The organism is Vicinamibacteria bacterium, assembly GCA_035570235.1.
Taxonomy (GTDB): Bacteria; Acidobacteriota; Vicinamibacteria; order Fen-336; family Fen-336; genus DATMML01.
In genome coordinates this window covers 57,239-114,909 of sequence record DATMML010000012.1, presented here as the reverse complement: position 1 = coordinate 114,909, position 57,671 = coordinate 57,239, and the positions used below count along the sequence as shown (strand labels likewise).

Annotated in this window: 43 protein-coding genes (2 of these 43 running past the window's edge); 23 read left to right on the top strand and 20 right to left on the bottom strand. The window is 67.8% G+C overall.

What is annotated here, in order from left to right; genetic code table 11:
* Nucleotides 1-227 carry the start of a 4-hydroxy-3-methylbut-2-enyl diphosphate reductase gene (locus VN461_01960; protein HXB53514.1) on the bottom strand. The gene continues 979 nt to the left of window position 1, outside the view, so the window shows 227 of its 1,206 coding nt (coding positions 1-227); the start codon lies at nucleotides 225-227; its stop codon lies off the left edge, out of view.
* 40 nt (nucleotides 228-267) lie between these two features.
* The gene (locus tag VN461_01955) at nucleotides 268-1,167 is read right to left on the bottom strand and encodes an NAD(P)H-binding protein (protein ID HXB53513.1); all 900 of its coding nucleotides are present in this window, start codon (nucleotides 1,165-1,167) and stop codon (nucleotides 268-270) included.
* Between the two features lie 100 nt (nucleotides 1,168-1,267).
* On the opposite strand from VN461_01955, the gene VN461_01950 reads away from it, so the two are divergent.
* The 5 genes from VN461_01950 to VN461_01930 all read left to right on the top strand — a co-directional run bounded on the left by VN461_01950 (nucleotide 1,268) and on the right by VN461_01930 (nucleotide 6,952).
* Nucleotides 1,268-1,957 carry a response regulator transcription factor gene (locus tag VN461_01950; protein HXB53512.1) on the top strand — a complete coding sequence of 230 codons (690 nt, stop codon included), beginning with the start codon at nucleotides 1,268-1,270 and terminating at the stop codon, nucleotides 1,955-1,957.
* On the top strand, nucleotides 1,954-3,738 hold the full coding sequence (locus VN461_01945; GenBank protein ID HXB53511.1) for an ATP-binding protein: 1,785 nt from the start codon (nucleotides 1,954-1,956) through the stop codon (nucleotides 3,736-3,738). Before VN461_01950 ends, VN461_01945 begins: the two co-directional genes overlap by 4 nt.
* Before the next feature lie 104 nt (nucleotides 3,739-3,842).
* Entirely contained in the window at nucleotides 3,843-4,493 is a 651-nt protein-coding gene (locus VN461_01940; protein ID HXB53510.1) for a DUF47 family protein, read from the top strand.
* Between the two features lie 15 nt (nucleotides 4,494-4,508).
* On the top strand, nucleotides 4,509-5,504 hold the full coding sequence (locus VN461_01935; GenBank protein HXB53509.1) for an inorganic phosphate transporter: 996 nt from the start codon (nucleotides 4,509-4,511) through the stop codon (nucleotides 5,502-5,504).
* A gap of 35 nt (nucleotides 5,505-5,539) precedes the next feature.
* Nucleotides 5,540-6,952, top strand: coding sequence for a rhodanese-like domain-containing protein (locus VN461_01930; protein ID HXB53508.1), 1,413 nt, complete (start codon nucleotides 5,540-5,542; stop codon nucleotides 6,950-6,952).
* A gap of 388 nt (nucleotides 6,953-7,340) precedes the next feature.
* On the opposite strand, the gene VN461_01925 is transcribed toward VN461_01930, so the two are convergent.
* Genes VN461_01925 through VN461_01915 form a run of 3 tightly spaced genes read right to left on the bottom strand, consistent with a single transcriptional unit; the run spans nucleotide 7,341 to nucleotide 11,474 of the window.
* Nucleotides 7,341-7,739, bottom strand: coding sequence for a DUF309 domain-containing protein (locus tag VN461_01925; GenBank protein HXB53507.1), 399 nt, complete (start codon nucleotides 7,737-7,739; stop codon nucleotides 7,341-7,343).
* Between the two features lies 1 nt (nucleotide 7,740).
* Nucleotides 7,741-9,873: a polyphosphate kinase 1 gene (gene ppk1 / locus VN461_01920; protein ID HXB53506.1), complete on the bottom strand. Its 2,133-nt coding sequence runs from the start codon at nucleotides 9,871-9,873 to the stop codon at nucleotides 7,741-7,743.
* The gene (locus VN461_01915) at nucleotides 9,870-11,474 is read right to left on the bottom strand and encodes an HD domain-containing protein (protein ID HXB53505.1); all 1,605 of its coding nucleotides are present in this window, start codon (nucleotides 11,472-11,474) and stop codon (nucleotides 9,870-9,872) included. Before VN461_01915 ends, ppk1 begins: the two co-directional genes overlap by 4 nt.
* Nucleotides 11,475-11,649: 175 nt before the next feature.
* On the opposite strand from VN461_01915, the gene VN461_01910 reads away from it, so the two are divergent.
* Nucleotides 11,650-12,555, top strand: a complete 906-nt coding sequence (locus VN461_01910; protein ID HXB53504.1) for a CHAD domain-containing protein — start codon at nucleotides 11,650-11,652, stop codon at nucleotides 12,553-12,555.
* Nucleotides 12,556-12,595: 40 nt separating this feature from the next.
* Complete coding sequence (locus tag VN461_01905; GenBank protein ID HXB53503.1) at nucleotides 12,596-13,087, top strand: histidine phosphatase family protein; 492 nt, start codon at nucleotides 12,596-12,598, stop codon at nucleotides 13,085-13,087.
* On the opposite strand, the gene VN461_01900 is transcribed toward VN461_01905, so the two are convergent.
* Both VN461_01900 and VN461_01895 read right to left on the bottom strand, forming a co-directional pair.
* Entirely contained in the window at nucleotides 13,084-15,294 is a 2,211-nt protein-coding gene (locus VN461_01900; GenBank protein ID HXB53502.1) for a hypothetical protein, read from the bottom strand. The two genes, VN461_01905 and VN461_01900, sit on opposite strands and share 4 nt — an antisense overlap.
* 74 nt (nucleotides 15,295-15,368) lie before the next feature.
* A complete protein-coding gene (locus tag VN461_01895; GenBank protein HXB53501.1) occupies nucleotides 15,369-15,875 on the bottom strand; it encodes a DinB family protein in 507 nt (168 codons plus the stop codon).
* A gap of 68 nt (nucleotides 15,876-15,943) precedes the next feature.
* On the opposite strand from VN461_01895, the gene VN461_01890 reads away from it, so the two are divergent.
* Nucleotides 15,944-17,245, top strand: a complete 1,302-nt coding sequence (locus VN461_01890) for a hypothetical protein (protein HXB53500.1) — start codon at nucleotides 15,944-15,946, stop codon at nucleotides 17,243-17,245.
* Nucleotides 17,242-19,479: a hypothetical protein gene (locus tag VN461_01885; GenBank protein ID HXB53499.1), complete on the top strand. Its 2,238-nt coding sequence runs from the start codon at nucleotides 17,242-17,244 to the stop codon at nucleotides 19,477-19,479. Before VN461_01890 ends, VN461_01885 begins: the two co-directional genes overlap by 4 nt.
* On the opposite strand, the gene VN461_01880 is transcribed toward VN461_01885, so the two are convergent.
* The 3 genes from VN461_01880 to VN461_01870 form a co-directional block, all read right to left on the bottom strand.
* Nucleotides 19,421-21,007: a glycosyltransferase family 39 protein gene (locus VN461_01880; protein HXB53498.1), complete on the bottom strand. Its 1,587-nt coding sequence runs from the start codon at nucleotides 21,005-21,007 to the stop codon at nucleotides 19,421-19,423. The two genes, VN461_01885 and VN461_01880, sit on opposite strands and share 59 nt — an antisense overlap.
* Entirely contained in the window at nucleotides 21,004-23,580 is a 2,577-nt protein-coding gene (locus VN461_01875; protein HXB53497.1) for a CehA/McbA family metallohydrolase, read from the bottom strand. The genes VN461_01880 and VN461_01875 overlap by 4 nt, the downstream gene beginning before the upstream one ends.
* Before the next feature lie 115 nt (nucleotides 23,581-23,695).
* Nucleotides 23,696-25,426 carry a thiamine pyrophosphate-binding protein gene (locus VN461_01870; protein HXB53496.1) on the bottom strand — a complete coding sequence of 577 codons (1,731 nt, stop codon included), beginning with the start codon at nucleotides 25,424-25,426 and terminating at the stop codon, nucleotides 23,696-23,698.
* Nucleotides 25,427-25,599: 173 nt separating this feature from the next.
* On the opposite strand from VN461_01870, the gene VN461_01865 reads away from it, so the two are divergent.
* Genes VN461_01865 through VN461_01855 form a run of 3 tightly spaced genes read left to right on the top strand, consistent with a single transcriptional unit; the run spans nucleotide 25,600 to nucleotide 28,789 of the window.
* Nucleotides 25,600-25,752 carry a hypothetical protein gene (locus VN461_01865; protein HXB53495.1) on the top strand — a complete coding sequence of 51 codons (153 nt, stop codon included), beginning with the start codon at nucleotides 25,600-25,602 and terminating at the stop codon, nucleotides 25,750-25,752.
* Between the two features lie 2 nt (nucleotides 25,753-25,754).
* On the top strand, nucleotides 25,755-27,437 hold the full coding sequence (locus tag VN461_01860) for a sodium:solute symporter (GenBank protein HXB53494.1): 1,683 nt from the start codon (nucleotides 25,755-25,757) through the stop codon (nucleotides 27,435-27,437).
* Nucleotides 27,437-28,789 carry an adenylosuccinate lyase family protein gene (locus VN461_01855; GenBank protein ID HXB53493.1) on the top strand — a complete coding sequence of 451 codons (1,353 nt, stop codon included), beginning with the start codon at nucleotides 27,437-27,439 and terminating at the stop codon, nucleotides 28,787-28,789. Before VN461_01860 ends, VN461_01855 begins: the two co-directional genes overlap by 1 nt.
* A gap of 127 nt (nucleotides 28,790-28,916) precedes the next feature.
* Here VN461_01855 and VN461_01850 read toward each other — a convergent pair whose 3' ends face one another.
* The 8 genes from VN461_01850 to pstS all read right to left on the bottom strand — a co-directional run bounded on the left by VN461_01850 (nucleotide 28,917) and on the right by pstS (nucleotide 38,225).
* The gene (locus VN461_01850) at nucleotides 28,917-29,873 is read right to left on the bottom strand and encodes a hypothetical protein (protein ID HXB53492.1); all 957 of its coding nucleotides are present in this window, start codon (nucleotides 29,871-29,873) and stop codon (nucleotides 28,917-28,919) included.
* Between the two features lie 183 nt (nucleotides 29,874-30,056).
* Nucleotides 30,057-32,948: a TonB-dependent receptor gene (locus tag VN461_01845; protein ID HXB53491.1), complete on the bottom strand. Its 2,892-nt coding sequence runs from the start codon at nucleotides 32,946-32,948 to the stop codon at nucleotides 30,057-30,059.
* A 120-nt stretch (nucleotides 32,949-33,068) separates the two neighbouring features.
* Entirely contained in the window at nucleotides 33,069-33,824 is a 756-nt protein-coding gene (locus VN461_01840) for a response regulator transcription factor (GenBank protein ID HXB53490.1), read from the bottom strand.
* Complete coding sequence (phoU, locus tag VN461_01835) at nucleotides 33,821-34,495, bottom strand: phosphate signaling complex protein PhoU (protein ID HXB53489.1); 675 nt, start codon at nucleotides 34,493-34,495, stop codon at nucleotides 33,821-33,823. Before phoU ends, VN461_01840 begins: the two co-directional genes overlap by 4 nt.
* A 14-nt stretch (nucleotides 34,496-34,509) precedes the next feature.
* Nucleotides 34,510-35,370: a phosphate ABC transporter ATP-binding protein PstB gene (gene pstB, locus VN461_01830; protein ID HXB53488.1), complete on the bottom strand. Its 861-nt coding sequence runs from the start codon at nucleotides 35,368-35,370 to the stop codon at nucleotides 34,510-34,512.
* Nucleotides 35,367-36,230: a phosphate ABC transporter permease PstA gene (gene pstA, locus VN461_01825; protein HXB53487.1), complete on the bottom strand. Its 864-nt coding sequence runs from the start codon at nucleotides 36,228-36,230 to the stop codon at nucleotides 35,367-35,369. Before pstA ends, pstB begins: the two co-directional genes overlap by 4 nt.
* 4 nt (nucleotides 36,231-36,234) lie before the next feature.
* The gene (gene pstC, locus VN461_01820) at nucleotides 36,235-37,200 is read right to left on the bottom strand and encodes a phosphate ABC transporter permease subunit PstC (GenBank protein ID HXB53486.1); all 966 of its coding nucleotides are present in this window, start codon (nucleotides 37,198-37,200) and stop codon (nucleotides 36,235-36,237) included.
* A gap of 11 nt (nucleotides 37,201-37,211) precedes the next feature.
* A complete protein-coding gene (pstS, locus tag VN461_01815) occupies nucleotides 37,212-38,225 on the bottom strand; it encodes a phosphate ABC transporter substrate-binding protein PstS (GenBank protein ID HXB53485.1) in 1,014 nt (337 codons plus the stop codon).
* Nucleotides 38,226-38,869: 644 nt separating this feature from the next.
* Between pstS and VN461_01810 the strand changes: the two genes are divergently transcribed.
* The 4 genes from VN461_01810 (at nucleotide 38,870) to VN461_01795 (ending at nucleotide 46,439) form a co-directional block, all read left to right on the top strand.
* Nucleotides 38,870-40,114, top strand: coding sequence for an efflux RND transporter periplasmic adaptor subunit (locus tag VN461_01810; GenBank protein HXB53484.1), 1,245 nt, complete (start codon nucleotides 38,870-38,872; stop codon nucleotides 40,112-40,114).
* Complete coding sequence (locus VN461_01805; protein ID HXB53483.1) at nucleotides 40,114-43,257, top strand: efflux RND transporter permease subunit; 3,144 nt, start codon at nucleotides 40,114-40,116, stop codon at nucleotides 43,255-43,257. The genes VN461_01810 and VN461_01805 overlap by 1 nt, the downstream gene beginning before the upstream one ends.
* Nucleotides 43,254-44,555: a TolC family protein gene (locus VN461_01800; protein HXB53482.1), complete on the top strand. Its 1,302-nt coding sequence runs from the start codon at nucleotides 43,254-43,256 to the stop codon at nucleotides 44,553-44,555. The genes VN461_01805 and VN461_01800 overlap by 4 nt, the downstream gene beginning before the upstream one ends.
* Before the next feature lie 387 nt (nucleotides 44,556-44,942).
* A complete protein-coding gene (locus tag VN461_01795) occupies nucleotides 44,943-46,439 on the top strand; it encodes a hypothetical protein (GenBank protein HXB53481.1) in 1,497 nt (498 codons plus the stop codon).
* Between the two features lie 56 nt (nucleotides 46,440-46,495).
* Here the strand turns inward: VN461_01795 and VN461_01790 are convergent, their stop codons facing one another.
* A complete protein-coding gene (locus VN461_01790; GenBank protein HXB53480.1) occupies nucleotides 46,496-47,035 on the bottom strand; it encodes a molybdopterin-dependent oxidoreductase in 540 nt (179 codons plus the stop codon).
* A gap of 420 nt (nucleotides 47,036-47,455) precedes the next feature.
* Here VN461_01790 and VN461_01785 point away from each other — a divergent pair, with 420 nt between their 5' ends.
* From VN461_01785 to VN461_01765, 5 genes are all read left to right on the top strand, one after another.
* Nucleotides 47,456-50,806, top strand: a complete 3,351-nt coding sequence (locus tag VN461_01785) for a carboxypeptidase regulatory-like domain-containing protein (GenBank protein HXB53479.1) — start codon at nucleotides 47,456-47,458, stop codon at nucleotides 50,804-50,806.
* A 139-nt stretch (nucleotides 50,807-50,945) separates the two neighbouring features.
* The gene (locus tag VN461_01780) at nucleotides 50,946-51,377 is read left to right on the top strand and encodes a TOBE domain-containing protein (protein HXB53478.1); all 432 of its coding nucleotides are present in this window, start codon (nucleotides 50,946-50,948) and stop codon (nucleotides 51,375-51,377) included.
* 69 nt (nucleotides 51,378-51,446) lie between these two features.
* Entirely contained in the window at nucleotides 51,447-52,652 is a 1,206-nt protein-coding gene (locus VN461_01775) for a PLP-dependent aminotransferase family protein (GenBank protein ID HXB53477.1), read from the top strand.
* 81 nt (nucleotides 52,653-52,733) lie between these two features.
* Nucleotides 52,734-53,165: an archease gene (locus tag VN461_01770; protein ID HXB53476.1), complete on the top strand. Its 432-nt coding sequence runs from the start codon at nucleotides 52,734-52,736 to the stop codon at nucleotides 53,163-53,165.
* A 16-nt stretch (nucleotides 53,166-53,181) separates the two neighbouring features.
* Nucleotides 53,182-54,612 (top strand): RtcB family protein, encoded by a 1,431-nt coding sequence (locus tag VN461_01765; GenBank protein ID HXB53475.1) that lies wholly within the window; start codon nucleotides 53,182-53,184, stop codon nucleotides 54,610-54,612.
* 6 nt (nucleotides 54,613-54,618) lie between these two features.
* Here the strand turns inward: VN461_01765 and VN461_01760 are convergent, their stop codons facing one another.
* Nucleotides 54,619-56,241: a hypothetical protein gene (locus VN461_01760; GenBank protein ID HXB53474.1), complete on the bottom strand. Its 1,623-nt coding sequence runs from the start codon at nucleotides 56,239-56,241 to the stop codon at nucleotides 54,619-54,621.
* Nucleotides 56,242-56,330: 89 nt separating this feature from the next.
* Here VN461_01760 and VN461_01755 point away from each other — a divergent pair, with 89 nt between their 5' ends.
* Both VN461_01755 and VN461_01750 read left to right on the top strand, forming a co-directional pair.
* Nucleotides 56,331-57,368 (top strand): hypothetical protein, encoded by a 1,038-nt coding sequence (locus VN461_01755; protein ID HXB53473.1) that lies wholly within the window; start codon nucleotides 56,331-56,333, stop codon nucleotides 57,366-57,368.
* A 17-nt stretch (nucleotides 57,369-57,385) separates the two neighbouring features.
* Nucleotides 57,386-57,671 carry the 5' portion of a glycosyltransferase gene (locus VN461_01750; protein ID HXB53472.1) on the top strand. The gene runs 848 nt beyond the window's last position, so 286 of the gene's 1,134 nt are visible here — the first part of the coding sequence; its start codon is at nucleotides 57,386-57,388; its stop codon lies off the right edge, out of view.

Here is a 57,671-nt window from a genome sequence, read left to right as displayed (position 1 = left end):
CGTCGCTCCGGGAACTTCTCCCGCGTCTCGTAGGCGTACTCCACCGCGCGGTCCACGCCGTAGCAGAACCCGAACTCCCGGGCCAGTCGCAGCACGAGGTTGCCGGCCCGGGCCGCGTGGTCGAGCTGCTTGAGTCGATCCACGACGCGGCTGTGGTAGTTCTGGGCCAGGACTGGCCCCACCACCGCCTTCAGGTTGAAGCCCTTCTGGAAGTAGGTCTGACTCATCAGGCTCCAGCATAACCCAGGCCGGGACCTGACCGTGAGTCTAGCGGACGTACTCGCGCAGGCCATCCTCCAACCGGCGGAAGGCGAAGCCGAAGTACTCCATGGCGGGACGGGGGTCGAAGTCGACCTCCTGGAGGATGAAGTCGATGGCGGTGGGAGAGAGCATGGGTTCGGGAAGCAGGGCCATCGGCCGCACCAGGAGCTTCATGAGGGGGGCGGGATGATGGAGAAGCGGCCGGCGCCGGCCGAGGACTTTCTGCAGGGTGCGAATGATCTCGTCCATGCTGAGGCGCTCGGATCCTCCCAGCTCCAGGGCCTTGTCCTTGGCATCCTCCCGCCGGACCGCATCCGCCACGCAGCGGGCCACATCCGTCACGGAGACGGGGCGGACGGTCGTCTTGCCATCCCCGATCACGGGCACCACCGGCAGGTAACGGCAGAAAAACAAGAACCGGTTCATGCTGCGGTCGCCCCGCCCGTAAATCCAGGACGGACGGAGCAGGGCATACTCCATCCCTGTCTCCTTGATGGCCGTCTCCGCCATGTCTTTGGCCCGGAACCAGGGCTGGGGCCGGCCCTGCCCTGCCCCCGCTCCCGATAGGTAGACGAAGCGGCGCACGCCCAAGTTCTTGGCCACTGTGGCTGCCACCCGGGTTCCCTTCCCGTCCACCTCCAGGTAGGTACGTCCCCGGGCGGGGTCCTCCACCGGATGGTTGGGGAACTGGATGGCATGGACCACGACCTCGGCTCCCGTGAAGGCCCGGCCCAGCGAAATGGGGTCCCCGGCGAAGGCTTGCACCATCGTGACCCGGCCGCCCCAGCGATCGCGGCGCTCAGGGTCCCGGCTCGTGACCACGATCTCGTCGCCGGGCGTCTCCCGCAATCGGTCGACCACCTCCCCGCCGATGAAACCGGTACCCCCCGTGACCACAATGCGCATGGGTGCCTCCCTCAGCTGTTCCCGTGACTTATACGACGGACCGCTCCCGTTGCCAACCGCCACGGCGGCGTCACAGGAGCGGGAGTATCCTTGATCTCGGATGCGGCGGGTCCTGATCGTTGAAGACGATCCCGACATCGTGGAGTTGCTGGCCCACTACCTGAAGGGCGACGGCTGGGCGGTGGATTCTACGGACGACGGCAAGCGGGCCCTGGAGCGGATCCGGGCCGAGAGCTACCAGCTGCTCGTCCTCGACCTCCAGCTCCCGGGCTGGGACGGTCTCTCCCTCTGCGTCGAGGTCCGGCGTGACAAGCGCACACGGGGAATCCCGGTGCTCATGCTCACGGCCCGGGGGGACGAGGCGGACCGCATCGTGGGCCTGGAGATGGGGGCCGACGACTACGTGGTGAAGCCCTTCAGTCCGAAGGAAGTAGTGGCGCGGGTGCGGGCTCTATTCCGGCGCCTGGAGCGGATGGACGAAGCGGAGGCGCCCCTCACCCTCGGTGCCCTCGAGGTGGACCGCACGCGCCACACCGTGCGCTGGGAGGGGCGTCCCGTCCACCTCACGGCCAAGGAGTTCGCCCTCCTCGTCGCCCTCTTGGAGGCCCACGGCCGGGTCCTCTCTCGGCAAGCTTTGCTGGAGAACGTGTGGGGCTACTCCTACGTAGAGGGGACACGGACGGTGGATGTGCACGTGCGGCGCCTGCGCGAGAAGATCCCCGCTCTCGCCCCTTCAATCGTCACCGTCAAGTCGCTGGGCTACCGCCTGGCCACGGAGGCAGAGGGATGAAGACCCTCCGCGGGCGCATGGTGGTGACCGCGCTCGCGGCCTCCAGCGCCGCTCTGCTCGTCGTGCTCCTCTTGGCCGGGCCCGGCTTGAGGCAGCGGGCCTTGGACCAGGCCCGGGACAGCCTACTCGCGGAAGCCCGTCTCATGGCGCGGGTGGTGGAGGAGGGCCTGGCCCGCGGAGCCCCCCCCGAGGAGCTGGACCCCTTGGTGGACCAGGCGGCACGCGAGGTCCGGGCCAGGGTCACGATCGTGGCCCTGGACGGACGGGTTGTCGCGGACACCGCGGTTTCCGGTCCTGAGTTGCTCGCGCTCGAGAACCACAAGTACCGGCCGGAGGTACAGGCCGCCCTAGCCACGGGAGTGGGCCTATCCATGCGCCACAGCGCGACCGTGGACCGGGACCTGCTCTACGCCGCGGTGCCCGTCTACCATGAAGGAAAGGTGGTCGGCGTGTCGCGGGTGGCCCTGACCTTGGAAGCGGTCGACGACCAAGTGGGGGCCCTCCAGCGGGCGGTGGGGCTGGCCCTCCTCATGGCGTTTGGCATAACCGCCATTCTGTCCTTGGCCCTCTCTTCCTCCCTGGCCGGTCCCCTGCAGGAGGTCATGGACGCGGCCCGCCGGTTCGCGGCCGGCGATCTCTCGGCCCGCACTCGGGTGCGCCGTCACGACGAGCTAGGCGAGCTGGCCCAAATCCTCAATCGCTCTGCGGACCAACTCCAGGATCGCCTGTCTGAGATCGCCCGTGATCAGGCCCGACAGGACGCCATCCTTTCCGCGATGGAGGACGGGGTGCTGGTGGTGGACCATCGAGGCAACGTGATCCTGGCCAACAACGCGCTTCGTCGGGGGTTGGAGCTGCGCGAACCCGTTGGGCGGCACTATGTGGAGGTCGTGCGGCAGCGGGAGGTGGGCGAGATCCTGGAAGGAGTGCTGCGCACGGGTGCCCGCCGGGCGGTGGAGGTGGAGTTCCGCCACCCGCGACGCGTGTACGCCATGACCGGGGTCCCTTTCCCGGGAGCGGAAGGGACGCCCCACGGCGCCGTCCTCACCTTCCACGACGCCACCGAGCGCAGGCGTTTGGATCAGGTGCGCCGCGACTTCGTAGCCAACGCCTCTCACGAGCTGCGCACACCGTTAACCTCCATCCGCGGTTTCGTGGAGGCGCTGGAGGACGGGGCGGCCCTGGACCCGCCCACCTCCCAGCGCTTCTTGGGCAAGATCCGGACCCACGCCGACCGGATGGCCGCCCTCGTCGAGGACCTGCTCGAGCTCTCCCGGCTGGAGTCCGGGGAACGGCCCCCGCGCTGGGAGGAAGTGGCGCCCGCGGAAGTGGTGGAGGACGTGGTGGCCTCGTTCGCGAGCCTGGCCGGGCGCAAGGAACTCTCGCTCCGTCGCGTTGACCATTCCGCCCCCGTCATCATGACCGATGCCGATCGCCTCCGGCGCATCCTCGAGAACCTAGTGGAGAACGCGGTCAAGTACACACCCGAAGGGGGGGAAGTCGAGGTCACGAGCGCGCCCGGCCCCGACGGAAGCGCGGTTCTGGAGGTCCGCGATGACGGCCCCGGCATCGCGGCCGAGCATCTTCCCCGGATCTTCGAGCGCTTCTACCGGGTTGACAAAGCCCGCAGCCGCGAGCTGGGGGGGACCGGCCTCGGCCTAGCCATCGTGAAGCACCTCGCGGAAGGCATGGGAGCCACGGTGAGGGTGGAGAGCGCACCCGGCAAGGGCGCGCGTTTCACGGTCACCGTACCCTCCGGTGAGGAGCACACCGCGACCTGAGCCCGACCCCGCCCATCGACACTCCCCCGTGGTAGCATCCCGCCGCGTTTACCCGATCATCACCGTAGCTTCCAGAGTTCTCCGGGGCCAGGAGGGGTTGTGCCATGAAGGCTGACCAAGTGATCCGCTGGTTCATGCCCAAGGAGGAACGATTTCACGAACTCCTCGCCAAGGACACTCAGACCCTGCTGCGGGCGGCCCGTCTTTTCTCGGAGATCTCCAACGCAGCCAGTCTGGAGGAGCGCCGCGTCAAGACCGTCCAGCTCAAGGCTCTAGAGCACGAAGGCGACCAGACCACGCGCCAGATCTTTGAGGCCTTGAACTCCACGTTCATAACGCCCCTCGACCGCGAGGACATCCGCTCCCTGGCCAAAGATCTTGACGACATACTCGACTACTTGGAGAGCGTGGCCCAATACCTCGTGCTCTTCGAGCTGGAGGAGTCCCCGGAGGCCCTCCGCCAGTTCGCGGACATCATCGTAGGGATGACGGTCGAGATCGACCGGGCCACGACCATGGTCTGGGACCTAAACAACGAACGAAAAATCCATGAATCCATCGTGCGCATCTCGGAGCTTGAAAACCAGGGGGACGCCCTCTACGGAACAGTGATCGCGGACCTCTTTAAGACGGGCGGCCGGGACTCCATCAAGATCTTGAAATGGAAGGAGGTCTACGACGGGCTGGAGGAGGCCTGCGACGCCTGCAAGGACTACACACACGTCCTCGGCAACGTCGTCATTAAGAGCACCTGAACCAAGACTGGTCTCATGCTTCCCGAAACCTGGGTTCTCGTCTTCATCATCTTGGTCGCCCTTACCTTCGACTTCCTCAACGGCTTCCACGACGCTGCCAACTCCATCGCGACCGTGGTCTCGACCCGGGTCCTCTCCCCCCAGAGGGCCGTGCTGTGGGCGGCCTTCTTCAACTTCGTGGCCGCTTTCGTGCTCGGAACAGGGGTGGCCAAGACCATGGGCAAAGGAATGATCGACTTGAGCATCGTGACCGAGGAGGTGATCCTGGCCGGCCTACTGGGGGCTATCGCCTGGAACCTCATCACCTGGTACTACGGCCTTCCCGTCTCGTCGTCTCACGCGCTGATCGGCGGCTACGCGGGGGCGGCGGTGGCGAAGGCCGGATTCATCGCCATCCTGCCCGGGGGCTGGACGAAGACGCTCATATTCATCATCTTAGCGCCGCTCATCGGTATGTTCTTGGCCTTTCTTTTGATGGTCTCCATGACCTGGATCTTCCGGCGCTGGCGCCCTTTCCAGCTGGACCAGCTCTTCCGCCGGTTGCAGCTCGTTTCCGCCGGCCTTTACAGCCTCGGCCATGGGGGCAACGACGCCCAGAAGACCATGGGGATCGTCACTGGCCTGCTCGTGACCGCTGGGCGCTTGAAGACCTTCGAGGTCCCGCTGTGGGTCGTGCTCATCTCTCACGCCGCGATTGCCTTGGGGACGATGTTCGGGGGCTGGCGGATCGTGAAGACGATGGGGACCAGGATCACGAAGCTCCAGCCCTTCGGAGGGTTCTGCGCCGAGGCCTCGGGCGCCCTAACCCTCATGGGAGCAACCCTGAGCGGCATTCCGGTCTCCACGACCCACACCATCACCGGCGCGATCATTGGCGTTGGCGCCACCCGCCGGCTCTCGGCCGTGAAGTGGGGGGTCGCCCAGCGCATTGTCTGGGCCTGGGTTCTCACCATCCCCCTTTCCGCGGCCATGTCTGCGCTCTCCTACCGCGCTCTTCTTTTGTTCTGGTAGCCCCGCCGGTAATGGTGGGTTTATCCTTGGGAGCAATGGAGTTTGTGCAGTTCTACCTGGGCTGCCTGGCCCACGCCTCTTACTTGATCGGGTCGGAGGGCGAGGCGGCGGTGGTGGACCCGCGGCGTGATGTGGACGAGTACCTCGAGGAGGCGCGGGTGCGGCGCCTTGCCATCCGCTACGTGATCGAGACCCACCTGCACGCGGACTTCGTGAGCGGCCACCGCGAGCTGGCCGAGCGCACGGGGGCCGAGATCGTGTTCGGCGCCCGCGCGGGCGCCGGCCTCCCCCACCGCGCGGTCCGGGAGGGCGACGAGCTGCGGATCGGCACTCTGGTCCTGCGCTTCCTGGAAACGCCGGGGCACACCCCGGAGAGTATCTGCATCCTGGTAACGGACACCGGGGTCGCACCCGAGCCGCGGATGGTCCTCACCGGAGACACTCTTTTCATCGGGGACGTGGGCCGCCCCGACCTGGTGGGGGCCAAGGGCTTCGCTCCCGAGACCATGGCGGGCATGCTTTACGACTCGCTGCACGGGAAGATCTTGAAATTGCCCGACGCGGTCGAGGTCTATCCCGCCCACGGCGCGGGCTCGCTCTGCGGCCGCAATATGTCGAGCGAGAAATCGTCCACCATCGGCCAGGAGCGGCGCACGAACTATGCCCTCCAACCCATGTCAAGGGCCAACTTCATCAAGATGATGACCGCCGACCTACCCGAGGCCCCGTCCTACTTCCCCCTAGACGTCGCTCTCAACCGGCAGGGGGCCGCGCCCCTCCGCGACCATCCCCTGCCGCCAGCCCTGGCTCCGGAGATGGCTACCCGGCTCGGCGAGCAGGGGGCCACCTTCCTTGACGTCCGCCCCGCCTCCGCCTTCGGGGCCGGGCACGTCCCCCGCTCCGTCAACATCGGCCTCTCCGGCCAGTTTGCCTCCTGGGCGGGGACGCTGCTGCCGGCCGGCCACCCCCTCCTGATCGTAGGCGAGGATGAGGCCGGGGTCCGTGAGGCCGTCACGCGCCTGGCCCGGGTCGGGCTCGAGAGCGTGGCGGGCTACCTCCAAGGTGGGCTGGCCGCCTGGGACCGCGCGGGACGGCCGGTATGGACGCTCCCCCAGATCACGGTCGACGAGCTGCGAGCGCGTGTCCGCGAGGGGCGGCCGGGCCTGCAGGTGGTGGACGTGCGGCGGCCCGGGGAGTATGCGGCGGGGCACGTCCCCGGCGCGCTCAGCCGGCCGCTCGACCGGCTCGAGCGAGAGATCGGCACCCTCGACCCGGCCCGCCCCACGGCCGTGATCTGCGCCGGCGGCTACCGTTCGAGTGCCGCCACCAGCCTGTTGCGCCCCCGGGGCTTTAGCGACCTCAGCAACGTGGTGGGCGGGACCAGCGCCTGGATCGCCGCCGGATACGAGGTCGAGACCCAGTCGGACGGGCCCAAGACCGGGCCCTGAAGACGGGATGGAGCGCGTCTGCCCGCCCGCGGTCATCCCGTGCTCCAAAGAGCGCGATCAAGCGCCCCCTCCCTTGGATCGTCCCCGGGGGCCCCGCCGGTGCGCGAACGCCGTGACCTCGTGGCCTTGGCCGAGGGCCTCCGCCAAGAGCCGGTCTCCGATCTCGCCGTTCGCGCCGAACACTGGTAACCGCTCGGCCGAGGTCTGCAATCCCGGCGACGAATTCGGGATTCAGGTCCCGGAAACTCAGGCCGCAGCCTCCGCAGAGCGTAACCACCAACGCCAGTAGGTGCCCGCGCGCTCAGGGGTTCCTTGCATCATCGCCTCCCTCGCCAGATCGGGGCTAGTTACAGGAGCGCGACACAGGTTCAGAGGCAGCGGAGCAAGGTCAGGCCGGTCCGGAGCTTCGGTACTTGGGAAGGCCGCCCAGCCCATCCGGAAAGCCCTGGCCGGCCTCGATCCGGGCCAGCCAGGATCGAAGGTCGTCGCGCAACTCCCTGAGCTCGAGACCGCAGTACCTGTCGCTGTACTTCTCTAGCCGCTTAAGACCACGTTGGAGCAGGGTCAGGGCGCCGCCCCGGTTCCCGTTGCCCAGGTGGTAGAAACCCACCGCCACTTGGATGAGGCCTTGGAAGAAGTCGCGGGAGGGACCGCGGATCCCCATCCACAAGTCTTCCAGGGTGTCGTGGCACTCGAAAAAGTAGCCGTCGTTGAACTGGGCCATCCCCTTCTCGAGACTGAGACGCTCCTCCTCGCTGAGCCGCGGTTCCGGAGGGCCGCCCTCCACGCTAGGGCTTGCCGGCGGGGGTGACCAAGGGCTCGAGGGTCACGCCCGAGACCACGCGGGCTCGCTCCAGGGTCCGTTGGGCCTCGCGATAGAGCTGGATCTGGGCCCGGAAGGGCTCCTCGCCCTTGGCCGGCCGGCGCCGCTTGTAGCTGCCGTCTGGCTGCAGCCGCCGGGTCTTGACGTTGTCCTGGAACATCGCCTCCAGGGCGGAGAGCACCTTTTGCCGCGCCTCCGGGGATTCCACGGGGAAGAGCAGCTCGATCCGCCGGTCCAGATTCCGGGGCATCCAGTCCGCACTCGAGAGATAGACCTCGTCGTCGCCGCCGTTCCGGAAGTAGAAGATGCGGGCGTGTTCCAGGAAGCGGTCCACGATGGAGACCACCTCGATCGTCTCGCTCACGCCCTTGACCCCCGGTCGCAGGCAGCAGATGCCGCGGACATTCAGACGGATCTTTACCCCCGCCCGCGCCGCCCCGTAGAGGGCGCGAATGATGTCCTCATCGACGAGGGCGTTCATCTTGGCCCCGATCTCCGCCGCTTGGCCGGCGTCCGCCCGTTGCCGCTCCCTCTCGATCAGCTTCAGGATCCGCTCTCGGAGCTGGGTGGGGGCCATGGTCAGCTTCTTCATGTGGGGGGGGTCGGAGTAGCCGGTGATGGCGTTGAAGAAGGCGGACGCGTCCTCGCCGATCTCGCTCTCGGAGGTCATGAGCCCGAAGTCCGTGTAGAGGCGGGCCGTGCGGTCGTTGTAGTTGCCGGTGCCCAAATGCACGTAGCGGCTGATCCCTCTCTGGCCCCGGCGCACGACCAGGCAGATCTTGGCGTGGGTCTTGTAGCCACGGATCCCGTAGATCACGTGCGCCCCTGCCTCCTCCAGGCTCTTGGCCCAGCGGATGTTGGATTGCTCGTCGAAGCGGGCGGTGAGCTCCACCAAAACCGTGACCTGCTTACCGTTTTCGGCCGCGCGGGCCAGGGCCCGCACCACCGGCGAGTCACCGCTCGTGCGGTAGAGGGTCTGCTTGATCGCGAGCACGTCGGGATCCTCCGCCGCCCGCGTCACGAAGGAGATCACGGGGTCGAAGGACTCGTAGGGGTGGTGGAGGAGGAGGTCCCGCTGGTCGAGGAGGGCAAAGAGGTCCGCGGGGGCGGGCTCTATGGCGGCCAGCGGCCTCAACGGGGGGTCGCGCAGGTCCTCGAGGGCGGGCAGGTCCACGAGGGGGAAGAGGGCCCGGATGTCCAGGGGCCCCCGCACGCGATAGACGTCCTGGGCCTCCAGTCCCAGGCGTTCGGCGAGGACGCCGAGGAGGGCCTCCCCCACCCCCGCCTCCACCTCCAGCCGCACGATGCCGCTCTGGCGCCGGTGGCGGAGCTCCTCCTCCACGACCCGGAGGAAGTCGCGCCCGCCCTCGTCGTCCAGGTCCAGCTCGGAGTCCCGAGCGATGCGGAACACCGCGGTCTCCCGGACCTGCTGGCCGGGGAAGAGGGCGGGCAGCTCGCCGCGGAGGATCTCTTCCAGGAGGAGGTAGGTGGTGCCGTCCCCCCCGGGCAGCCGCACCAGCCGCGGGAGTCGGGCCGGCACCTGGACCACGGCCAGCCGCGTGTGTTCCTCCCCCTCCTCGGGGGCGAGGAGCAGGGCCAAGTTCAGGCTCAGGCTGGCCAGCATGGGAAAGGGGCGGGAGGAGTCGATGGCCAGGGGCGTGAGGGCGGGCAGCACCTCGTCGTGGAAGTAGCGGGCGACGGCCGCCCGGGATCCGGGCTCCAGGGCCTCGAGGGGCAGGATGCGGATCCCCCGCCCCCCCAGCCCCGGCAGAATCTCGCCCGTCAAGGCTTCGTAGAGCCGGTCCACCATGGCGTGGGCCCGCTCCGAGATCTGTTGGAGCTGCTGGCTGGGGGTGAGCCCGGCCAGGTCCGCTCCCGTGTCCCCCTCCCGGACCGCGTTCTTGAGGGCGCCCACCCGCACCATGAAGAACTCGTCCAGGTTTCCGGCCACGATGGTGGCGAACTTCAGCCGCTCCAGGAGGGGGTTGTTGGGGTCGGTGGCCTCCTCCAGGACGCGGCCGTTGAACTCGAGCCAGGAGAGCTCGCGGTTCAGGAACAGCTCCGGTTCGCGCTTGCGGTCTTTGGACGGGCCCTTCACAACCGCACCCCAGCCTCCCGGAAGGTCAGCCGACGGCCGAAGACCTCGGTCAGTTGGTCGGCCCGGGAGAGCGCGGCCAGGCGCTCCATGGTCAAGTCCCCCGCCCCCTCCACCTCCAGGACCCAGCCCCCATCCTCGGGCAGCACGTGCACGTCCTTCACTTTCTGGAGGTGGTCGGCGTCCAGGGCGTTGGCCACACGCAGGAGGGCAGCCAGCTTGTTCACGACCACGCGCGCGTCGCTGTCCAGGGACATGTAGGGCAGGTGGGACCTCTGGGGCGCGGCCCGCCGGTGGTAACGGGCCACATTCGAGACCACCGCCATGTCGTCGCGGGAGAGGCCGAAGATCTCGGAGACGGAGAGCAGGTACTGCGAGTGCTTGTGGTGGCCGCGCAGGTTCACGTAGATCCCGATGTCGTGCAAGAGCGCCGCAACTTTCAAGAGGAGCCGGTCCCGGCTGCCCAAGCCGTGCTCGGCCTTGAGCTCGTCAAAGAGGCGGGCGGCCAGGTGGGCTACGTTGTGGGCGTGGGGTGCGTCGTAGCGATAGCGCTCCCCCAGGGCCGCCGCGCTGGCCAGGACCTGGCGGCTGAAGTCCTCGATGCCATGCCCCTCCTCCCCGCGCACCATGTCCAGGAGCAGGCCGGCCCGCAGGGATGCATCGGGGGCCAAGATCTGGTCGGCCTGCGTCTCCAGCAGCAGCTCGCGGCAGGCCAGGAGGGCGGGGACGAGCGTCTCCGCCTCCGCCAGGGGGAGCCGGTAGCGCTCCACGAGCTGGTCCACGTCGTCGGCCGCCACCTGGTCGCAGAAGGCCAGAAACGGCTCCTTGGGCAAGGCGGGCACCCCCACCGCCGCGACTTCCTCCCCCAGGATCTGGGAGGCCGCAAACCGCACGTCGCCTCCGGGGGCGATGAAGTGCCGCGCCTCGCGCAGCGGCATCTCGCGCCGGATGTCCTCCACTACGTTGTGGATGTGTCGCCGGAGCAGCCTCATGCGCTGCTCGTGACTCCCATGCCAGGAAGCCAGGTTCTGTCGCATGCGAATGGAGCCCAAGGCGTAGGTTCCGGAATGGGTCGGTTCACCCTTGGACAGGAAGGAGAGGTCCGCGCTGCCCCCCCCCACCGCCACCAGGAGGGCGTCGCCGCCGGTGAGGGCCTCGTGGTCGCGCAACCTCTCGCGCACGGCCAGGTAGGACAGGCGGTTCTCCTCCGATCCGTCGATGACCTCCACGTCGATCCCTGTGCGTAGCCGCACGCGGTCCAGGAACGTCTCGCGGTTTTGGGCCTCGCGCACCGCGCTCGTGGCGACCGCACGGTAGCGCACGACTCCATACGTATCCATGATCCGCCGGAACCCCTCCAAGGCCTTGAGGGTCGCCTCCACCGTGGCCGCCCCCAGGCGGCCGTGGGTGAAGGTGTCCTTCCCGAGGAGGACGCCGCGCGAGGCCTCTTCGAGGACGCGAACGGGCTGACCGGGCAGGGCTTCCGCCACCAGCAAGCGGATCGCGCTCGCGCCCATGTCCACCACCGCCAGCGGCCGCACGGGCTCCGGGGGGGGCGGGGCGGCACTCTTGCGGCTGAGGGTCCTTTTGCGGGGCCCCGCCAATTCAGGCCTCCTCGTTCATCGGCATCGGGTTCACAGGATAGCGGCCGAGTCCGGCGCCGGAAGGGCGACCGGAGCACCCCACATTGTACCCGCGACCCCCCTCCTCCTTCCCGCGCGCGGGATTGTGGCCCGGGGGTGGCCGTGCTATGTTCGCCGTTCAACTCTGCGAGGACCAATGCCCCCGGCGAGCCCACCTTCCCAGTCCGACCGCGCCTCCCCGCTCCTGAGGCAGCGGATCCGGGGGGTTTTCCGCCACCTGCCCAAGGGCCTAGCCGGGAACGAGGAGTCGCTCCATCAGATGCGGGTGGCGGGACGGCGCCTCCGGGTTGCGCTGCCCCTTCTGGCCCGCAAGCCCTCGGGGAAGCGCGTCCGGCGGGCGCTCCGGATCCTGCGCCAGCTCACCCGCGCCGCAGGCACCAGCCGGGACCTGGACGTGAGCGTAGACCTCCTGCAAGCCCGCCTGCGCGCCCAGGGCCCGAGCCCGGAGCACTCCCTCTTGCAGCGCCGGTTGCGCGCGGCCCGTCGTCGAAGCCGTACCCGCATGGCGGAGGCCCTCATGGACCTGGAGATCGCCCGCCTGCGGCGGGACCTAAGGACCATCGTCAGCCAAAGGGCAGAGGATGTGTTCACGGTCCTCTCTCGACTGCGCGAGGCTCGTGACTTTCAGGGTCAGATCCTGCTCGCGGGTTTTGAGGAGCTCGGGGACCGTTTCGACCCCGTGGGCCTGCACCGGCTGCGGCGGCGGGCCCGCCGGCTCCGTTACGTGGCCGAGCTGGGCGACCTGCTCCGGGGCGAGGAGTCGGAGGCCCCCGCACTCTGGAAGAGCCTGCAGGATGAGATTGGGTCTATCCACGATCACGATGTGCTCGCCGCCTGGCTCGGAGGGCAAGCGCGGGCGGCCGCGGCCCGGGGCCAGGAGGCGCTCGCGGCCCTGGCCCGGACGGAGCAGGCCGCGGTCTTGGACCTCGGGAGCGCCCTCCACCGGGCCCTCCTGGGGCGCCGGCCCGCGGAGGTGGCCACGCGCGCCCTGGAAGCCATGGGACGCCCGCGCGTTGCGACATCACCCATGCTGGCAGGCTAGAGGCGCGCGGGGACGGTTACGTGACTTTCCGGCGACCGCCATGCACCTGCTGATCATCCGCCACGCCATCGCCGTCCCCCGGGGAACGCCCGGCATCCCCGACGCGGATCGCGCCCTGACCCCGGAAGGGGAGAAGAAGTTCCGGCAGGCCGCGCGCGGCCTGGCCCGCATCCGGAAGCGGCCCGACGCGCTGCTCACGAGCCCTTGGCGGCGAGCTCTGCAGACGGCGGAGATCGCCGCCGAGGCCTGGGGCCGTATCATGCCCACCAAGACGCCCGCCCTGGCCGGCGGCAGTTTCGAGGACCTGGCCGCCGCTCTCGCCGATCACTCCCCCTCTTCCACGGTCGCGCTCGTCGGCCACGAACCGCACCTCTCGGCCCTCCTGGCCAAGCTGCTGGGCACGACCCACGACGACCGGCTGACCTTCCGCAAGGGCGGGGCCGCCCTTCTCGAGCTGCCCGGAGGGCTGGAGGAGGGCGGGCAACTCGTATGGTACCTGCCCCCCAAGATCCTGCGGGAGCTGGGGGCTTAGGCCGGCCGACTCTCCCCCAGGGCCCGGCTGGCGGCCGCGGCCAGCAGGTAGCAGGCGCACCCGAGGGCCATCGCGACCCGGAAGCCCAGGGAGACCGCCACCACCATCGTGGCCAGCGACCCCACCACGGAGAAGATTCCGTTCAGCCCCCAATAGAAGGCGGGGGCGGGGAAGGGCCCCCGGCCGGTCCTCTGGAGGCCGCGCGGGAAGGGAATCCCCATCGCGAAGCCGAGCGGCGCCACCAAGAGGATCGCGACCGCGATACGAGCGGGCAGGGGCAAAGGCAGCAGGCGGGGGACGATCTCCGGGAGCGCGAAGGCGTAGGCGAGGCCGAGGCCAGCGGCGGCCAGGCACGCGGGGGCGGCGGCAAAGGCGCCACTCGCGCGAGCGCCCAGGCCCCCCGTGGCCAAGAGGGTGAAGAGGAGGATGGACAGGGTGAAGATGGGATGGCCCAGGAGGAGGGTCAAGTTCTGCAGGAGGGCCAGCTCCACCGCGATGAACCCAAGGCCCAGCCCGGAGAAGTAAACGAGGGAGGCGGCGTAAGCGCCAGTGCTCTCGCCCCTCGGCTTGCCAAAGGCCACGAAGGCCAAGCAGAGCAGGCCGACCAGAATCAGGATCCGCAGGAACCCTTGGCTCATGGCCGGGGGCAGGCCCCACGGCTTCTCGCGCGCGAAGAAGAAGGGCCGGTCGTCGAAGACCGGGTCCACGCGCACCGGGGCCTCGGCCACATACTCGGCTAGGGTCTTGCGGCCCGAGAAGAGGTCCGCGTAGGGCTCCGCCACTTCCCGGCCGGGGAGGATGACCGGCCGGGCCACCTTCCAGGCCTGGATCTGCGCGGTCTCGCCCTCGCCGAAGGGCCGCCGGCGCAGCATGAAGATCATCTGCGGCGGGTCGGGCGTGGGCGGCGCCCTCTCCAGCATGGCCACGATGCGCGGTCCCGCGTCCTCCCTCCCCAGCAGGGCCACCGAGTTCGAGACCAAGCGCGGGATATCCACGTCCCAACGCAAGATCACGAGCATCCCCTCCGGGGTCAAGTGGTCGTAGTAGGCCCGGAACGCCTCCGTCGTGTAGAGGTGGTTCTCGGAGAGGCTGAGCCCGCCCGAGGCAACCGCCGCCCAGGAGTCCACGAAGCCGAGCAGGATCACGTCGAACTTCTCCTCGCTGCGGCTGATGAAGGTGCGCCCTTCGCTGAGCACGGCCTTGACCCGGGGCTGGTCGTAGAGGTTGCCCGCATCCGCCCCGAAGTGCCGCACGAAGCGCAGCATCAGGGGGTTCATCTCCGCCGCCGTAACCACCTCGCTGCCCGCGGCCAGCGCCACCAGCACATCCGACCCTCCCCCCGGCCCGATGACCAGGGTCCGGGGGTGGGGAGGAGCGAGCTTGAAGGGCAGGGCACGATACCAGTCGCGCAGACCGGTCACGCTCTCCGGTCGTCCGTCCCAGGAGAGGATGTTGGTCCAGGCGTCGGAGTCGATGTAGAGGCGGGCCAGGTAGGGAGGGGGAAAGCCGGTCACGGCGTCGATGCGAGAGTAGGCGTTCCAGCCCGTGAGGGCGACCCGGGCCTCGGGGGTGGCGGCCAGGTGCTGGTACATCCCCTTGGTGGGAGCGCTCCGGATCTTGAAGAGCCCGGTCCGCTCGTTCAGGGCCACCCCGGTGACGAGCAAGATCGCGCCGACCGCGGCGGCGGGCAGCACTCGCCGCGAGAAGCAGGCGGCGGCCACGAGGGGGAAAAGGGCCACCGCCAACACGGCGGTCTCCCCACCCAATGCGGAGAGGAGGAAGGTAATGGTGAGCGCCCCCACCGAGGCCCCCAGGAGATCCGCAAAGTAGAGGTTGCCCGCGATATCGCGCCGGAGATCGAAGGCCATGGAGAGGGCCATGCCGGCGAGAAAGAACGGGCCCAGGGAGACGAGGAAGTAGAAGAGCAGGCGATCGGGGTGGAAGGGGAGGCGCACGATCAACCAGAGCCCCAAGGGGATGGCGGCCGCGTAAAGGAGGGTGAGGAGTGCGGTCTTCTGGAGGGAGAAGGCGATCCGCTTCCGGAGCAGGTGGACCGCGAAACCACCCAGGCCCCAGCCCAGGAGGGCCACCGAGATGGCCACGAACGTGAAGTGGTACCAGATGGTGGCCGAGAAAATGCGGGTGAGCCCAATCTCGAACATGAGACCGGACAGGCTGATGAGGAACATGCCGAGGTAGAGGGTCATATCTAGGGGGTGTGCCTCCTTGGCGAAGCCGCGGCAAATTACGGAAAACGGGCCGCCCCGTCAAGGGGAGGCGGTCAGTGCGGGAGAGGTCCGAGCGGGGCTCGGCGTTCGAGCAGCTGGTAGATGTGGTGGGCCTCGTGGTGAGCCAGGTATTCGACGAGGAAGTGAACGTCGTAGTGCGGATACGTGGGGTGGCGGCCCCGGCGGTGCCACTCCGCGGGCGACAGCTCCCCTAGGCGTGCGTTGAAATGGTCGCGATCGCGGAGGAAAGCGGCCCGAACCTCGGAGGCGGGACGGGCCGCCATCTTTTCAAACTCCACGTCGTTGTCCGGACTGTAGGCGGCCAAGGCGGGCTCCTCCTCGGCCAGCATGGCCTTGAGCCGGCCCTCGAAGACCTGCTGCACCCGCCACATGTGGCAGACCAGCTCCTGGAGCGACCACTTCTCGGGGATGGTACGCGTGGCCAGCTGGGTGTCATCCAGACCGGAGGTCAACCGGCGCACGTCCTCCGCCTGCCGCGCCAGCCGCTCCACGAGGGCGAGGTGGGCGGCGTGCTTGTCCGGGGGGTGGGTGTCCCGCATGGGCCCGGACGTTACGCCGAGAAGGCGGGGCCCGTCAAACGCGGTGGCGCGGGTTAGACTAGCCGCGCATGACCCGGCGCCTCTGCCTCGTGGTCGCGGTGGTCTTCGTGCTGGGCCTGCTCGTAGCCCCCCGCGTCTACCATCAGTACGACGTCGTGGATTGCTTTCTGGCCTGGGCCCGGGCCTCGGCAGGCGCGCGGCCGTGGGGCGTCTACACCCCGGGGGCGGGGGCGGACAACTGCGACTATCCCGCCCTCGTTCCCTACCTCCTCACTTTGGCCGAAGCGGGACGACGGGTTTTGGGCGCGGCCGCGGTCAGCGCGACCTCGGTGCTGCTCCTGAAGCTGCCCGGCCTCCTAGCCCATCTCGCGGCGGCTCCGCTCGCCGGCCTCGGCCTGCGTGGTCCGCTCGGAAAGGCTCCCTCGGTCCGAGCCGCCGCGCTCCTGGCCGCTTGCCCGGCGCTCTTCGTGAACAGCGCGGCCTGGGGCCAGTTTGACGTGCTCCTGGCGTTGTTCCTTCTCGCCGCCCTGGTCGCGCTCCTGCGGGGCGGAGTCTGGGCGGGGGGCGCGGCCCTGGGCCTGGCCCTGGCCACCAAACTCCTGGCCATCGTGGTCGTGCCCCTCATGGGGCTGTACGTGGGGCTTCGCTTCGGCTTCAAGAGGCTGGCCGCCTGGGTGGGCGCCGGCGTCGTCGTCGTCCTCGTTCTAACCCTCCCCCACGTGCTGGGAGGCGCCGGCCGTGGCGTCGTCGCGGCCTACACGGGGGCCGTGAACTACTACCCCTACCGCACCGCCGAGGCCTACAACACCTGGTACGTGCTCGACCGCTACGACGTGCTCGTGCGGGGCCTGAGCCCGCCGCTGGCCCGGCGGGACGATCGGCCCGCGCTCGGCCCCCTCACGTACCACCACCTGGGGCTCCTCGCGTACGGCGCCTACACCGCCCTCCTGCTCGCGGTCCTGGCCCGGCGCCCCACGCCCTCCGTCCTTCTCTGGACCTTGGGCCTGCAGCTCTTCGCCTTCTTCATGCTGCCCACCCAGGTCCACCAGCGCTACATCGTCCCTGCGGTCGCGTTCCTGGCCGTCCTCGCCCCCCTCTCCCCGCGCGCCCTCGTCCTCTTCCTGGGCGTCACCGTCACCGCTACCCTCAACCAGGGCCTCGACCTCGTGCGGGCGCTGCCCGCGGAGGCCGCCATCGCGGGCGCGCTCACAACCGCGGACCTTCCCCTGGCCACGCGCACCGCCCGGGACCTGGGGGCGGGGATCGCGCTTCTGAACGTCGCCCTCTTCGCCTTCGCCACCTGGGCCTTCTGGCGGGAAGTCGTCCGGGCCGGCCCCGCCGCGCCCGCCCTCGCCGACGCGGGTCCGTGAAGCTGCTTCGCCTCCTCCTCCTCCTCGCCGTCCTGCCCCTGGCCACGGGCGCGGTGGTGGTCACGTATCAGGACGCGAGCCTGACCCACATGCCCGCCCGAGCCGTGATGGCCGAGCAGCTCCGGGGAGGTACCTTCCCCTTCCTGCACCCCGGCGCCTCCGGCGGGGAGCCCCTGGCCGGGAACCCGAACTTCGGCCTCTTCTTCCCCGAGACCCTGCTCCTCTTCGTTTTACCCCTGCCCGTGGCCTTCGGCCTCCGCTTCGCCCTCCCCCTGGTCCTCGCCTTCCTGGGCGCGCGTCGTTGGGCGCGCGCGGAGGGGATCCCGCCCCCGGGCGCGGAGACGGCCGCCCTGGCCTTCGTGTTCTCCGGCGTATTCCTGTCCACCTGGCGCTTCTATAACAGCGGTCTCGCCCTCTCCGTGGCCCCCTGGGTGCTCGGCGCGGTGGTCAAGCTCGGGCGACGGGCGCGGGCGGGAGAGCGGGCGGGAGTTCGGTGCGCCGCCGCCGAGCTCGGCCTCTGGGGTGGCCTCGAGGTCCTGGCCGGGGAGCCGGTGGTGGCGCTGCTCACCGCCGTCCTGGCCGGCACCCGAGCCCTGGTCGGCCTCAAGGGGTCCTTCCCCCCCCAGGGTGGGCGGCGCCGCGCGTTCGCTGGCCTCGCGGCGGGGGCGCTCCTGGCCGGGCTCGTGGCCGCACCCCAGCTGGCAGCGACCGCGCAGATCTTCCCGGACTCCAGCCGGGAGCGAAAGCCCTTCCCATTCGTTATCGCCACCGGGACCTCCGTTCATCCCATCCGTTTGCTCGAGCAGGTGGTGCCCTTCCCCTACGGGCGGCCCGATCTCAGGGGGCCCCTGGGCTTCGCCGGCCACGAATTCTTCGACAACCATCCTCCCTATCTCTGGACCCTCCACATCGGGCTCCCGACGCTCGCCCTCCTCCTGCTCTTCGGCCGGCCGCGGGCCCCCGAGGAGCGGCTCTTCTGGATGGCGGCGGCGGGCTCGGCACTTCTCTCGTTCGGGAGGTACTTGCCGGGGGCCAAGAGCCTGTACCCGCTCCTGTCCCTCGGGGGTCGCATCCGCTTCCCGGTGAAGTGGTGGTATGTGGTGGCCCTGGCCGTGGTGCCGCTGGTGGGATGGGCGGCGGCGCGGCTTGGGGAGGGCGAGCGGGCGTCGCGGGGGCGGTGGGGAGCGGCTCTCCTCCTCCTGGGGGGGTGCGTCCTGATCCTCTCCCGCGCGGCTTTGACGCCCCTGGCCCTCCTCGGACCCTGGGTGTCGATCGCGGCGGCCGCGGCCCTCATCGTGGAGGCCCGACGGGCGGGGCCCCGAGCTCCCTCCGCGCTGGCCCTCGCCATCGTTTTGCCCCTGCTCCTCTCTGCCCTTCCCCTGCTCTTCGCCCTCCTCGATCGCCCGCCCCCCTCTCCGCCCCGCGTCACCAACGGCCGGATCTACGCCCGCCTCACCCTTGAGGCGCACGCCCTCGGAGTGGAGGAGGGACGAGTCCGCGATTTCTATCGTCGCGCGAACCCCGAGCTGTGGCCGCTGACCGCGGCCCAGAGCGGCGCCGGCTACGCCTTCGACGCCGACCCCGACGGGGCCTACGCCGACGACGACCGCGCGGTGCGCAAGGCCCTGGAGGCCCTCCCCTGGCCGGACCGCGCCGCCGAGCTGCGCCTGGCCGGCGTGGACCGGGTTCTCTCCGATGAGCCGCTGCCCGCGCCCTACCGTGCGCTAACGGTCCTGAACGCGGCGGAGGGCGTCCGCCTCTATGCCCTCGAAGGGCCCGCGGCCGCGGTGCGCTTCGCCACCCGCATCATCCAGAGGCCCTCGCTCCAGGAGGGGATGGACCACCACCGGAGCCCCGGCTTCGACCCCGACACCGACGTGGTGCTCCCGGGGCCGGCCTCCGTGGTGGGCGAGGCCCGGCCTGCGCAGGTGGAGGTCGTGCGGCAGACCGAGGACTTCCTCAACGTGCGCGTGGATGCCCCCGCGCCGGGGGTGCTCGTCTGGTCGCGGACATTTTTCTCGGCCTGGCGGGCCGCCGTGGACGGGCGGCCCGCCCCCACCGTCCTCGCGGACGGCCATCTTCTCGGCGTCCCCGTCCCCGCCGGCGCCCATCGGGTCGAGATCGGGTGGTCCAGCCGTCCGGTGGCCGCGGGGGGTGCCCTCCTGGCCCTCGGCCTCAGCGGGGCGGTCCTGCTCCGGTTTTGGAGAGAACCTCGCGCAGTCGGTCCGGCGTGACCCGAAAGAGCAGATAGCTGTACCCGATGTGGCCTATGGGCGTGAAGTTCTCCCGCAGCCAGCGGTAGCGCTCGGGCTCATAGACGCCCACGAGCTTGTTGGCTCCCACCAGGAGAAGGCCGGGCTGGGGCAGGGCGGGCTCGATCACGAGGGGGGCCTCGGGATGCCGCTCCTGGTAGCGGGCGATGTCCCAGGACCGGTCTTCCCAGTCCAGGTTGGAGTCGGCCAGGAAGCGGTAGGCGTTGACCCGGCGCCCGATGAGCTCGTTGAAGTAGGACATGTAGTGTGGGTGGTAGGAGAGGGTCGAGCCCGCGTGCCAGGCGGTGAGGACGAGGACGAGGCCGGCCCCGCGGCGGCCCACCGCCCGCCCCGCGCGCCCCGCATACACGATGAGGCAGACGAGGGCGGGCAGGAGATAGCGGATGCCGAGCTGGGGCGCGACGAGCAGGCTGAAGAAGGCGGTGATGAGGACGAAGGGCACGAGCAGGAAGGCCGCGTCGGGGGGGGACTCTCCGGAGCCGGGCGACCGCGCCGCAAGCAGCAGGAGGAGGAAGAAGGCGAGCGGGGTCTTCAAGAGGAACATGAGGGGAAAGGCGTAGGCCGTGCCCTCCGTGTTCAGCCGTCCCAGGACGTAGTTGTTGCCGCGGCCCACGTCGGGGTGCTCCTGCACGTAGTAGGAGAAATCGAGCCCGAGGACGAAGACCCGCGGCAGGGGCAGGGGCAGGGGCAGCCGCCCCAGGGGCTGCAGCCGCTCGCTCTTCCAGGCGTAGTGGTCGCTCCGCTCCATCGTTCCCCGGAAGAGATAGGCCGCGTTCAGGAAGAAGAGCAGGAGGACGGAGAAGGCGGCGGCCGCGAGGAGGGGCGGGGCGAGGCGCTCTCCGCGGCGGCGGCGGTCCAAAAGGGTCCAGGCCAGGAGCACGCCCAGGACGGGCAGGATGAGCAGGCTCGTGTACTTCGAGAGAAGGGCGCCCACGGCGGCCAAGGCGCAGGCCAGGAGGTTGGGCCCGGCGGGACCCCGGCCCCGACCGAGCCGCCAAGCCGTCCACAAGCAGGGCACGACGAAAAAGGCAGCCGCCACGTCGCTCGTGACCTGCTTGCCGTGGGCGAGAAACGAGGGGTTGAACACGTAGAGGGCGAGGGCCAGCAGGCCGGCCGACGCGCCGAACATCTCGGAGGCCCAGCCGAATACCGCCGCCCCCAGCAGGAGGGCGAAGAGCATGGTGGGGAGGCGGACGAGGAGGCGGCCGGCCTCCGTCGCGTCCACCTCCCTCTCCCGGCAGCCCTCCGCCCGGCAGGCGAGCGCGTTCAGGGCCAGGATGGGCATGCGCTGGCCGTTGGGTGGCGGCGTGGGGCCCCGCGAGAGCACCTGCTGTCCGTAGGCCAGGTTGTCGTACTCGTCGTAGGAGAGCTTCTTGTGGAGGCTGCTCAGGACGAGGAGCGCCGCCATCCCCACGAGCAGGGCTCCGGCCAGGAGCCCGCGGGCGACCGGGCGGTCCTGGCCCCCGGGCGACTGAAGGGAGGAGCTCACGGTCGGGGGCGGGCCCCGGAGGGTCCCGTCGCGCGCTCGCGATAGACGGCGCCCGCCTCCGCGAGCATCTTGAGCACCGCCTCCTTCTCCCCCGCCGTGTTCCAGCCGGGGTGGCGGCCGGCCCAGGTTGTCAGCCGGTCCACCCAGGCCCCGAAATAGAGGGCGTCGGCCCGCGAGCGCACCGGCTCACCCTCCACCGTCACGTAGATCGGGCTCGTGGTGCCGAAGGGGTAGGCGTCGAGGACGGGGTAGCGGGCGTGGTCACTCCAGGCCCGCGCCAGATACCAGGCGGACCCCGGGGCCGCGGGCAGCCTCACCGTCGCCTCCGCGGCCATTCCGTCAGGGGCGAGCGGAACCGTAGCCACCACCTCCCCGTTGCCCACGACCTCGAGCCGGTCCACGGCCACGAAGGACTTGAGGCGCACCCGGGCCTCGAGCGGCTGGGGCCCCGTGGACAGCATGATCTCGCCCCCCACCTCCGCCCACGGGAGGTCCGGGTGGGCCGGCCGCAGCTCCAGCTCCACGAGGGGTCCGTTGGTTGCCATGGTGCGCCCGGCCTTGATCGCCTCCAAGAAGCGGCGGTGGTCCAGGCCATTGGACCGTGCGAACACCCGGTTCATGCCCACCGGCCCGCGCAGGGAAGCGTAGTTGGTCATGGCATCCGTGCCCGCCCCCGCCGGAATTCGGAAGCCGCAGTTGAGGAGCCGATACCAGAACCGGTTCGTGGCCAGGTGGTCGCTGAACCCGACGACCTCGCAATAGTCGACCCGGCCGAGCGCGGCGTCGACGGGCAGGCCCGCAACAAGCGAGGCTTCCGCCTGCTCCGCTCGGGGGTCCTCGTCCAGGGGGTGCACGTAGCCGCTGATCGCACCCTGGGCGCGGGCCAGATCGGTGACCAAGGCGTTGGGGGGAAAGAGGCTGGCGGCGGCGGTGTTGACGTAGTCCGCGTACCCGGGGAGGAGCACGTGGTCAGTGAGGCCCAGGAGCCCCAGGTGGCCCCAGGAAGAGGTGTGGTACTCCTGGTCGTGGACGAGGAGCAAGTTCGCGCCGGAAACAGGGTCCGGCCGGCCCGTGAAAGAGACGATGTCGGGGAAACGCTGCTCCTTGTTGACGATCAGGTTCTCCACCACGTGCACGTCCTCGGCGCCGGCCTGGAAGGCCAGGTGGCGGGGATCGGCGCGGTAGGCCCCGCCATAGTTCATGTGCACGTGGAGGTCGCCGCTGTACCACCCGCGGGCCGGCATGTCCGCCAAGCGCTCGAGCACCAGGCGGAGGGTGCTCTTCCCTCCCGCCTCCACGATGAGCCTCTGCTTCTGAACCCGGTACTCGGGCCCGTGGGAGACCTCGACCGTCACCTCTCCCGCGGGCAGGGTCAGCTCTGATGCGCCCGGGCTGTGAAAGTAGCCGTACTCCATCTTCCGCTCCGAGCGGTCGAAGGCGTCGTCGGCGTGCCGCCAGGCGTCATCGGGGGCGAAGCTGCGGCCGTCGGGGCCGGTGACGCTCAGGCGGACGGGTGTGAGCGGCCCTCCCGCCGTCGCCAAGACCTCGACGCGCAGGCGCCCCACCTCTCCGAGATGCCGCCGCTCGGAGATCTCCACCTTCTGCCGCCGGCCGCCGGGGATCTCCTGGATCCAGAGCGACAGGTCCCCTCCCTCATTAGAGATGTAGGCGATGCGCCGGCCGTCCCGCGACCAGCGCGGTGCGGTGGCGTCGAACTCGCCGTAGCCGATGGGGAAGGGATCGCCCCCTTCCGCGGGCAGGAGAAAGAGCTGGTGCCAGGAACGGCCCAGGTACGAGGTGTACACGACCCGCTTGCCGTCAGGTGACCAGTCGGGGCGCGCTTTCCAGGACGTTTCCTCGTAGTGGATCTCCCGGCCGGGGGAGCCGGGGCTCGCCCTCATGCGCCAGAGGCCGCCGCTGCCGTAGACGTGACCGCGGTTGGAGACGTAGAGAATCTCCCTCCCGTCCGGCGACCAGGTCGGGGACAGGTAGTGATCGTAGCGGTCGTAGTAGTAACGGGGCAGGCCGCTGTCGTGGTCCTCGGTGAGGCGGGCGAGGGCACTGGCGACCCCGTTCTCCAAGTCCAGGGTATGGATGTGGAAGCGCCGGTTGTAGACAGTGGAGACAAAGGCCAGGCGGGTGCCGTCGGGGGAGAAGCGCGGCTCGAGGTTCACGGCCCGGTTGCGGAGGAGGGGGCGGGTCCGGCCCGTGGCCGTCTCCAGCTCCCAAAGGTCGACCGCGTCGTCCCGGTAGGAGGCATAGGCGATGAAACGGCCGTCGGGAGACCAGTCGGGCTGATAGTCGTAGCCGGGGCCGTCCGTTACCTGCCGGGCCACCCCCGAGCCGGGGACGAGACGCCAGAGCGAGCCCTGCATGGAGATCACGAGCTCTCCTCCATCGGGGGACCAAGCCACAGCGCTCGGTCCACTTGTGGCCTGGGGCAGGTACATCTCGCGGTAGTAGTACCGGTGCGGGAGGGCGATTTGCTTCAGAACCGGCTCGCGCTGGGCGGTCGCGGGGAGGGCGGCCAGCAGGCCCAGGATGGAAAGGCCAGAAGTCCCGCCCCTGTTCACGGCTGAGGCCTCCCTGCCTCGCCAAGTGTCGCGGCGGCCCACCGGGCCGTCGCCGTGCCGGCGCTGAAGGGCCCCCCGCCGCTACCTCCATAGATAAGGTTGCCGGCGGCCATGATCACATCGAGATCGAGCCCTTGCGGAAGTCTGTCTTGCCGATGATGGCGTTGACGAAGACCGGGTGGCCGGCCCGGGCCGCCGCCTTGGCCGCGGCCAGAACGGCGGGGGCGTCTTCCGCCGCCCCGATCGCGAAGCCTTTGGCCCCGAAGCCTTCCGCCACCCGGTGGTAGTCGGTGGGGGCGAGGACGGTGCCCACGTCGTCCTTGAGCAACTCCACCTGTTCGCGCGCGATCTGGGTCCAGGCGGCGTCGTTGCCCACTACCGCGATGACGGGGATGCGGTGGCGCACGAAAGTGTCGGCCTCGGCCAGGCTGTACCCGGCGGAGCCGTCCCCGTAGAGGATCCAGACCTCCGCGCTCGGCCGGACGAGCTTGGCCCCCAGGGCGAAGCCCGCTCCCACGCCCAGGGTACCGAAGGCGCCGGGGTCGAGCCAGGAGAGAGGGCCGCGTGGGCGCGTGATGTAGGCCGCGGACGAGACGAAGTCGCCGCCGTCGGCCACGATCACGCTGTCCGGGTCGAGGGCCCGATCGATCTCGCGGCAGAGCCGGAGCGGGTTCATCCCCCCCGCGGAGGGGGCCTCTGAGAGGGTCTCGATCTCCGCCTCCCGCTGGGCATCCCGGGCGCGGAGGGTCTCCATCCAGGCCGCCCGGGCCGGCTCTCCCTTGGCTTCCCGGGCCAGGGCGCGGAGGAAGAGGTCGGGTGCACCCAGCACGCCCAGGTCGGGGCGGCGGTTCTTGCGCAGATCCACCCGGCTGAGGTTGGCGGAGATGAGCACGGCCCCCCGGTTGATGTGATCGCCGTAGTCGAGGCGGAAATCGCAGGGCGTCCCAGCCAGGATCACGAGGTCGGCTTCCCGTAGGGCTTGCTTCCGATGGTGCCGGAGCTGCCGGGGGTGGTCGGGGCCGAGCAAGCCGCGGGCCATGCCGGAGAGATAGACGGGAAGGCCGAGGGCACCCACCGCCTCCGCCAGCGCATCCACCTCCAAAGGCGAGAGCAGAGCCTGGCTGCCGATCAGGAGAACGGGCCGCTGGGAGGCAGCAAGGTAGTCGGCCGCCCGCCGGACCCCGCCCGGACTCGGGGCCCGCGGGGCCACGCGGCGGGGCGCCCGGGGCGCTTCCCCTCCCTCCCCGAACACCTTGCGCAGGTGTCGACGGATGTACCACTGAAGGGCCAGGTCGCGGAGGCTCCTCGCCTTGTCGCCCGTCTTGGCCACGTACCACTGCCGCACGAGGGCGGGATCGTAGAGCAGGTCCACCGGGCACTCCACGAACACCGGCCCCGGTACGCCGGAGCGGGCGGTCAGAAAGGCCCTCTCCAGGGTCGAGCCCAGGTCGGAGACCCGGTCCACGGTGGTGGCCCACTTCACGTGGGGGCGCATGAGGGCCATCTGGTCGATGTCTTGGAGCGAGCCCCGGCCCTTGAGAAGAGTGGCGGTGGCTCCCCCTAGCACCACCACCGGCGATTGCGCGAGTTGCGCGTTCTTGACCGCGGTCACGGTGTTAGTGGCGCCGGGACCGGCGGTGACCGCGGCCACCCCGGGAACGCCGGTCAGACGGGCCACGGCGTCGGCCGCGAAGACGGCGTTCGCTTCGTGCCGGACGTCCACCACGCGGAGGCCCCGTGCCTTGGCGGAGACCAGGATGGGCGAGATATGCCCACCGCACAGGGTGAAGAGCCAGCTCACGCCCTGCTGCTTCAGGACGTCGGCAATGAGATCTCCGCCCGTCATGGCCGCGGGGATGCTACCACTTCAGCCCGGGGGACGGGCGGTGAAGGTGGGGGATGCGGGCCCTCCGCGCCGCCACCAAGGGCGGGTTTCCGCCCAACGCGGGTGACGCTGGGCGGCAGGTTACTGTATCCTCGCTCTAGGCCCGCCGCTTCGCGGCGGGCGAGACCTCAGGCATGGAACCCCTCCCGCCCGGGAGCCCGCCGGCCGGCGACGACCAGGATCCGGTGCCCGTCTTCGGCACCTGGCGCCGGATCTACACCGCGGTCATCCTCTGCGCCCTGTCCGTAATGGGTCTCCTCGCCCTCTTCTCATCCTGGAAATACTGAGGGTGACCCCCATCGACTGGGTCGTCCTCGTGGGTTACGTCCTCGGCATCGTGACCTTCGGCGTGTTCATGGGCCGGGGCACCCGGAAGATCGACGACTTCTTCCTGGCCGGCCGGCGGATGCGGTGGTGGGCGGTGGGCCTGTCCGTGATGGCCACCCAGATCAGCGCTATCACGTTCGTGGGCACCACCGGTCAGGCCTACACCGACGGCATGCGCTTCCTGGTCGTCTACTTCGCGCTCCCCTTCGCGATGGTGATCCTCTGCCTCACGTTGGTGCCCTTCTTCTATCGGGCCCGGGTCTTCACCGCCTACGAGTACCTGGAGCGGCGCTTCGACCTCCGCACCCGTACCCTGACCAGCCTGCTGTTCCTCCTGTCGCGGGGCCTGGCCGTGGGGGTGACGCTCTACGCTCCCTCGCTCGTTCTCTCCGTCATCTTGGGCTGGAGCGAGGGGGCCACCATCTTGTTCATGGGGGGCTCCACCGTGGCCTATGTGCTGTACGGGGGGAACAAGTCGGTCATCTGGACGGACGTGGTGCAGATGGGCGTGATCTGGTTCGGGATCTTGCTTTGCGTGGGGGTGGCGATCGCCCAGCTCCCCGGCGACGTGGGCCTGCGCGACGCCCTGGCCCTGGCCCAGACCGCAGGCCGGCTGAAGATCATGGACACGAGCCCCAGCTTGACCACGCCCTACACCCTCTGGGGCGGCCTCATCGGCGGCCTCTTCCTGATGCTTTCCTATTTCGGCTGCGACCAGAGCCAGGTCCAGCGCTACCTATCCGGAAGCAGCCTCACCCAGAGCCGCCTCTCCCTGCTCTTCAACGCCTTCCTCAAGGTCCCCATGCAATTCCTTATCCTGCTCACGGGGGTGCTGGTCTTCGTCTTCTACCACTTCCACGCCTCGCCCCTGCTCTGGAACAACGTGGCCCTGGCGCGGTTGGAGCGGGAGGCGCCCCGGGAGGTGGCGGTGGTCAAGGAGCGGTTCGAGCGGGCGCAGGCGGCCCGGCGGGCGGCGGCGGAGGCCCTCGCGGAGGCCCGCCACCGGGCGCAAACGGCCGCCCCCGAGGCCTACCTCGCCGCCAACCGCGAGCTTGAGGCGGCGCGGGGAGAGGCCCGGGGCCTCGTGGAGAGGCTCAACGGGGGGGCTCGCTACAACGACACCAACTACATATTCCCGTCCTACGTCCTCGCTAACCTGCCCCGCGGGCTGGCCGGCCTCGTGATCGCGGTCATCTTCGCCGCCGCCATGTCCGCCCTCTCCGGCGAGCTCAACTCCCTGGCCACCGCGAGCATGGTGGACTTCTACAAGAGGCTCTTGGGGCGGGCGGGGACCGACGCCCAGGATCTCCTGGCCTCGCGTTTGATGACCGCCTTCTGGGGCGGCTTCGCCTGCCTCATCGCGTCCCAGGCAGGTAGGTTCGGCTCCGCGATCGAGGTCGTGAACCGGTTCGGCTCCTATTTCTACGGCTCGATCCTGGGCGTCTTCGCCCTCGCCGTCCTCGCCCCTCGGGCCTCCGCGCGGGGCGCGTTCTTCGGCCTCCTCGCCGGCATGGCTACGGTGGCCCTGGTCGCGGGGCTGACGCCCATCCACTTTCTCTGGTACAACGTGGTGGGGGCGACGAGCGTCTTCGCGGCCGGGCTTCTGATCACGGCCCTCTTTCCCGCCTCCGAGGCCCGCGCCTAATGCCCTCCACTGCTTTCGACTCCTTCTACCTGAAGGACCGCTACGGCTCCCCGGCCATGCGCGCCATCTGGGACGATCGGGCCATGATCCAGCGATGGCTGGACGTGGAGGCGGCCCTGGCCGCGGTGGAGGCGGAGCTGGGCCTTGTGCCCAAGGCCGCCGCCCGGGCCATAGCCCGGGCGGCGCGGGTCGAGCGGCTCGACCTTCGGGCCATGAAGCGGGAGTTCGACACCACCTGGAACCCTGTGATGCCGCTGGTGAACGCGCTCCGCCGAGTGCTTTCCCCCAAGAGCGCGCGCTGGGTGCACTGGGGCGCCACCAGCAAGAACATCATGGACACGGGGACCGCCCTCCAGATCAAGGACTCCTACGCGGTGGTTCTGGCCGGCCTCGACGTGGTGGCCAACCTCTTGGCCGGCCTGGCCCACCGCCATCGGGGCACCTTGATGGCCGGCCGTACCCACGGCCAGCACGCGCTACCCCTGACCTTCGGGTTCAAGGCCGCGGTCTGGCTGGACGAGATCATCCGCCAGCGAGAGCGGCTCCTGGCCAGCCGGCCCCGGGTGCTGGTGGGCGAGTTCGGGGGAGCGGTAGGCACCATGGCCTCGCTCGGGCGAAAAGGCCTCTACGTGCAGAGCCGCTTGCTGAAGCGCCTGGGCCTGGGCGTCCCCCGCATCCCGGCCAAAACCGCGGGCGACCGGTTCGCGGAGTTCTTCCTTCTGCTCGCCATGCTCTCCGCGACCCTGGGCAAGATCGCCCAGAACATCTACAACCTCCAGCAGACCGAGATCGACGAGGCGACGGAGTTCGCGGAGGGTAAGCTGGGCAGCTCCGCCATGCCCCACAAGCTGAACCCGGTGGCCTCGGGGTCGGTGGTGCTCCTGGGACGCCTGCTGCGTGCGCGGGCAGGCGTCGTGCTGGACTACGTCCACTCCGAGGGGGAGGACGACCATCGTCAGGGGGAGACGGCTTGGTCCTTCGCCCCCGAGATCTGCCTGCTCATGGGGGCCCAGCTCGAGCTCAGCCAGCGGCTCTTGGCTACCCTGGTGGTGAAGCCCGAGAACATGCGCCGCAACCTGGAGCGCAGCGGGGGGGTCGTGCTCTCGGAAGCAGTCATGATGGCCCTGGCGGAAAGGATCGGGCGCGACCGCGCGCACGCCCTCGTCCTCCAGATTTCGCGGCAGGCCCGAGCGAAGAAGGTGGCCTTCCGGGAGGCCGCGGGCGCAGACCCGGAAGTGCGCCGTCACCTCTCCCCCCGCCGCTTGGCCTCCGCCCTCGAGTACCGGAACTCGCTCGGCCTCGCCGGCCACTTCGTGGACGAGGTCCTGGCTGCCCACCGCCGGAGGCGCTGACGTGGGCGCGGGCCCGTCCCAGATCTAGGGGCCGGAGTGTGAAGTCAGTCCCGGATTTGAGCCTACAAATGCGCGGGCACCGTCCAAGTCCACGATTTGGAGGGCGCGCGGCGCAGGGGGGAGGCCGCTAGGGCCTGGGGCTGGGTGGCTGGGGCAGGTCGGGGACCGCGGCCACCAGGTCTGGGGACAGGGGCTTTAGTTGGAGTTGATCGGTGAGAAAAGCGATGCGGTCGCGCCGCGCTTCGGCATTGAGTGCATGGGGCGCCTCGTACATCTTGAAGCGCTTGGGTTCGCTGACGATGGCAGCGTATTGCTTGGCGCGCGCCGGGGTGAGGAAGTCCTCTTTGGTTGCGTACTGCAAGAAGACGATGGCGGGCGCGGCCCGGGAAACGAATTTGCCGGGGTCAAGCCACTCGTACCTAGCCGCAAAGCTATCGAACTTCTCGGGGCCCACCTTTTGACGGTATCGCTTGTACTCGTCGGATTGCGCATTGACTTCGTCGGAAAGCGGGCCCGCCATTAGAACAAAGGCTTTGAAGCGCTTGTCGATTCCGCTCAGGAAACCGCCGACTTCCGCGTTATAGCTGTGGCCCACATAGGCTAGGCGCTGAGGATCGACGTCTTGCCGTTCCAGCAGGAGATCGGCGCCTCGGCGCATGTCCACCACGGCTTGGATGAGATCGGTCGCCTGTTGTTCGCTCAGCGGCGTCTTGTCGTCAACGTGGCCTGGGCGGGCGCCGGGCCCTGTGGTGAGCAGAGAAACGACCCCCGCCTTGGCGAGAATCACAGCTTCATCGAGAAATTCGTTCCTGTTGAAGAAGTCGGAGTTTGGCCAATACCAATGCCCCCAGAGGACGGTAGCGAATCGGCCCTTGCCATCGGGCACCACAAGGTAGGCGGGAACGCGGCCGCCCTTAGGGCTGGCGTAGGTAAGGTCGTGGACGGCCACGTCGCCGCGATGCTCGACGCCGACTTCCCGAATGTCGAGCGGGGCCTTGGTGTCATAGTCAAAGGCGTGGGTGTTGTCCTGGCCACAGACGGTTGCGGCGATCGGGAGCAGCAGGGCGGTAAATAGGAGTCGCATCGATACCTTTCCCCACCTAATAGACGGACGGAGCAGCGCAGGGGTTGGCACGCCACTGCCCCAGGCCTTCCTCGCCCGAGGCATATCCGGCGGCCCTCCTGGCTCCGTCGCACCCCTTTCGATACACGACCGCCGCAACCCCAACCAGAGCCCGGCGTCGTTTCTGGATCAAGCGGAACGCGTTCAGAAGCTGACCTTCGCTCCGATCTGGAACTGGCGCTGCTGGTAGCCGCCGGTACCGGGGAAAGGCGAGGGCAAAGACGACAGCAGGTTGCCGGCGGCGTCCACCGCCACCACCCGGTTCACCGTGGCTACGTTCAGGGTGTTGAGCAGGTTCTTGGCCTCCGCGAACAGCTCGGCCCGAACCCGGCCGAAGGGCAGGAAGCGCGAGTAGCGACCGTCCACGTTGAAGACCCGGCCCAAATTCCCCGAGTTGCGGGGGATCCCCAGGGGGCGGTCGTTCGAGAGCCCATCCTGGTTTAGGTCCCGGTTGGCGCGAATGTTGAACGGCAGGCCGCTGTTGGCTTGAACGATGATCGCGAGTTGGTTGTTGTTCAGGATCGCGTTGCCCAGCCCGGGGCCCTCCCGCCGAGGAGCGATGACCGAGCTCAGGATGAAGGTGTGGGTCTGGTTGAAGGGCGACGGTCCCAGGTCGCGATCCAGGTTCGACGGGTCGGAGAGCCGGTCGTCGTTGCTCCCTACGATATAGGTGCCGGTGAGGGGCGAGCTGTCCTCTCCCTTGGCCAGCGTGTAGGAGGCTTGGAGCTGGAAGCCGTGGCTCATGCGCTTGTTCAGCATGAGGGTGAGGGCGTTGTAGGTGGCGCGGGCGATGGAGCGGAAGGTGTCGGTCTGGTTGAAGGCGGGGTTCACGCGGGTCTGGGCGTTGACGGCCGTGGAGTAAATCGGTCTGCCGTCACCGAGGGTGGCTCCGGTGGGGATCAGGTTGGTGTTGATCAGCACAGGCAGGTTGCGGCCCAGGGAGTTGACGTAGCCGACGCTGACCGCCAGGTCGCTCGTGAGCGCCCGCTCGATCTGGACGTTGGTGAGAATGGTGTACTGGGTCGAGAAATCCGCGTCCATGGCGACGATGCTCTGGGTTGGAAGCCTAAAGCCGGGCGGCTGGTTGGCGAGATTGCCGGGGAAGCCAGGCGCGCCGGGGGTAGTCGGGCTCAGGGTGGTGGTGAAGGACTTGGGATCGCCGTTTCGGAGGATGGAGTCCTCGTAGAAGTTCAGCAGGGGTGGCTCGTACATGATGCCGGAAGAAGCGCGCAGCACCGTCTTCGCCTCCTTGTCGAGCGTCCAGGCGAAGCCCGCCCGCGGGGCCAGGTTGTTCTTGTCCTTTTTGAAGCTGAGGGAGAGGGGATTGGGGGCGTAAGGCCGCGAGTCGGGGACGTTGAAGAAATCGTAGCGCAGGCCGTAGAGCAGCTTGAAGGAGGGGCTGATCCGGAAGTCGTCCTGGACGAAGAAGCCGTAGAAGCCGGACTTGTAGGAGACGGAAGGATCACCCAGGTCCTGCTGGAAGCTCAGGTAGCTGAACGGGTTGCTTCCGCTCTTGGCCGCCAGGTAGGTAGAGACCGTCGCGAACGTGTAGATCTGCCGCAGAGTATTGACGCGATCGTCGTTGATGAACTGAAGGTTGAAGCCGGCCTTGAAGCCGTGGCGGCCCCTGAGCCAGGTGAAGTTGTCGATGAGCTGCCAGATCCTCTGGCTGAAGTCGAAGCCCGCGCTCTGGGTCCCGTCCAGGGGGGACCCGAAGTTGGCCACTCCGTTCACGATCACGGCGGGACCGGTCCCGGCCCCCGCGCTCGCCGTCCGAAACTGGTGGCGGCGCGCGAACTGGAACCGGAGCTCGTTGAGTCGGTCCGCGCCGATGGAGGAGACGAGTTGGAGGGCGGCCGAGTCCATGCGGTCGTTGAAGTCCGTGGAACGCTCCAACGTGTTGAGATCCCCCGCAATGTTGAAGGGCGAATAGTTCTTGAAGAAGAAATAGCGCCCGGTCAGCTTGTTCGCGGGACCGAGGTCGTAGTCGGTCTTGGCGATGAAGAAGCTCACATTCTGCTTGGTGGGGATGATCCCGTCGGCGACGGCGGCGGGGGAAAGGCCCAGGGCGGGGGCGCTGGCCACGGTCACGGGGGCGATGACCTTGGTGTTGTCGCGCAGGTCCTGGTTGACGTACTCGTAGCCCAGGTAGTAGTGCCACTTGTCCTTCACCAGCGGTCCGCCCAGGGTGGCGAATATGTTGTCGATGTTGTTATCCGGCTTGTGGGCGGTGGGGGCAAGAAAGAAGGGGACGCTCGTCAGTCCGGCCCGCCGATAGCGGTAGCCTAGGGAGCCCTCGGTGCGGTTGGTCCCCGACGGCGTCACTGCGTTGTAGACCATGCCCGTGGTCTGGCCGAACTCGGGGGCAAACCCGCTCGTGATGACCTGGACCTCGCGTACCACCACCTCCGAGATGGGCAGCAGACGCAGCCCCGCCCGGTCCTTCTCGGTGTTGGTGTTCCCGTCGAGCTGGTAGTTGGTGTGCATTTGCGTCCCGTTGGCGTTGATGCGGGGGACGCCGAACTCGGTGTTCTCGTAGCCGGTAACGTTGGCCTGTAGGAAGGCGAAGTTGTAGGGGTTGCGGGAAACGAGGGGCAGGTTCTTCACCTCGTTCTCCGTGATCACCCGGCCGAGGTCGATCTTGCCCGGCTCGGCCACAGGGGCCTCGGCGGAGACGGACACCACCTCGCTGACCCCGCCCACCTCGAGCGCGAAGTCGATGACCGCGGTCTGGCCCGCGCTCAGGGAGATGCCCGTCCGCTCCAGGGCTTTGAACCCGTCGAGCTCCGCCCTCACCCGGTAGCTCCCGAGGGGGAGGAGCAGGGCGCGGTAGGTGCCGCTGGCGTCGGTGACGGGCGCCCGCTGGGTGCCGGTATCGACACTGGTCACGGTGACCGTGACTCCCGCCAGGACGGCGCCGGTAGCGTCGCGCACGACGCCTTCGATTGTGCCGTTCATGGCCTGCGACTGGGCGAAGAGGGACGAGGCGAGGGCAACCGCAGCGAGCGTGCCCAGGCTGAAGCGGGTGGGCTTCATTCTGGCCTCCTGTTTGGAGAGGGCAGAGCGGCAAGCGCTCCGCCTCGCGCCGAGTATGATCCCGGGGTCAAGCGAGGGTCAAGCCCCGCATCCAGCGGATTGGTTTCGCCCGGCTCTCGGCTACTTGACGAACCGGTAGCCCAGCCCCACCACGGTCTCGATGTGGTTTCGGGCGGGCCCCAGCTTCAGGCGCAGGCGGCGGATATGGGCGTCGATGCTGCGGGTCTCCACGTCGCTCTCGTAGCCCCACACCCGCTCCAGCAAGCGCTCGCGTGTGAGCACCCGGCCCGGCCTCTCCAAGAGGGAGCGGAAGAGCTCGAACTCCTTGCGGGTGAGCCGGATCTCCTGGCCGCGGTAACGCAAAACGTAGGCGTCGAACTCCACCTCGAAGTTTTCGTCCCGGTAGCCCTGGGGCGGTTCGCCCCCTCCGCTCGCCCGGCGCAGGGCGACCCGGCAGCGAGCGGCCAGCTCCTTGAGGCTGAAGGGCTTGACCACGTAGTCGTCGGCCCCCATCTCCAGGCCCAGCACCCGGTCCACTTCCTCTGCCCGCGCGGACACGATGATGATGGGGACGTGGGCAGTCGTGGTCTGGCGGCGGATCATTCGGCAGACTTCGAGGCCGTCCATGCCGGGCAGGTTGAGGTCCAAAAGCACGAGGTCCACGCCCCGGCGCGCCCCCTCCAAGCCTTCCTCCCCCGTGCGTGCCACCTTGACGCGGAGGCCGACCTTCTCGAGCTGGTAGCCGATGGCCTCCGCGATGTCACCGTCGTCCTCGATGAGGAGCACGCGCGGACGGCTGTCCGCGGCGGGGCCGGAGGCGGGCACAGCCCGGGCCGGCCGTTCCCCTGTCCGCTCGCTGGCTCGCTCTGCCTTCACTTTGGTTGCTCCTCTTGGTGGTGATGACGCACGTCCTTGGCCTCGACCAGGAAGATCACGTCCTCCGCGATGTTGGTGGCATGGTCGGCGATCCGCTCCAGGTTGCGGCTGATGAGGATCAGGGCCAGGGCCCTCTGGATCGTTCCGGGGTCGGCCATCATGTAGGTAAGGAGCTCGCGGAAGACCTGGTCCTTCAGGTTATCCACTTCGTCGTCCCGCTGGAGCACATTCCGGGCCAGCTCCGGGTCCTTGCGCACGAAGGCGTCGAGGGCGTCCCGGGTCATCTTCTCCGCCAGCTCGGCCATGCGGGGGATGTCGATCAGGGGCTTCAGGGGCGCTTGGGGAAGGAGCTTGATGACGTTCTCCGCGATGTTCACCGCCTGGTCACCAATGCGCTCCAGATCGGCGTTGATCTTCATGGCCGCGGTGATGAGGCGGAGGTCGGTGGCGATGGGTTGCTGGAGAGCCAGGAGCTTCAGACAGCGGTCGTCGATCTCGATCTGCAGCGTGTTGACGTCTTGGTCGGAGCAGATGACCTGCTCCGCCTCCTCCAGCTGGCGATCGATGAGGGCCCTTACTGCCTGGTGGACGCGCTCCTCCACCAGCGCCCCCATGGTCAGGAGGCGGTTCTTCAGGCTCTGGAGCTCTTCCTCGAAATGATGGCGTTCCATGGCTGCCTCTGTCTCTAACCGAACCGGCCCGTAATGTAGTCCTCGGTGAGCTTCTCCCGCGGCTTGGTGAAGAGGTCGGAGGTGGAGCCGTACTCCACCAGCCGACCCAGCCAGAAGAAAGCCGTCCGGTCCGAAACCCGTGCCGCCTGCTGGAGGTTGTGGGTCACGATCACGATCGTGTATTTTTCCTTGAGGGCGTAGATCAGCTCCTCGATCTTGACGGTGGCAATGGGATCGAGGGCGGAGCAAGGCTCGTCCATGAGCAGGATCTCGGGCTCCACCGCGATCGCGCGCGCGATGCAGACGCGTTGCTGCTGACCCCCGGAGAGGCTGAGGGCGCTGTCCTTGAGCCGGTCCTTGACCTCTTCCCAGAGAGCGGCGCCCCGCAGGCTCCGCTCGCAGGCCTCGTCGAGCCGGGCCCGGTCCCGTACCCCCACGATGCGCAGCCCGTAGACCACGTTCTCGAAGATCGACTTCGGGAAGGGGTTCGACTTCTGGAAGACCATGCCGATCCGGCGCCTTATGTCGATGACGTCCGTCCCGGGTGCGTAGATGTCCTGGCCCTTGACCCGAATCTTTCCCATCACGCGGGCGCTGTCGATGAGATCGTTCATCCGGTTCAGGCAGCGGAGAAGGGTCGACTTCCCGCAGCCGGAGGGGCCGATGAAGGCGGTGACCTGCCGCTCGGAGATGTCCATGGTCACGTCGTGGACCACTTGGTTGTCCCCGTACGCGATCCCTACCCCCTGAATCTCGATCGCGACCGACGCCTCGGGGGCAGGGGCACTGGTGGTCTTCACTTCCGTCCTGATCCGGATCCCCGTCTCCGCGGTGGCGGGAGCGTCGGAGGACATGGACACCTCTGGTGGACTCAAGGCCGGTGCATCCTTTCCAGCCGGCGCGTCACCGTCCGCGCCAGCACCGAGAAGACCAGCATCGCCCCGATGAGCACGGCGGCCCCCGCCCAGGCCTGACGATGCCAATCTTCGTAAGGAGCGATGGCATAGGTGAAGATCTGCACGGTGAGGGAGGCGATCGGCTTGTCCAGCCGGACGGACCAGAACTGGTTGTTGAAGGACGTAAAGAGGAGGGGGGCGGTCTCGCCGGCCACGCGGGCAAGCGCCACCAGGACCCCGGTCACGATGCCGGGAAGGGCCGCGGGCAGGATCACGCTCCAGGTCGCCCGCCCACGCGTCGCCCCCAGGGCCAGCGCACCCTCCCGCAGGCTCGGGGGCACCAGAGCGAGCAGCTCCTCCGTCGTGCGGACCACGATCGGGATCATCATCACACCCAGAGCGAACCCGCCGGCCAGGGCGGAGAAGCGCCGAAAGGGAAGGACCGCAATCACATAAGCGAAGATGCCAATCACGATCGAGGGAACACCGTTCAGGATGTCAGCCGCGAAAGTAGCCGCCTGGGCAAGACGCCGCTTCGGGTACTCCGCTAGATAGACAGCGCACGCGATCCCCACCGGCACCGCGAGCGCCCCGGCCAGGCCAAGCAGGATCAGGGTGCCGATCATCGCGTTGGCCATTCCCCCGCCGGGCTCGCCCACGGGTTTGGGCATGTTGGTGAAAAAACCAAGACTGAGGGCGGGGAGGCCCTGGCTGAGCACGAAGTAAAGCACGAGGGCGAGGGGGGTGAGGGCGGCTAGCACCGACCCTGCGCAGGCGACCTCCACCAGACGAGAGAGGACCTTGCGTCGCCGATCGTGAGCTGTGATCTGGATGGCCATGGGCTCAGGCCGCCAGTGCCGGCTTCGGCTTGAGCACGACTCGCCGGGGCACGCGCTGGTCGCTGACGCTCCAGATCAGGAGCTGAGAGAGGATGTTGATGATGATGGTGATGGTGAAGAGCACGAGCCCTATCTCGACCAGGGCGCTGAGATAGAGCTCCCCCGCTGCCTCCGTGAACTCGTTGGCGATCACGGCCGCCATGGTGTACTGGGGGGCGAAGAGAGACGAGGACACCTGGGGATTGTTACCGATGACCATGGTCACGGCCATAGTCTCGCCCAAGGCCCGTCCCAACCCGAGCATGACAGCACCCATGATCCCGGTGCGCCCATAGTAGAGGGCCATCCGGATCGCCTCCCAGCGTGTGGCCCCGAGCGCATAGGCGGCCTCCCGTTGGGTAACGGGCACCGCCTTCAGGATCTCTCGCGCCACCGAGGCGATGAAGGGAATCACCATCACCGCCAGCACGAGGCCCGCGGCGAGCATGCCCACCCCGAGAGGCGGACCGCTAAAGAGGGGCACTCGCCGGAGCCACTCGGGACAGAGGACCTCCAGCTGCCGAACCAGGGGGACGAGCGCGAAAATGGCCCAGAGCCCGTAGACGATTGAGGGAACCGCCGCTAAGAGCTCGGTCAGGAAGATGAGGGGCTGCTTGAGCACGGGCGGCGAGAGCTCGGACAGGAACACGGCGATTCCGAGGGCGATAGGGGTGGAGATGAGGAGGGCAAGAAGGGACGAGTAGAGCGTCCCCCAGATGAAGGGAAAGGCGCCAAACTCGCCGGCCACGGGGTCCCAAGTGGTTCCCCGCCAGAAGCCGAGGCCGAACTTGTCGATCGAGAGCCAGGACTGGTTAGCGAGGATGACCCCGATCCCAATCACGATGAGGCACAGGAAAACCGCGAATGCGCCCGTCCCCAGGCGGAAGCCCAGGTCGCCGCGGGCCGCCGTTCGGGACGGGCGCTTGGACATAGGGGCCTTACCTACTTGATCTTTGCCAGGGCGACGATCTCCAGCTTTACAACGCTCGCGGGAAGGGGCGCATAACCCAGGTCGGCGCAGTACTTCTGTCCGTCGCTGAGCGCCCATTTCGTGAAGTCCACCATGATCTTTGCCTTGGCCTTGTCGCTCGGGCTCTCGGAGAAGAGGAGCCAGGTGAAGGACGAGATCGGGTAGACACCCTTACCCGCGCCATCCGTGATCGATACACGGAAGTCGGCGGGCATCTTCCCCTCGACGGCGGCGGCGGCGGCGGTGACGGACTGGAGGCTCGCCTTGACCCATTCGCCGTCGTGGTTCTTCACGCTGCCGAAGGCGATCTTGTTCTGAAGGGCGTAGATGAGCTCGACGTAGCCGATGGCGTTCGGGGTCTGGGTCACGAGCCCGGAGACGCCTTCGTTGCCCTTCCCCCCCACTCCCACCGGCCAGTTCACGGACGTGGCTACGCCGACCTTGGTCTTCCACTCTGGCGAGGTCTTGGCGAGGTAGTCAACGAAGATGTAGGTCGTCCCCGACCCGTCGGAGCGGTGGACGACCGCGATGTCGCTTGCAGGCAGTTTGACGCCCGGGTTTTCGGCGGCGATCGCCTTGTCGTTCCACTTCGTGATCTTTCCGAGGTAGACATCGGCGAGGGTGGGGCCGGTGAACTTGAGCTCCGCGCTCACGCCCGGAATGTTGTAGACCGGCACCACCGCCCCCAGCACGGTCGGGAAGTGGAGGATTGGCGCGGGGGCAGCCTTGAGCTGCTCGTCCGTCATCGGTCCATCGCTAGCCCCGAAGAACACGGTCTGGTTGGTGAGCTGCCGGATCCCGCCCCCGGAACCAATGGACTGATAGTTGATCTGGACCTCGGGGTGGAGCTTGTTGTATTCCGAGAACCACTTCGAGTAGATGGGATACGGGAAGGTCGCCCCTGCCCCGTCGATCTGGATCGTCTCCGCCGATACGGCAGCGGCGAGGAGCGTGGCGGCAGCGGCGAACCCAATGGAGCTCTTCATCTTGCTGTCCTCCGTGGTCAAGCGGACGGTGGGCCCGCAACGCCTCCGCTAACCGTAGCCAGCGCGTGCAAACAGGCCGTTTCGTCCGGGTTAATTCTCTGTGAAATCGCGTGCCTCTCAGGGTTTGAAGGGGGTGGACAGGAGCTGGCAGTGCCTCGCCTCACGCCGTCGAGCGCCACCTCCATAGCACGCGTGTAACTGCGTGCCGACTCAAAAAGCCTTGAGTTGAGAAGCTCCTCCAACCCCAGCCTGTTCCTTAGGTGAGTGCGATGGGAACTCTCGGGATCCCTCGCCAAGACCACCGTCATCCAGCCTCTCGGAGGCAGGAAGCGCCGGAGTGACGAACGTGTAACAACACTGTTAACTCTCCCGAGGTCGACGGGAAGGACGGCGGCCACCGGCGAGCGTGAGTCTTGCCCGCAACCAGCGGCCGGTCAGTGACATCCAGCAGAGCCACGGGCGTGGGCGACGCGGCGGCCTCCCCCGCGTGGGCGTGCTCCGGTCGTCTATGCTATTCTGCCTGCTCGGTCGGCGGCTCGAACCCCGGTTTCCGGAGTTCCGACGTCCTCTTCCTAGCCGGAGAGAGGCGCTCCGTCGGGCTAGGGGATCCTCGAAGGGCTTGTATCGGAGAGCGTGTCCCGGAGATGGGGCTTAGGTTTAAGACCAAGCACTTCCTAATCGCGGCGCCGGTATTGATCGTGGGGACGGCGGTCCTGGCCTTCTCAGGCCGGGCCAGCACAGGCAGCAGCCCGAAAGGCGCGTCCCCCCTCGCCGCGGTCGTACGGGTCGTGCCCACGCCCCTCTCAAGCGTCCTCACCCTATCCGGTGAGTTCCGCCCCTTCCAAGAGGCCGACCTCCACGCCAAAGTGGCTGGCTACATCCGCAAGATCTCCGTGGACGTAGGAGACCGTGTCAAGGCGGGGCAGGTCCTGGCCGTTCTGGAGGTGCCGGAGCTCAGTGCGCAGGTCCTGGGGGCGGAAGCATCGACAAGACGCAGTGAAGACAGCATTCGCCGTGCCCAGAGCGAGCTCGAGAAGGCGGAGTCGCTTCATGCCGCCACCCACTCTGCCTATGCGCGGCTGAAGGAGGCGTCTCAGACGCGGCCGGGTCTGATCGCGGAGCAGGAGCTGGACGAGGCCCAAGCCCGGGACAAGCAGGCCGAGGCTCAGATCGAGGTGTCCCGCGCCGCGCTTTCCGAGAACGGGAACCAGCTATGGGTGGCAAAGGCGGAGACGCAGCGCGTCACGGCCCTTTCCGACTACGCCCGGATCACCGCACCCTTTGCCGGCGTCATCACCAAGCGTTACGCGGATCCGGGAGCCCTGATCCAGGCAGGCACGGCCTCCAGCACCCAGGCCATGCCCGTGGTTCGGCTCGCGGACACCACGAAGCTGCGCCTGGTGCTGCCCACTCCGGAGTCCGTCGTACCCCAGGTCCACCTGGGAACGGTGGTCCGGGTCCGCGTCCCCACCCTGGGCCGCACGTTCGAGGGTCGGGTGGCTCGGTTCGCGGACGCCTTGGACGAGCAGACCCGTACCATGCGCACCGAGATCGACGTGGACAACCCTGACGGGTCGATCGTTCTGGGCATGTACGCAGAGGCGGACCTGGTGCTGGCGCAGAGGGACCGGGTGCTCACGGTCCCCCTCCAGGCGGTGGCCCGCACCGGCTCCGAGGCCCGGGTGCTGGTCATCGGAGCCGGGGACGTCGTCGAGGAGCGGTCGGTGAAGTTGGGCCTCGAGGGACCCCAACGAGTCGAGGTGCTCTCCGGACTTCGAGAGGGTGACCGGGTGATCATCGGCAGCCGCAGCCAGTTCCGGATCGGGGATCCGGTCACACCGCACGAGCTCTCCCCGGAAGCGGAGAAGACCGGAGAGGGCTTCTCCTAGTGTCGGGCTTCGCGATCCGCTACCCCTATTTCGTCGTTGTGGTCTGTCTCATGGTGGCGGTGGTTGGGACGACCGCCGTCGCGCGCATGCCCGTGGACCTCTTCCCCCCCATCAACATTCCGGTGGTGGTGGTCGCCACTTTTTACTCGGGCATGCCGCCCGAGCAGATCGAGACCGACATAACGGGACGTTTCGAGCGCTTCTTCACCCTGGGGAGCGGAATCGACCACATCGAGTCCAGATCTCTTCCCGGCGTGAGCCTCATCAAGGTTTACTTCCAGCCCGGCACCGACGCCAACGCCGCCCTGAGCATCATCGCCAACCTCGCCATGGCCAACCTGCGGCGGCTGCCCCCGGGCACCCTCCCCCCCGTGGTCCTCAAGTTCGATGCTTCCAGCCTCCCGGTCTGCCTCATCACCCTCAAGGGGGAAGGGCTCAACGAGACCCAGCTCCGCGACCTCGGGCAGTACACGGTCCGCAACCAGGTGGCGAATGTTGATGGGGCCTCCGTCCCCCAGCCCTTCGGCGGACGCTACCGCCAGATCATGGTCTACGTGGATCCCTTGAAGCTCGATGCCCACCAGCTGAGCGTTATGGACGTGGTCCGCACCGTGAACGACAACAACCTCATCCTGCCCGCGGGGGACGTCCGCATAGGCGCCATCGACTACAACCTCTACACTAACAGCCAGCTCCCGACCACGGAGGAGATCAACCGCCTCCCCCTCAAGACGGTGAACGGGGCCTCCGTACTGGTACAGGACGTCGGCCGGGCGCAGGACGCGGAGCAGATCCAGACCAACGTCGTCCGCATCGACGGTCAGAAGTCCGTCTACCTACCGGTGCTGAAGCAGGGAGGAGACACCAACACCATCGCGGTGGTGGACGGGATCCAGCGCGCGGTCGGCAACCTGACCGACGTGCCCAAGCAAATGGTGGCCAGGGTGGTGTTCGATCAATCCGTCTTCGTCAAGAAGGCGATCGAGAACCTGCTGCACGAGGGCGCCATTGGCCTGGTGCTCACCGGGGTCATGATCCTGCTCTTCTTGGGCAGCGTGCGTGCCACCGCCGCCGTCTTCCTTTCCATTCCACTCTCCGCCCTGGCCGCCCTGCTCGCCATCGATGCCGGAGGGGGCACCGTTAACACCATGGCCCTGGGTGGGCTTGCCCTTGCCTTTTCCCGCCTCATCGACAACTCGGTGGTCGTGCTGGAGAACATCTTCCGGCACCTCGAGATGAAGACTGAGCCGCGCCTGGCCGCGGAAAAGGGAGGCCAGGAGGTGGCGCTCCCCGTCCTGGCCGCGACTCTCGCGACCATGGTTGTGTTCTTCCCCGTGGTCTTCCTGTATGGAGTGAGCCGCTTCCTCTTCGTGGCCTTGGCGGCGGCGGTGGTGCTCTCCCTCCTCGCCTCCTATTTCGTGGCCCTGACCGTGGTCCCCCTCTTCTGCGCCAACCTGATCAAGAGTGCCCACCTCGTCCATGAGCACGCGGTGCCTTCTTCGCGGTCCCGCTTTGGGGAGGTCGTGGCCGGCTTCAATCGCTACTTCGAGAAGCTGCTTCGGCACTACGACCACACCTTGGCCCGCGCCCTCCACCGACCGCGCGCTACGGTGAGTGTCCTCGTCGGCGTCTCCCTTCTCAGCCTGTTCGCTTACCCCTTGCTCGGCGTGGCCTTCTACCCCCGCACCGATCCAGGGCAGTTCGTCCTCAATCTCAAGGCACCTTCCGGGACGCGCTTGGAGCTGACCGAGCGCTATGTGGCGCGCGTGGAGGAGAAGATCCGCGAGGTCGTGCCCCCGGGGGAGCGGGGCATGATCGTGTCCAACATCGGGGTCACCCCTGATTTCTCGGCCATCTACACGCCCAACTCGGCTCAGCACACCGCCTTCGTCCAGGTCAGCCTGGAGGAGGGCCACCGGGTCGGAAGCTACGAATACATGAACCGCGTGCGGGCAAAGCTACGGCAGGAGATGCCCGAGGTGAGCGCATACTTTCAGTCGGGGGGCCTGGCCGACGCCGTGCTCAACCTGGGGCTTCCCGCCCCCATCGACGTCCAGGTAAGCGGGTTGGACATGGAGAAGACCTACAAGGTTGCCCTGGACGTGGCCAGCCAGGCGCGCAAGCTCGGGGGCGCGAGCGACGTCCTCATCCCCCAGGATCTCGACTATCCCGCCCTCCGCCTCGACATCGACCGCGAGCGGGCGAGCCAGCTCGGTCTCTCCCAGAAGGAGGTCGTCAACAACGTCATCACCGCCTTGACCTCAAACCAGATGATCGCCCCCAGCTTCTGGGTCGACCCCAAGAGCGGCAACGACTACCTTTTGACCGTCCAGTACCCCGAGAACAAGATCCGTTCCCTGGGCGACCTCAAGCAGATCCCGATACGGTCGGCGGGCAGCGCGATCCCCACCCAGCTCGACGCTGTGACCCGCATCGCGCCCATCCAGTCCCCCACCGAGGTCGACCACTACCAACTCCGACGCGTCATCGACGTCTACGTGGCGCCCGCTTCCGAAGACCTGGGCGGGCTGAGCGCGTCCATCGACCGGATCGTGCGGCGCATTCGGCTCCCGGAGGGGATCCGGGTGGACGTGCGCGGCTCCGTGCAGGGCATGCGGGCCTCCTTCCGGAGCTTTGGCGGAGGGCTGCTCCTCGCGGTGCTCCTTGTTTACTTGATTCTGGTCGCTCAGTTCGAGTCGTTCCTCGACCCCTTCATCATCCTGCTCGCCATCCCCCCGGGGCTCACGGGGGTCCTCCTCGTCCTCCTGGGCACGGGAACCACGCTGAATGTCATGTCCTTGATGGGAGTCGTGATGATGGTCGGCATCGTCGTCTCCAACAGCATCCTGATCGTGGAGTTCGCCCGCAGCCTGCGCCGGGAGGGGGAACCCCTGGCGAAAGCGGTGGCCGTCGCCTGCCGGATCCGACTCCGGCCGGTGCTCATGACGTCCCTGGCCACCATCATCGGCCTCCTCCCCATGGCCCTGAAGCTCGGAACCGGGGCCGAGGCCTACGCGCCCCTGGCGCGCGCGATCATCGGCGGCCTGCTCGTGTCGGTGGTGGTGACGGTCTACCTCGTCCCCGCCGCCTACCTCGACTTCCACCGGAAGGAGGAGGTGGCGTCCCCGGGGGCTCGCGCGTGAAAAGACTCATTGCCCTGGCTTTGTTCGTTCTCCTCGCCCGCCCTTCTCTCCAAGCTGCCCCCGCGGGAGCGCCACCGCCCCCCGCCCGGCTCTCCCTGAAGGCGGCCGAAGACTTGGCCCTCCACAACAACCCCCAGGTCTCGGTGGCCCGCCTGAACGCCCTGGCCGCCGGCCAGGTCACCCGCGAGGTTCGCTCCACTCTCCTGCCCTCGGGCGCCGCCTATGCCACCGCCGTCGATGCCCACGAGAATAGCCGCATCAGCGCGGGAGGCCTGAACAACCCGATCATCTACGAACGCGTCGCCACCGGGGCCATTCTCAGCCAGCTGATCACCGACTTCGGGCGTTCGACCAATCTGCTCTCGAGCGCGAAGCTGCGCGCCGAGGCCGAGGAAGAGAACAGCCGGGCGATCTCGGCCCGAATCATCCTGGCCGCGGACCAGGCATTCTTCCGCGCCCTCCAGAGCCAGGCCGTCCTCAAGGTGGCGGAGCAAACGGTCTCGGCGCGGCAGGCGGTGGCCGATCAGGTGGAGGCCCTGGCCAACAGCAAGCTCCGATCCGCCCTGGACCTGAGCTTCGCGAAGGTCAATCTGGCGGAGGCCAAGCTTCTCCTCCTCGACGCCCAGAACGGTGTCGACGCCGCCGGGGCCAGCCTGTCCGAGGTTCTCGGCTATCCCTCCCAACAGACCTTCGAGCTCGTCGAGGATACTTCGCCTTTGCCACCCCCCCCGCCCGACATCGAGCCCCTCGTCGCCCAGGCCCTAGGTCGACGGCCGGAGCTCGCCGCCCTCGAACTCGCTTACGAGTCCGCGGAGAAGTTTCGCAAGGCCGAGCATGACCTCCTCCTGCCGAGCGTAAGGGCTCTGGGTGCGGTGGGCGTGGCTCCCATCCGCAACGACCACCTCTCGCAGTGGTTCGGTGCTGTCGGCGTCAACGTCGAGATCCCGGTCTTCAACAACTTCCTCTTCGTCCCTCGGGCGCGGGAGGCGGATCTGCGGGCGGAAGCCGCTCACCAGAGCCTCATCGAGCTGCAAAATCGGGTGGGCCGCGACGTCCGCACGAGCTGGCTGGACGCGAGCACGGCCTTTCGCCGACTCGAGGTGACCGGGCAACTCCTGGCCCAGGCCAGCCTGGCCCTCGACCTCGCGGAGACACGCTACAACCTGGGGCTGAGCTCGATCGTGGAGTTGAGCCAGGCCCAGTTACAGAAGACCCAGGCGGAGATCAGCAACGTCGCGGCCGGGTACCAGTATCGGCTGGCGCTCGCCACCCTCGAATACCAGATCGCCGGCCGCTGAGGGTCGGCCCCGTCCTCACCGAAGGTCCACAGGGCACTTCCCCTTCCGCCAAACGGCACTTTCGGGGGTCTTTCGACCGGTCAGGCGTCCCCGCCGGACCGTTTGCCGAGCGACCCTGCCCGTGGCCACCACGAGAGCGTCTCTAGAATGTCATATGGCTGTCATTTGCCCTTGTTACTACTCAACCCCTCGGTACCACACTGGGCCGTGCCAAGGGCGCCAGTGGAAGGGGGACTGGGTTGGGAGCCGGCGCCCGCAGGCGGCGGGCTTTCCTCCCGTCCGGGTTTTCGAACCGAGCGGTGCTAAGTCTCAGAGAATTTTGTGTCATTGTTTGGAGTCCAGCCTCGGCCTCGATTCACGACTGTCACGATTGTCAAGGAGGAACGAATGCGGTCTGCTTTTGCGTGGCTGCTGGGTCTCGGCATCATTGCCGGTGTCTCGGCAGTCGCCGACCCCGTTGAGCAGCAAGACGCGAATCCCCCGGTCGCGCGAGTAGAGCCCAACCCCGTTGCAACGTCTGCGGCCACGGAGCCGGTGAAGGTTGCGCCCGCTGCGCCTGCCACCGCCCAAGCCCCCGCCCCGGCCGACGAGGACAAGGTCTCGCCCTTGTCCTTCAAGATCGGAAGCACCGAGTTCGCCCCCTTCGGCTTCGTCGACCTCACCGGAGTCTACCGCTCGACGAACGTGGGCAGCGGGATTGGTACCTCCTTCGGAGGCATCCCCTTCGCGTCCGCCGGCACGGCCACGGGTTCCGTGCCCACCGTCGCGGGCAACCTGAGCGAAGTCAAGCTCAGTCCCCAGAACTCGCGCTTTGGACTGAGGGTCACCGGAAAAATCAACGAGACAAAGTACGCAGGCTACTTCGAGGGTGACTTCCTGGGCTTCCAGGTCGTCAACTCTCAGGTTACGAGCAACAGCTACACCTTCCGGATGCGGAACTACTTCGCGCAAATCCAGAGTCACTCCGTGGAGTTGGTGGCGGGGCAGGCCTGGAGCCTCATGACACCCAACCGGAACGGCATCTCCCCCTACACGGACGACATCTTCTACGGGAGGGAGATGGACACGAACTACCTTGCCGGCCTCGTCTGGGCGCGGCAGCCCCAGGTCCGAGTGGGCTTTCACTTCAACGACCACGCGGCGTTGGCGGTGGCGGCGGAAAACCCCCAGCAGTTCATCGGGGCCGCCGTCGTCCTCCCGAGCGCGCTCGCCTCGACCTACGGCGCCCAGTTCGACAACAACACGACCGGTAACGGCACCCCGAACCAGGCCCCGGACTTCACGGCCAAGCTCGCCTTCGACGGCGGGAAGGAACAGCATTTCCATTTCGAGGTGGCGGGTGTGGTCCGTAGCTTCAAGGCCTTCAACCCCGCCAACGGCGGGTCGTCCAGTTCCGCCACCGGCGCCGCGGGCAGCGTGGGCGTCAACTTCGAGCTCGCCAAGGGCTTCTTCCTGATCGCGAACGGCTTCACGGGCAAGGGCGGCGGCAGATACATCTTCGGCCTTGCTCCCGACCTGATCGTGAACACCGACGGCACGATCCAGACGGTGAAGTCCTCATCGACGGTCGATGGCCTCGAACTGCACGTCGGGAACGTCTGGATCTACGGGTACTACAGCGGGTTGTGGATCGACCAGACTCTAAGTTCGGACGGCAAGGCCGGTTTCGGGACCACGGGCGCCGCGAGCGCCAACCACCGGGTCGAGGAGTACACCTTCGGAGTCAACCCGACGTTCTGGAGGGACAAGGACAAGAAGACCTCCCTCGGGCTCATCACGCAGTACTCCTACCTCAAGCGCACGCCCTGGTCGGTTCCCGTGAATGCGCCGACCAGCGCCAGCACGAACATGCTGTACGTCGACGTTCGCTTCACCCTTCCTTAAGAGGCCGACACGTGCCTTCCGGGGCCCCCAAAGGCCCCGGAAGGTCGTAACGCCCCTCAGGGGTTTGCCAGCAACACCCTCAGAGTGGTCACTTGTCGCACCCAACGTGCCTGTCGCTTCTCGTGCAGCACCACTAGACGTAGCGGACCCTCGGCAGCCGAGAGGGGCTGCCCGTCCCGACGATCGGCGATCAGGATGCTCTCATCCGTAAATGCGGGGTCCAACTCCGGAAGCGCGAACACCACCCGGTAGCCATCTGCTGCTTCGACCAGGAGGAACTTAGAAAGCTGCGTGCCGCGCAGCTTCTCGCCCAACGGGCCTCCCGCCGCCCTAAGGACCTCGGTGAGCGTGACGCCCGCGAAGCGCACGAGCTTCCCGTCACGGTCTCTGGCCTCCAGGGTCTGGCGCGGCATCCGTGCCAGATCCGCGGCCGACAGGCCCAGGGGCTTGTCGACCAGCCCCTCTATTCTCAGCACGATGCCGGTGCTGGGCGAAACGACCGGCTCCTGCGCCCAGTTATGGCCAGGGGAGGCAAGGGAGCACAGCACCCAGAGCAACGTAGCGGCGCGCAGACTTGTACCCTGCTCCCTGGTCATCGTCCCACCTCCTGAAAAATCCGCGGCGCGGTCAGACTATCAGCTTCATCCGGAGTTGGACGACCCTCGGGTCACCGGCGCCGGTGATCGAGCCGGGTGACAGGTCGCAACGCGAACGACTTGCCAGCCCGCTGAGGCTGAGGCCGATCCGACCACGGGGCTCACAACCGCGCCCACCGCCCACGACCGCAGTTGACACCAAGAGCACAGATATGCTCAATTATAACACTCGTAAACGAATGAAATCGGTCACTATGGTCGTCTTTGGTGTAGAACTGTGTGCGGGCAGCTCGCGACCTTCCGGTTGGTGGCCCCGACCGAGGCGCCTCTGATCCCCACCGTAACGCGGAGTGTGAAGCACCGGAAGCGAGAGCTGGGGAGCACCTGCGGCCAAAAGACTAATCTTTCCAGGAGACTCAAATGCGCGTCGCTCGTTGTCGTTTGATAAAGCGGTCGCTCTTGTGCGCTACATTCCTCATGCTCGTGGGGAATCCGTCGCGTGCTGCGGCTCAAGTGTCAGCGGCAATTTCCGGCGTCGTCACCGACTCCTCCGGCTCGACGATATCCGCCGCCACCGTCGCCGCCAAGAGTCTTGAAACGAGTACCGTTCGCAATACCACAACCGATGCGGCCGGGCGCTATCGGTTGCTTGCGCTCGCGGTCGGCCCGTACGAGGTGGCGGTGGGTAAGGATGGCTTTCAGACGACGGTCCGTGGCGGAATCCATCTAGTCGTGGGACAGCAAGCGAGCCTTGACTTCAGCCTGCAGGTTGGAGCGGTCACGGAGCAGGTCACCGTGATAGCGGAAATCTCACCCGTGAACGCAACGACCGCGGACATCTCCGGCTTGGTGGGAGAGCAGCAGATCAAGAACCTTCCTTTGAACGGCCGGAGCTACGACTTGCTCACTCTCCTTAATCCGGGCGTCGTGAACTTCACCTGGGAAAAGACGGGAGGGATCGGAATCTCCAATTCAACGACCGCCAATATGTTCTCTGTTTCCGGAAACCGGCCCCAACAGAACCTTTTTTTGCTGAATGGCGTGGAGTTCACGGGTGCGGCCGAAAACAACATGACCCCCGGAGGTGCCAGCGGGCAATTGCTGGGCATCGACGCGGTGAGGGAATTCAACATTCTGCGGGACAGCTACGGCGCCGAGTACGGCAAGAAGCCGGGGGGCCAAGTCAGCATCGTGACGCAATCCGGGACGAATCAGTGGCACGGGTCGATCTTTGAGTTCCTGCGTAACAACGCCCTAGACGCCCGCAACTTTTTCGATGCCGGTCCTTCCGCTCCGCCATTTCAGAGGAATCAGTTTGGCGCTTCGGCGGGAGGCCCCATCCAGAAGGACAAGACCTTCTTGTTCGTCAACTACGAGGGATTCCGCGAGAATCTGCACCAAACTTCCGTGGCCTACGTTCCCGACGCGCAGGCCCGGCTGGATGCCGCTCCCGTCGTCAAAAACCTCGGTCTCCTGAACCTGTGGCCGGTAGCTCCGGCGGGCGCCCCCGATTTCAAGGTCAACGCCAAAGGTGACGGAGTCGCCCAGGTACTCAGCAGTCCTCTGCGGACCATCCGCGAGGATTTCGGCACGGTGCGAGTGGATCACGTGTTTTCGACTAGAGATTCTGCGAGCTTGGTCTACACCCTCGACGACAGCAGCTCCGTCACGGCAACGCCGTTCGATCCTTACAGCACCGATTTGCTGAGCCTGCAGGAGCAAGTGCTGAGCGTGCAGGAGACGCATGTCTTCTCGCCGACGCTGCTCAATACGGCCCGCATCGGCTTCTCCCGTGCCCGATATTTCTTCACCGGCGAGCCCACGCCGGGCACTCCGGCGGCGAGCGTACCGGGCTTCCTGGCCGGGCTTCCCGTCGGCGCGGTGGTGGTTGGCGGCAGCCAGGCTTCCAATCCGCAGGCGCAGTTGGGCTTGGCGGGGAGCAATAACGGAAGCAATCTGCACATCGCGCGCAACTTGTACACCGTCGCAGACGATCTGGCGTTCACCAAAGGACGACATCAGCTTCGGGTCGGCTTGTGGTTGCAACCGTTCCAATCCAACGAGGTGATCGCGCTCAGTCAGTATGGACAGGTGACCTTTACTGGACTCCCCAGCTTTTTGGCCGGCACGGCGAGCTTTTTATACGACCCGGCGCCAACGGAGATGAACTGGCGGTCGCTTTTCGGCGCCTGGTACGCCCAAGATGAGGTTCGCGTACGCTCGGACCTGACTCTGTCCCTGGGCTTTCGCGACGAGTTCAGCACCGGCTGGAATGAGGCGCATGGGCGAGCTGCGAACTACACCTTCGGCAGCTCGGCCATCGCGTGCGCATCTCAACCAGCCAAGAACGTTTGTTTGCCGCGAGTGGGGGACTCTTTGTTCACGATCAACCGCGCGACATTCTTGCCGCAGCCGCGAATCAGTATCGCGTGGCGTCCGTTTGACAAGGAGACCGTCATCCATGCGGGCTTCGGCGTGTACAACGACCTCCAGGATGCGCTGGGCTATCGAGCGGACCAGAACGCGCCCTCGAACCCGGTCTACACGATCGGCGCCACCAGCCTCACGAATATTTTTGGCGCTGCAGGCAATCCCATCCAGCGCAGCGCACCACCGCCGACAACTCCACTTGCTCTCTTGGTGCCGGGTGGAGTTCAACCCGACATGTACACGCCCACCCTAATCTCCTACTCGTTCAGGATCGAGCGGGAAATCCTCCCCCGCACGTCCCTCACCGTGGGCTATGTCGGAAGCCATGGCTATCACGAGATCATCGGGGTCGACGCCAATGCGCCCGCTCCTGTTGTCTGTCCAGCGTCGCCCTGCCCGGCTACGTTCCCCACGACGCTCGACCCAGTGACCGGCCTGCCGGTGTTTGGCGCGTTAGCCGGGCAACCCGTGCCGAAGGGGACGTATTTCAATCCCACTAACGTCAAGCCAAACACCGCGCTCGCGAATACGTGGACCTGGGTCTCCCAAGGCAACAGTTCGTACAATGCGCTGCAAGTGGATCTGAACCGTCGTTTCAGTGGAGGGCTCTCGCTTCGCGCCGTGTATACCTGGTCCAAGGCGCTGGATGATGGGGATTCGCTCAATGCCACTGCGGCGAGCAATGCGGTAGCGCTACTCTCGAACCCCTACAACAAAAGCGCAGACTGGGGGCCGGCGACGTACGACGTCCGGCACGCCGCCGCGGTGAACGTCATTTATGCCCTGCCGTTCGGCCACGGACGGCGCTTTCTGGGCGGCCTCCACGGCATTGCCGACGGCATCGTCAGCGGATGGACGCTGAACTCCGTCGTGAGCGTGCAGTCGGGATTCCCGCTTACGCCACAACTCGCCTACAACCCCGCGAACAACGGCGATTCGCGCAATCCGGTCCGGCCCTTCTTGAACCCCGCATTTAAGGGATCAGTGGTTACGGGGAATCCGAATCAGTGGTTCAATCCCAACGCTTTCATCGCGCCGCCGAGCAACAGCGGTTTCTACGGCAATGTGGGAAGGAATGCCTATACGGGTCCGGGGCTGGCGACGTGGGATTTTTCCGCTTTCAAGGATACTCACGTAAGCGAGAACGTGAACCTTCAGTTCCGGCTGGAGGTCTTCAATCTCTTGAACCAGGCCAATTTCAACACCCCGAACCTCATCACCCATGTGTTGCAGGCCCCGCCGAACGCGACCTTCCCCGTGCAATCACCCACGGCGGGACAGGTTACAAGCACCTCAACGACATCAAGGCAAATTCAGCTAGCGCTAAAGCTGCTCTGGTAACGAGCTGCAACCGCTAGCCTCGGTAGGAGCCGCAACTGGATCGTGTTGGCATGCCTGCCGTTCTGATTCTGGCTCCTTTCCGTGAGGCCCCAGAGGGATGCTACCCTTCCCGAACCGCGGCCGAGCGGCCGGTTGGATAATGGCAGACAGGCGAGTCCGGCCCCCCAAGCTCCTAACGCCTCGAGAGGCTTCCGAGGTTCTGCGGGTGGGCTACACCACCCTCAAGCAATGGATTTACGCCAAGAAGCTCCGAACCGTGAAAACGCCGGGGGGACACCACCGCATCCCCGAGTCGGAGATCGATCGGCTTCTGCCCCGGAAGGCCGAAAAGGGCAGTGTCGAGACACGACGCAAGTACTTCCGAAGGATTAGCGGTCGCAATCAGCTCCTGGGACGCATTACGGACATCCGAATCGACGGGCTGCTGGCGCAAGTGACGATCTCGATTGCCGGCCAGCGCATCAACTCCATCATCACGTCGGACGCCGCCCGGGAAATGAGGCTCCAGCGGGGCCAAATCGTGGCCGCACTCATCAAGTCCACGGAGGTCATGATCATCAGACCGGACTAGCAACCTCCCCAGGCGCGGGGCGCCACCTGATGCAGAGGCCCTCCGAGCGAGGGTATACTGCACGCCCCAATGTCCACCCACGAGGCCCTCTTCTCGGCCGCCGCTCGGGGTATGCGCTTCTCCGCCATCCGCCGCATGAGCGCCCTCATCGAGCGGCCGGGAATCATTTCCTTCGCTCCCGGCCAGCCGAGCCCGGAGACCTTCCCGGTCACCCAGTTCCGCGAGATCGTGAACGAAATCCTGGAACGGGAGAGCGCACAGGCCTTCCAATACGTGCTCACCCGCGGCGTGGGCGCCCTCATCCAGGCCGTGACGGAGTACGCCCGGGCCAAAGGGATGGCGGCCACGGTCGACCAAACCCTGATCACGGACGGCAGCCAACAGGGCCTGGACCTCGTCAGCCGGACCCTCCTCGACCCCGGAGACGTCGCCCTGGTGGAGCTGCCCTCGTACATCGGGGCCACTTCCGCCTTCCGAGCCGCCCAGGCCCGGATGGTGGGGGTAAAGCTGGACGAGCAGGGCCTGGACCTCGAGGACCTTCGCCGGCGCCATGCGGAGGAGCGAGCCGCGGGCCGGAGGGTGAAGCTCCTCTACGTGGTCCCGAACTTCCAGAACCCTTCCGGGATCAGCCATCCCGTGGCCAACCGGCGGGAGCTCATGAGGACGGCCCGGGAACTGGACCTGTTGATCGTGGAGGACGATCCTTACGGGGACCTCTATTTCGAGGCCGAGCCCCGCCCCACCCTCAAGTCCATGGACGAGGAGGGCCGCGTGCTCTACCTCGCTTCCTTCTCCAAGATCCTCGCCCCCGGGCTGCGGACCGCGTTCCTGTTGGGGCCGGAGGAGATCCTGGCCAAAGTGGAGATCGCCAAGCAGTCCGCCAACCTTTGCGGGAGCAGCCTTGACCAGCGGATCGTGCTGAGCTGCCTGCGCCGCGGGCTCATCGAGGAGCAGAAGGTGCGGATCCGGCCCTACTACCGCGCCAAGCGTGACGCCATGCTGGAGGCCCTGAAGAAGGAGGGGCTGCCCGGCGTCACCTGGACGCACCCCGCGGGGGGGTTGTTCGTGTGGGCCACCCTCCCGGAGGGTATGGACGCGGAGAAGCTCCTGCCCGGCGCGGTCGAGGAGGGCGTGGCTTACGTGGCCGGGGCGCCCTTCTTCGTGGACGGCAGCGGGGCCAACACCCTGCGTCTCACCTTCGCTAAGGAGGAGGAGGGGCGCATCCGCGAGGGCGTGGCCCGCCTGGCGCGCGCGATCCGAGCCGGCCACTCCTGACGTTTGGGGGGGAGCGGCCGGAGCCATTCGCCGTCGTCTCCCCGGCCGGAGGCGGGCGTCGGGCGAGGAAGGACAGGGCGGGTGGGGCAGACCCCCGAGGCAGAGTGGGAGCACTTCGCCCATGACGCCGACATCGGCGTCCGGGGTCGCGGGAAGACGCCGGCGGAGGCCTTCGCCGCCGTCGCCTTGGCCTTGACCGCGGTCGTCGCTGACCCGGGCTCGGTGCGGCCGGAGCGAGGGGTCGAGATCGCCTGCGCGGCCTCCGACCTGGAGGCGTTGCTCTTCGACTGGCTGAATGCGGTCATTTACGAGATGGACACCCAGGGCCTGCTCTTCCGACGCTTCGAGGTCGCGATCAAGGGCGGCCGCCTCCTGGCCACCTGCTTCGGGGAGCGGGTCGAGCCCGCGCGCCACCAACCCGCGGTGGAGGTCAAGGGAGCCACCTACACCGCCCTGCATGTGGCCCAGGACGAGCGGGGCCGCTGGGTGGCGGAGTGTGTGGTGGACGTATAGCCGGGGAAAGCCGCCCGTGGATCCGTCTCTCTTCGAGCACCGATCGGACCTGGAGTGGGTCATCGAGCCCCGGGGGCGGATGCGTGTTCCCGGCCTCCTCTTCGCCACCGAGGAGCTCCTGCGCGCGATGGACCACAAGGTCTACGAGCAGGTGGTGAACGTCGCCAGCCTGCCCGGAATACAGAAGGCCTCCCTGGCCATGCCCGACGCCCATTGGGGCTACGGCTTCGCGGTGGGAGGGGTGGCCGCCTTCGATCCCGAAGAGGGGGGCGTGGTCTCCGCGGGGGGGGTTGGGTTTGACATCTCGTGCGGGGTGCGCAGCCTCACCACCGGCCTGGTCCGTGCTGAAGTGGAGGAGTCGAAAGAGGAACTCGCGGACGCCCTTTTCCGCACCGTGCCCGCGGGGGTCGGGAGCACGGGCGGAATCCGCCTGGGGCGGGAAGAGCTCGACCGGATGCTCCTGGGGGGCGCGCGCTGGGCGGTGGAGCAGGGCTTCGGCGGGCACGAGGATCTGGAGCGCGTCGAGGAGGACGGGCGCATGAAGGACGCCCGGGCCGAGTGCGTTTCGGATCGCGCCAAGACCCGGATGCGCGACGAGGTGGGAACCCTCGGCTCGGGCAACCACTACCTGGAGGTGCAGGAGGTAGCGGAGATTTTCGACTCCCCCGCAGCCGGCGCCTACGGCCTTCGGGAAAAGGAGGTGGTGGTCAGCATCCACTGCGGGTCCCGCGGTCTCGGTCACCAGATCGGGACGGAGGCCCTGAAGGAGATGCTGGCCGCCGCCCCCCGCCACCGCCTGGCCCTGCCCGACCGCGAGCTCGCCTCCGCTCCCATCCACTCCCCGGAGGGAGAGCGTTATTTGGGGGCGATGCGGGCCGCCATCAACGTTGCCCTCGCCAACCGCCAGGTCATCACCCACCTGGCGCGGGCGGCTTTCGCGGAGGTGATCCCCCAGGCGCACCTGAGGCTTCTCTACGACGTCTCCCACAACACGTGCAAGGTCGAGGAACACCGGGTGGGGGGGCGAGGGAAGACGCTCTACGTCCACCGGAAGGGGGCGACGCGGGCCTGGGGCCCCGGCCATCCCGACCTGCCGGAGGCCTTCCGGGCCGTGGGTCAGCCCGTGCTCGTGGGCGGCACCATGGGCACGTGCTCCTATGTGCTCGCGGGCACGGAGACGGGTATGGAAGCTTCGTTTGGCTCGGCGTGCCACGGGGCGGGCCGCGGCATGAGCCGGCACCAGGCGTTGAAGCAGTGGTCGGGCCGGCAGGTCGTGGACGAACTCAAGAGGCGGGGCATCCTGATCCGCAGCCCCTCGCTGCGGGGGGTGGCGGAGGAGGCCCCGGGCGCCTACAAGGACGTGACCGCGGTCGTAGAGGCGACGCACCGAGCCGGCCTCGCCCGGCGGGTGGCCCGGCTCGTTCCCATCGTCACCGTCAAGGGCTGAGTCGTCCTATCCCCCCACTCCCGGATGGTCCACGCTCGCGGGATGGACCTCCCGGCTTTCCCGGGTGAGCCCGAGCAGCAGGAACAAGACGGCGAGCACGAGGTAGCCGAGCCCGAATTGGTAGGGGATGGTGCGCTGCTGCGCGTCCGCCAGCGTCCAGGGCAGATACATGTTGCCGTCGGGGGAGGCCGAGTGGACCACCCCGAAGAACGTGAAGAGGGCCAGGATGCCGAGGTAGAGTGCGGAGCGCGGCAGCCGCCGATCGATCAGCTCGGCCAGGAAGCCTCCCCAGAGCATGGCAGTGAGGATGAAGCCGTTGCCCACGGCCAGGGTCACCAGCACCTCCGGCAGCTCCTTCCCGGGCGCGGCCAGAAGGGCCCGGAAGCGCTCGGGGGGCACGATCGCGGGGTTGCCGAGCTTGATGGCGAGCAACCGCGCCACGGTCGGGAAATGGGCGAAGGCCACGGCGGGGGCGTGGCGGGCGGGGCAGGCCAGATAGGCCTGGGCCATGATGTCCAGAGCCACGAAGATCAGGATGGGGGCCAGCACGGCGCGCGGGATCAGCTCCACGATGTAGGAGACGTAACCGAAGATCCCACCCAGCCCGATGAAGAGGCCGGTCAGGAGCGTGTATCCGGCGCGGGCCCCCATTCCTTTGTAAGCGGGCTGGCCGATGTAAGGCGTGGACTGGGCCACGCCCCCGCAGACCCCGGCGATGAGGGTGGCGACCGCTTCCGTGAGGAGGATGTCGCGGGTGCTGTAGTCGTCGCCCGCCACCCGGGCGCTCTCGGTGACGTTGATGCCGCCCACCACGGTGAGGAGCGCGAAGGGGAAGGCGATGGGCAGGTAGGTCAGTGCGGGCACGAGGCCCTTGAGAAAGGCAAGGGTGGGGAGCGGCAGGCCGAAGTGGAACTCCGCCAGGGGCGCCTGGTAGGCCCCGCCCACCAGCCCGGCGGGTCCGAGGACGTGATAGAGCAGGGTCCCCACCGCGATCGCGGCCAGCACCCCGGGCAGGTTGCGGGGCAGGCGGATGCCGGCCACCAGGTTGTAGAGGATGAGACCGAGCGAGACCATCCCCACCAGGGGCAGGCCGAACACATCCACTAGGGGGATGAAGCCGATGAGGGCGAGCCCGATCCCGGCTATAGATCCCAGAAGCCCGGCCTGCGGCACCACCTTTTGGACCCAAGCCCCGGCGAAAGAAAGGACCAGCTTGACCAGGCCGATCATGACCATGGTGGCCATGCCGATGTACCAAGTCATCAGCGCGGCCTCCCGCTCGGGGAGTCTGCCTTTCAGGGAGACGAAGGCGGGGCCCAGGACGACCAGCGCGATCCCGATGGTGGAGGGCGTGTCGAGGCCCAGGGGCATGGCGGTGATGGCGGTCCGACCCGTCTTCTTGGCGAGCCTCCGCGCCATCGCGGTGTAGACGAGGTCGCCGAAGAGCACTCCGAAGGCGGTGCCGGGGAACATGCGGGTGTAGACGATGTCCGCCGGGTAGCCGAAGGCGAAGATCAGGATCCCGGCCAGGAAAGAGAGGACGGTGAGGTTGTCGAACATCAGGCCGAAGAAGCCGTTGATGTCGCCGACCACGAACCAGGGGTACGCCTTCGCTTTCTCGTTTGTCATGCCGTCCCCCCCCGCGGATCTTACCAGCCCCCGGCGCGGGTGGGGTCCTCGGGGGCCCGAAGCACCCGGGTTCGGCTAAGATTGAACCCGTGAAGTTCCTGGCCGCCGCCCTCCTCGCGCTCTGGGCCCGGGGCGCGCCGGTCGACGGTCTCGGACCCCTCGCCGCCTACCCTGGCGGGGAGGGCTTCACGGCCCTGGAGCGCGCGGAGATCGAGCAGGGCCGCATCGTGGCCCGGGTGGTGGACACCGGCGACCGCTCGGAGGTGATGACGATCGGGGCCGTGCAGGTGCGGGCCTCGAAGGACCGGTTCCGCGAGTGCGCCCGCGACCCCTCCTGCCTTCGCCGCAGCGACAACCTGGTGGGGGCGGGGCGGCTGGGGACGCCCCCCTCCTCCCACGACCTGCAGGCGCTCAACTTCGATCGCCGGGAGCTGGAGCGCCTGCGGGAGTGCCGGGTGGGAGACTGCGAGGTGCGCTTCTCGGCGGACGCCATCGAGCGCTTCCGGAAGGAAGTGGACTGGTCGTCGCCGGCCGCGGCCGAGCGCGCGGCCGGCCTCTTCCGGGAGACCCTGGCCGGTTACGCGTCCTCCTATCAGGCGGGGGGCAACCGGGCCCTCCCGGTTTACCGCGACGGCAAGAGCGCGACCCCGGCCCCGGATAGCGTGCAGACCCTGCTCGAACGGCCCTGGTTCGTCCTCGCCGACGTGCCCGAGCTCCGCCGCTACCTCCTGGACTTCCCCCAGGCCCGCCCCGACGCGGCCGAGGACTTCGTGAGCTGGTACGAGGAGCGGGCCCACCGGTTGTCCGTGATCGCCGTCAATCACAACACCATCTACGAGAAAACCGACGGCAACTTGAGCCGCATCTTCGTGGCTTCGAAACAGCTCTACGCCAGCCATTACTACGAGTCGTCGGTCGAGGTCATGGCGTTCGTGAGCGGCAGGGTCGGCGACCGGGGTACCCTCCTCTTCCTGGGGCGGGCGCGCGCGGACATAAGGCCCGCGGGCTTTCACTGGTTCGAGCGGGTGCTGCTCCGGCGGATCGTGCGTTGGCGTCTGCTCTCGCGCCTGCGCGACGCCAAGGAGAAGCTGGAGTCGGTCAGCTCATTCCGCGCCTCGCTGCCTTGACCTCCGCACCGGAGGTGTTGATCTTCACGATCGACGCCGGAGGGGGGCATCGAGCCGCCGCGGACGCCCTGGTGGCGGCGTCCGAAGAACGCCCCCGTCCCTGGCATTTCCAGGTGTTGAACCTCCAGTCCCTCCTGCTGTCCCTGGATCCGCTCAAGAGCCTGGGCGGGCTGACGCTCGAGGAGGCCTACAACGGGCTCCTCCAGCGGGGCTGGACGGCCTTCATGGTGCCCATGCTCCGGGTTCTGCATGGTGCCATCGCATTGCGCCAGAAGGCCCTGAGCGCGGCCCTGGCCCGCCACC

Excerpts from the sequence above, each read along its gene's own strand:
- VN461_01955 (HXB53513.1), bottom strand. The coding sequence starts at position 1,167 with ATGCGCATTGTGGTCACGGGGGGTACCGGTTTCATCGGCGGGGAGGTG.
- VN461_01950 (HXB53512.1), top strand. The coding sequence starts at position 1,268 with ATGCGGCGGGTCCTGATCGTTGAAGACGATCCCGACATCGTGGAGTTG.
- VN461_01945 (HXB53511.1), top strand. The coding sequence starts at position 1,954 with ATGAAGACCCTCCGCGGGCGCATGGTGGTGACCGCGCTCGCGGCCTCC.
- VN461_01940 (HXB53510.1), top strand. The coding sequence starts at position 3,843 with ATGAAGGCTGACCAAGTGATCCGCTGGTTCATGCCCAAGGAGGAACGA.
- VN461_01935 (HXB53509.1), top strand. The coding sequence starts at position 4,509 with ATGCTTCCCGAAACCTGGGTTCTCGTCTTCATCATCTTGGTCGCCCTT.
- VN461_01930 (HXB53508.1), top strand. The coding sequence starts at position 5,540 with ATGGAGTTTGTGCAGTTCTACCTGGGCTGCCTGGCCCACGCCTCTTAC.
- VN461_01910 (HXB53504.1), top strand. The coding sequence starts at position 11,650 with ATGCCCCCGGCGAGCCCACCTTCCCAGTCCGACCGCGCCTCCCCGCTC.
- VN461_01905 (HXB53503.1), top strand. The coding sequence starts at position 12,596 with ATGCACCTGCTGATCATCCGCCACGCCATCGCCGTCCCCCGGGGAACG.
- VN461_01900 (HXB53502.1), bottom strand. The coding sequence starts at position 15,294 with ATGACCCTCTACCTCGGCATGTTCCTCATCAGCCTGTCCGGTCTCATG.
- VN461_01895 (HXB53501.1), bottom strand. The coding sequence starts at position 15,875 with ATGCGGGACACCCACCCCCCGGACAAGCACGCCGCCCACCTCGCCCTC.
- VN461_01890 (HXB53500.1), top strand. The coding sequence starts at position 15,944 with ATGACCCGGCGCCTCTGCCTCGTGGTCGCGGTGGTCTTCGTGCTGGGC.
- VN461_01870 (HXB53496.1), bottom strand. The coding sequence starts at position 25,426 with ATGACGGGCGGAGATCTCATTGCCGACGTCCTGAAGCAGCAGGGCGTG.
- VN461_01865 (HXB53495.1), top strand. The coding sequence starts at position 25,600 with ATGGAACCCCTCCCGCCCGGGAGCCCGCCGGCCGGCGACGACCAGGAT.
- VN461_01855 (HXB53493.1), top strand. The coding sequence starts at position 27,437 with ATGCCCTCCACTGCTTTCGACTCCTTCTACCTGAAGGACCGCTACGGC.
- VN461_01850 (HXB53492.1), bottom strand. The coding sequence starts at position 29,873 with ATGCGACTCCTATTTACCGCCCTGCTGCTCCCGATCGCCGCAACCGTC.
- VN461_01845 (HXB53491.1), bottom strand. The coding sequence starts at position 32,948 with ATGAAGCCCACCCGCTTCAGCCTGGGCACGCTCGCTGCGGTTGCCCTC.
- phoU (HXB53489.1), bottom strand. The coding sequence starts at position 34,495 with ATGGAACGCCATCATTTCGAGGAAGAGCTCCAGAGCCTGAAGAACCGC.
- pstA (HXB53487.1), bottom strand. The coding sequence starts at position 36,230 with ATGGCCATCCAGATCACAGCTCACGATCGGCGACGCAAGGTCCTCTCT.
- pstC (HXB53486.1), bottom strand. The coding sequence starts at position 37,200 with ATGTCCAAGCGCCCGTCCCGAACGGCGGCCCGCGGCGACCTGGGCTTC.
- pstS (HXB53485.1), bottom strand. The coding sequence starts at position 38,225 with ATGAAGAGCTCCATTGGGTTCGCCGCTGCCGCCACGCTCCTCGCCGCT.
- VN461_01810 (HXB53484.1), top strand. The coding sequence starts at position 38,870 with ATGGGGCTTAGGTTTAAGACCAAGCACTTCCTAATCGCGGCGCCGGTA.
- VN461_01795 (HXB53481.1), top strand. The coding sequence starts at position 44,943 with ATGCGGTCTGCTTTTGCGTGGCTGCTGGGTCTCGGCATCATTGCCGGT.
- VN461_01790 (HXB53480.1), bottom strand. The coding sequence starts at position 47,035 with ATGACCAGGGAGCAGGGTACAAGTCTGCGCGCCGCTACGTTGCTCTGG.
- VN461_01785 (HXB53479.1), top strand. The coding sequence starts at position 47,456 with ATGCGCGTCGCTCGTTGTCGTTTGATAAAGCGGTCGCTCTTGTGCGCT.
- VN461_01780 (HXB53478.1), top strand. The coding sequence starts at position 50,946 with ATGGCAGACAGGCGAGTCCGGCCCCCCAAGCTCCTAACGCCTCGAGAG.
- VN461_01775 (HXB53477.1), top strand. The coding sequence starts at position 51,447 with ATGTCCACCCACGAGGCCCTCTTCTCGGCCGCCGCTCGGGGTATGCGC.
- VN461_01760 (HXB53474.1), bottom strand. The coding sequence starts at position 56,241 with ATGACAAACGAGAAAGCGAAGGCGTACCCCTGGTTCGTGGTCGGCGAC.